This window comes from Pseudomonas sp. OVF7 (genome assembly GCF_030644265.1).
Taxonomy (GTDB): Bacteria; Pseudomonadota; Gammaproteobacteria; order Pseudomonadales; family Pseudomonadaceae; genus Aquipseudomonas; species Aquipseudomonas gorinensis.
In genome coordinates this window covers 1,436,445-1,492,900 of sequence record NZ_CP128996.1, presented here as the reverse complement: position 1 = coordinate 1,492,900, position 56,456 = coordinate 1,436,445, and the positions used below count along the sequence as shown (strand labels likewise).

Below are 56,456 nucleotides of genomic sequence, written 5' to 3'. Positions count from 1 at the left end.
CCTTGCGTGTCAGTTTGACCGGCCCTACTGCCGAAGCGTGGCGCCAGGCCCTGGTTGACAGCGGTGTGCGGGCTACGCGGCTGGAGACCGGCACGGATCAAGCCAAGGGTCTGCACCTGCATCTGATACGCTGACCGTAACAGGGCGAACGGACCCGTGCCGTTCGCCTAAGCTCTCCTCCTACAGCCTTTTGCTAGAGATACCCCATGCTCAATAACGATCGCCTGCTGGTGCAAATCCTGCTGCTGGTGCTGTTCGGTGCCAGCTTCTGGGTGATGGCGCCGTTCTGGTCGGCGCTGTTCTGGGGCGCGGTGCTGGCGTTTGCCAGTTGGCCGCTGATGCGTCTGCTCACCCGTTGGCTCGGCGGTCGTGAATCCCTGGCCGCCGGCATCCTGACCCTGGGCTGGATGCTGCTGGTGGCGGTGCCATTGGTGTGGCTCGGGTTCAACCTGGCGGACCATGTGCGTGATGCGGTGGCACTGATCAAGGATATTCAGGTCGACGGTTTGCCCGCGGCGCCGACCTGGCTGGGTTCGATCCCGTTTGTCGGCGAGCGGTTGGTGGCGATGTGGGACAGCATTGACCAGCAGGGCGCGGCGCTGATGGTCAGCCTCAAGCCGTACCTGGGGCAGGTCGGGAATTGGCTGCTGGCGCGCAGTGCGCAGATCGGCGGCGGCATTCTGGAGCTGACCCTGAGCCTGGTGTTCGTGTTCTTTTTCTATCGTGATGGGCCGCGCCTGGCGATGTTCGTGCACCGCTTGCTGGAGCGCCTGATTGGTGACCGTGCCGGTTATTACATCGAGTTGGTGGCTGGCACCGTGCAGCGCGTGGTCAACGGCGTAATCGGTACCGCCGCCGCCCAGGCGTTGCTGGCGCTGATCGGCTTCCTGATCGCCGGTGTGCCGGGCGCACTGGTATTGGGTATTGTCACCTTCCTGCTCAGCCTGATCCCCATGGGGCCACCGCTGGTGTGGATTCCGGCCACGGCCTGGCTGGCGTGGAAGGGCGATTACACGTATGCGGTGTTCCTCGGCGTGTGGGGCACGTTCATCATCAGCGGCGTGGACAACGTGCTCAAGCCGTACCTGATTAGCCGTGGCGGCAACCTGCCGCTGGTTATCGTGCTGCTTGGGGTGTTCGGCGGGTTGATCGCCTTTGGCTTTATCGGCCTGTTTATCGGCCCGACCCTGTTGGCGGTGGCGTACAGCCTCTTGATGGATTGGAGCGCGACCCAGGCCCAGGGGCGGCGTGATGACAAAACGCTGTAGAGGCTTGCAGTCGCTACGGCTTCAACTCCCCCTAGCGGCGGGGGAGCCACATGACGGCGGTGAGGCCGCCGCCCGGAGTGTCTTCCAGGCTCAGGCGGCCGCCGAGGCGCTCCACCGCGTCTTTGGCGATTGTCATCCCCAGGCCGACGCCGCCGGAGTTGCGGTTGCGTGAGCCTTCCAGCCGATAGAACGGTTCGAACACCGCTTCGCGTTTATCCGCCGCAATCCCCGGCCCGTGGTCGATCACGCGGATAATCAGGGCCTCGCGGCTATCCTGCAGTTCCACACGCGCCGTGCCAGCGTAGCGCAGGGCGTTGTCGATCAGGTTGTTCAGGCAGGAGCGCAGCGCCATGGGCTGCACCTGCAAAGGCGCGCAGGTGCCGGCAAACTGCACATCGGAACCTTGGTCCTGGGCGTTCTCGCTGAGGGACTCCACCAGTGCCTGGACGTCGAGCCAATGTCGGGTTTCGCTGGTGCGCTGTTCATGCAGGTAGCTCAGGGTAGCGTCGAGCATGCCGATCATGTCGTCCAGGTCCTGGCGCATCTGGCCTTGCAGCTTGGTGTCTTCGATCTGCTCCAGGCGCAGCTTGAGGCGTGACAGCGGGGTGCGCAGGTCATGGGAGACCGCGCCGAGCATGCGTGCACGCTGGCTGACCTGCTCGCGAATGCGCTTTTGCATCAGGTTGAAGGTCGATGCCGCCTGTCGGGCTTCCCTGGGGCCGGATTCGTCGAGGGGCGGGCTGTCGAGGTCGAGGCTCAAGCGTTCGGCCGCCGCACTCAGGCGCTGGATCGGTCGGCTCAACAGTTTGGCGCCGTACCAGGCCGCGATGATCAACGAGATGAACTGAAACGTCAGCGGTACCACCGGGCCACCAAACCACGGGCGACGATGCTTGTGCAGGGGCTTCATCGTGCCATCGGGCTGCTGCACGAAGGTTTCTGCAGGCGGTGGCGGCGGCGGGCCGTAGTGGTGAAACCAAAAGAACGCCAGGCCATGGGCCAGCACAATCGCAATCAGCAACACGCCGAACAGCCTGCCGAACAGCGTGTTGAAGGTGTTGCGCATCAGCCGATATCCCGCGCGTCGAACAGGTAGCCTTCACCGCGCACGGTCTTGATCAATTGCGGTGCCTTCGGGTCATCGCCCAGCTTCTGGCGCAGGCGTGAAACCAGCAAGTCGATGCTGCGATCAAACGCCTCGATAGAGCGCCCACGGGCGGCATCCAGCAATTGTTCGCGGCTGAGCACCCGACGCGGCCGCTCGATAAATACCCACAGCAGGCGGAATTCGGCGTTGGACAGCGGTACCACCAGGCCATCGTCGGCCACCAGTTGGCGCAGCACACTGTTCAGGCGCCAACTGTCGAAGCGGATGTTGGCGCGCTGCTCAGTGCGGTCATCGCGTACCCGGCGCAGGATGGTCTGGATACGCGCGACCAGCTCACGGGGTTCGAACGGCTTGGACATATAGTCGTCGGCGCCCAGCTCCAGGCCGATGATGCGGTCAGTGGGTTCGCAGCGGGCGGTGAGCATCAGGATCGGGATATCCGATTCGGCGCGCAGCCAGCGGCACAGCGACAGGCCGTCTTCGCCCGGCAGCATCAGGTCGAGCACCACCACGTCGAACGTTTCCGCTTGCATGGCCACGCGCATCGCGGCGCCGTCGGTCACGCCGCTGGCGAGAATATTGAAACGCGCCAGATAGTCGATCAGCAGTTCTCGGATCGGCACATCGTCGTCTACGATCAGCGCTCGGGTATTCCAGCGCTTTTCATCGGCGATCACCGCGCTTTTTTGCTCGTCGTTCACAGAAGCCGAAGGGGTATGCATAGTGCGATCATCTGCCTGGTTGTAGCGGTCAGCATAGGCGCCCAGCCCCATGGCTGGAAGTGCTGCACGGTGGGTCGTGCGGGCGAGCCTAGCCTTGGGGCGTGTTGAGGGCATGTCGTGAATGTATCGGCTTTGAAATAATTCGCCGAAAAGGCCTGTCCGACGGCGCCTGGTCAGTATTTACCGATCATCGGATCCCGCAACGGCGCCGCTTGCGCTACAATCCGCGCCGATTTCGACTTGCCTGAGAGCCTATTCCAATGTCCGTCTGCCAGACTCCTATCATCGTCGCCCTGGATTACCCCACCCGTGACGCCGCACTGAAGCTGGCTGATCAGTTGGACCCGAAGCTTTGCCGGGTCAAAGTCGGCAAGGAACTCTTCACCAGTTGCGCCGCGGAAATTGTCGGCACCCTGCGTGACAAAGGCTTCGAAGTGTTCCTCGACCTGAAATTCCACGACATCCCCAACACCACTGCGATGGCGGTCAAGGCTGCGGCTGAAATGGGCGTGTGGATGGTCAACGTGCACTGCTCCGGCGGCCTGCGCATGATGACAGCCTGCCGCGAAGTGCTGGAACAGCGCAGCGGCCCCAAACCGTTGCTGATCGGTGTCACCGTGCTGACCAGCATGGAGCGTGAAGACCTGGCCGGCATCGGCCTGGACATCGAGCCTCAGGAACAAGTGCTGCGCCTGGCCGCCCTGGCCGACAAAGCCGGCCTGGATGGCCTGGTTTGCTCGGCGCTGGAAGCCCAGGCCCTGAAGACCGCTCACCCGTCGCTGCAACTGGTGACCCCGGGCATTCGCCCGGCGGGCAGTGCCCAGGATGACCAGCGTCGTATCCTGACGCCGCGTCAGGCACTGGATGCAGGCTCTGATTACCTGGTGATCGGCCGTCCGATCAGCCAGGCAGCCGATCCGGCCAAAGCGTTGGCGGCGGTAGTGGCCGAGATCGCCTGATCAGTCACCGATCAAAAATATGGGAGGGGGCAAGCCCTTCCCATATTTACAGCGGTTGTCGATCAGTCGACCTTGAGCACCAACTTGCCAAAGTTTTCCCCGTTGAACAGCTTCATCAGCGTCTCCGGGAATGTCTCCAGCCCCTCCACGATATCTTCCTTGCTCTTGAGCTTGCCCTGGGCCATCCAGCTGGCCATTTCCTGCCCGGCCGCCGCAAAGTTCGCCGCATGGTCCATCACCACGAAGCCTTCCATACGCGCGCGATTGACCAGCAATGACAGATAATTGGCCGGGCCTTTCACGGCCTCCTTATTGTTGTACTGGCTGATGGCACCGCAAATCACCACGCGGGCTTTGAGTGCCAGGCGGCTGAGCACGGCGTCGAGAATATCGCCGCCGACGTTATCGAAATACACATCCACGCCTTTGGGGCACTCGCGCTTGAGAGCGGCGGGCACGTCTTCGTTCTTGTAGTCGATGGCGGCGTCGAAGCCCAGCTCATCCACCAGGAACTTGCACTTGTCGGCACCGCCGGCAATGCCTACCACGCGACAGCCTTTGATCTTGGCAATCTGCCCGGCAATGCTGCCGACCGCACCGGCCGCGCCGGAGATCACCACCGTTTCGCCAGCCTTGGGCGCGCCGGTGTCCAGCAGGGCAAAGTAGGCGGTCATGCCGGTCATGCCCAGTGCCGAGAGGTAGCGGGGCAGGGGCGCGAGTTGCGGGTCGACCTTATAGAAACCACGCGGCTCGCCCAGAAAGTAATCCTGCACGCCCAGGGCACCGTTTACGTAGTCCCCCACTGCAAAGTTCGGGTTGTTCGAGGCAATCACCTTGCCCACGCCCAGCGCACGCATGACTTCGCCGATACCGACGGGGGGAATGTAGGATTTGCCCTCATTCATCCAGCCGCGCATGGCCGGGTCGAGGGACAGGTATTCGTTGTGCACCAGCACCTGCCCCTCCTGGGGCGTGCCCACGGGCACTTCCTGGTAGGTGAAGGTTTCCCGCGTGGCTGCGCCGACCGGGCGTTTGGCAAGCAGGAACTGGCGGTTGGTCTGGGCGGTCATGGCAAGGGCTCTTTAGAAATGAACCTGAGTGATAGACCCAAGATGGCCTGGAAGCAAGGTTGTCCGAGGCGGGCGAATGCCCGTCGATAGGCCGTGATGATAGTGCACCGCGACGCCTTATCACTGCGACGCATACAGCCTCAACCGGCCTTCTGATAGTGCTGACGCGCCTATCCGGCTGTTGGCTAGACTCGTCCCACGGTAACTTTTCCCAAAGGACATCCTCCATGAGCATGACGTTTTCCGGCCAGGTCGCCCTGGTCACTGGCGCCGCCGCCGGTATCGGCCGCGCGACCGCCCTGGCATTCGCAGGTGAAGGCTTGAAGGTCGTGGTAGCCGACTTGGATGTGGCAGGGGGCGAGGGCACCGTCGAGCTGATCCGGCAGGCCGGTGGTGAAGCGCTGTTTGTGCGTTGCAACGTCACGCTTGAAGCGGATGTGCAGCAACTGATGGCGCAGACCGTCGCCGTGTATGGCCGCCTGGACTATGCCTTCAACAATGCGGGCATCGAGATCGAGAAGGGCAAGCTGGCCGACGGCAGCCTGGATGAGTTCGACGCCATCATGGGCGTCAACGTGAAAGGGGTTTGGCTGTGCATGAAGTACCAACTGCCGTTGCTGCTGGCCCAGGGCGGCGGTGCGATCGTCAATACCGCATCGGTGGCGGGGTTGGGCGCGGCGCCGAAGATGAGCATCTACGCTGCCTCCAAGCATGCGGTGATCGGCCTGACGAAGTCGGCGGCCATCGAATATGCGAAAAAGAAAATTCGTGTCAACGCGGTATGCCCGGCGGTGATTGATACCGATATGTTCCGCCGTGCCTATGAAGCCGACCCGCGCAAAGCCGAATTTGCAGCGGCCATGCATCCGGTAGGGCGCATCGGCAAGGTCGAGGAAATCGCCAGCGCCGTGTTGTACCTGTGCAGTGATGGGGCTGCCTTCACAACTGGCCATGCGCTCGCGGTGGACGGTGGCGCGACGGCAATCTAGGACTCCGTGCAGCGCGCCATTCGAAAAGGCATGAGGCGCTGTGGGGCGTTTCCAGAGCTGGCAAAGCGCCGCGTGTGAATGTGTATCACCAGGTAAATAAGCTAATAAAATCAATACTTTAATAAAAGTTGTCGGCCGGTTTGGCTGGGCTTCTGTGCTTAACTGTTTGAGGTTGAATAACAGACAGTTGAAGTGAGTGGCTCATGGATTTAGGGATCGATCGACAAGCCCTTGTACCGGTGGTGCAGCAAATCGTCAGTGCGGTGGCGGAATGGATTCGCAAGAGCGGGGTCAGCCCCGGTACCCGCTTGCCGTCCATCCGCCAGTTGGCCCTCGACAACTTGCTCAGCCAGTCCAGTGTCATCGAGGCATTCGAACGCATGGTGGCCCAAGGGGTGCTGGCCTCGAAACAGGGGGCGGGGTTCGTGGTCGCGCGTCCTCCCACCGTCCACGAATACCACTGGTATGAAGGCGCGGAACGGGAATGGGGGGACTTTACCGATAGCCCATTGGGTGAACTGAAACTGGGGTGTGGCTGGTTGCCGGACGCCTGGCGCGAAAGTGATGACATCAGCTATGCGATTCGCGAAATCTGTCGCACCGATACCGGCGGTTTGTTCAACTACAGTACGCCGCTGGGGTTGCCGGCGTTGCGCGAGCAGTTGCTCAAGCGCCTGACCCAGATCCGCGTGGCCACCAGCCTCGATCGCATTCTCACCACCCAGGGCGCCAGCCATGCCCAGGACCTGTTGATACGCACCTTGCTCAAGGCGGGCGACACCGTCGTGGTCGAGACCCCAGGCTATGGCAACCTCTATCGCCAATTGGCGCATCATGGCGTCACGTTGCTGGAAGTGCCTCGGACCCGTGGCGGCCCGGACATCCCGGCGCTGGAGGCGCTGCTGCAACGGCATCACCCCACGTGCCTGTTCATCAACAGCCTCTATCACAACCCCACCGGCACCAGCCTGTGCCGCGCGGTCGCCGAGCGTTTGCTCGAACTGGCACGCCGCGAGGATTTCCTGATCATCGAAGAGGATGTCTACGGCGACCTGCAACACGCCAGCTGCACGCGACTGTCGGCGCTGCCCCATGATGACCGGGTCATCTATGTCTCGAGTTTTTCCAAGACCCTCAGTAGCGCCTTGCGGGTGGGCTACCTCAGCGCCAGCACCGCGCTCATTGCCCGCTTGGCTCACCTCAAGACCCTGACCGGCATCGGTACTTCGCGCTTTGCCGAGGCGGTGGTGGCCACGTTGCTGGCCAATGGTACCTACCGCAAGTGGGTGCAGCGCCTGCGCAAACGCCTGGGCACGCAGATGACCGCCACCTTGCAGGTACTGGAGGATGAGGAATGGCAGGTGTTTGCCGTGCCGGCCGGCGGGATGTTCCTGTGGGTGCGGCCTGCCGTGGCGGATCGTTCGCGGCTGCAGGCATATGCGCGCAAGTTCGGCGTCTTGTTGTCACCGGGGGCGCTGTTCAACCCGACGGGTGAATCCAGTGAGTGGCTGCGCATCAATGTGGCCTATGCTGATGATCAACGGGCACTTGCGTTATTCCGCGCCTTGGGCCCTACCAGATCGACCTCGACCATTCTGAAAACGACGAGCGTGTAGCTTTTTGCCATTATTCCGGCGCCAACAGCTTGTGCTCAATGCCTTGGGGTTGCGAATCTCGCTTCTTGTAAACCGGGCTTATGGCATCTGCCATTGCAAGAGGATTCAAGTGCAATGATTTCGGCCGTGCAACGACGTTTCGCCAACCTCGGTATGGCGAAAAAACTGGGCTTGGGCTTCCTTCTTGTCCTGCTGCTGACAGCTTTGGTGGCGGCCATCGGTGTGTGGTCCCTGCAAACCGTTGGCCAGCGTTTCGAAGGCCTCAAGGCAATGTCTTCGCTCAACAACGGCCTGTTCAAGGTGCGCTTGATCGAGCAGGACTACGCGCTGCACGCCGACCCCAAGGCTGTCGATGCCCTGCATGAGAGCGTCGACGCGTTGGCGGCGCTGGCGGCCAGGCTCAAGGCAGAGTCCGCCGCCAATGTGCCAGTGATGACCGATGTGGAGCAGGCCCTGGCGGCTTATCGCAAGGCATTCGATGAGTTTGTCGAGCTGACCCAAACCAAGGACCTGGCCCTGGAAATGGCCACTTGGTCGGTGTCCAGCGTGGCCAATAACCTCGACGTGTTGCAGGCCGGCCTGGCGGACGATGGCGCGTATGGTCTCAAGGAGAGCCAGGGCAAGGAAGGTGCCGAGTTTATCGAGCAGGCGGGGCAGGTCAGCCAGGTCTCGCGCTTGATGTTGCAAGCCATGAACGAAGCCCATGTGCGCCTCGACCAGAGCCGCAAGGCCGACGCCGATGACTCTCAGCAGGGCAAGATCGAGCAGGCCGACCAGGCCCTGGCCCAGGTCGAACAACTGAAAACTTCGGTCAAGGACCCGGGTTACCAGACGGTGCTTAACGAAGTGTCCGGGCATATTGCCTCGTTCAGTGAAAAGCTCGGTGAATACACCGGCCTGCTGGCCCAGGAAAAGGTGGTCTACAAGCAGTTGCATGACCGCGCCGATCAAGTGGTCAGCCGAGTCAACCAGGCCTACGCCACCGAAGACCAATCGATGCAGGCGCAACTGAAGGAAAGCGCGATGTTGATCGTTGGCTCGTCAGCCTTGGCATTGTTGGTGGGGCTGATCGCTGCCTGGGTGATCACCCGGTTGATCGTGGCGCCGCTGCGCAGTGTGATTGCGGTGGCCCAGCAGATTGCCGCCGGAGACCTGAGTGGGCGCATGGAGGTTGATCGCCGCGATGAGATCGGCCAACTGATGCAGGCCATGCAGCAGATGGGCAATGGCCTTAGCCATATGGTCAGCGGGTTGCAGGCGGGTATTGAGCAACTGGCCAGTTCGGCGCATACGTTATCCAGCGTGACTGAGCAGACCAACGTCGAGGTCAGCAGCCAGAAGGAAGAAACCGAGCAAGTGGCGACCGCGATGAACCAGATGACCGCCACGGTGCACGATGTGGCGCGCAACGCCGAGGAGGCTGCACAAGCGGCGCAGACGGCGGATGACAAGGTCGACAGTGGCCAGCAGGTGGTACGCCAGAGTTTGCAGCGCATAGAGTTGCTGGCCACTTCCAGCGCCCATGCCAGTGCCAGCATCGACAGCCTGAGTACGGAAATCCAGAACATCGGCACGGTGTTGAGCGTGATCAAAAGCGTGGCCGAACAGACCAACTTGCTCGCCTTGAATGCGGCAATCGAAGCGGCCCGAGCCGGCGAGCAAGGCCGTGGTTTTGCGGTGGTGGCCGATGAAGTGCGCGCGCTGGCCAAGCGCACCCAGCAGTCGACCGAGGAAATCGAGCGTCTGGTCAGCACTCTGCGTGCTGCGGCGCAGTCGTCGGTGCAGCAGATCCAGCAGAGTGGCGAGCTGGTGAAACTGGCGGTGAGCGATGCGCTGGAAACCGAAAGCGCCTTGGGCAGCATTGCCGTCGCGGTGTCATTGATCCAGCAGATGAACCAACAGATCGCCGCCGCTGCCGAGCAGCAGAGCTCGGTGGCCGAAGAGATCAATCGCAGTGTCACCAGCATCCGCGCGAGTGCCGATCAATCGGCATTGAGTATGCAAGGCAACGCCGCGTCGAGCATCCAGCTGGCGCAGTTGGGGGCGGAGCTGAAGGGGATGGTGGGGCACTTCCGCCTTTGATCGCCGCGTGCTGGAGGCGATCAAAGGGCAGGGCAATCAGGCGTGGTTGGCGAGGAAGGTCAGCAGGGCTTCATTGACGAAGTCCGGATTCTCCCGGCTGGAGATATGCCCGGCGTTTGGGATCAGGGTCAGGCCGCAGCCAATCAACTTGGCCATGGCGTCGGACTCGGCGGGTGGGCGCGGTTTGTCCTGCTCGCCGCACATCACCAGGGTGGTGTCGGCATCCAGGCGTGGCAATTGCTCCAGCACATCCGAGCGGCTGAAGATCAGCCGGCCCAGGGGCACGATGCTGTGCAGCAGGCGTTCCCGGGAGAATGACTGCAGGGCCCTGCGATAGTCCTGGTACAGCGCGGATTCGCGGTCGATGCCGGGGCGGAAGAAGATCGGCGCGATGACATCCAGCAAGGGCTCGGGGATCGCGCCGGTGTCTTCGATCATCTTGAACAGCGAGAAATAGTACTGGCGCGTGGCTTCGGGCTCGGCGCCGAGGTAGGTGTCCATCAGCACCAGGCTGTTGACGCGCCCAGGTGCCTGCAACGCCAGGCGTGCGCCCCACATGCCGCCGACCGACAGGCCGACCAGGTTGACCTGGGCAATTTCCAACTGGTCGAGCAGGGCCAGGGCCTGGCGCGCCAGGTCGTCGAGGGAGCGGGTTGACGCGGGCAGCGGGCCCGACTCGCCGTGCCCCCACAGTTCGGGGACGAGCACGCGGTACTGTTGCGACAGGGCTTCAATCTGCGGCGCCCACATATCGCGATCCCACAGGTAGCTTGAACCCAGGAGCACCGCTGGGCCGGTACCCAGGTCGAGATAGTGCAGCGGTTGTCCATCAATCACGGCGACAGGCATAGCAGGCCTCTAACTTCACGGAGTGAGGGGCACTTTTTTACGCTAGTCGAGAGCGGGGGGATAGGTACAAAGTGATGGCATGTGGCGACGGCGGTCGCCACATGGCGGTGGGGATCAGTCGTAGATGACTTTCTTCTTCCACTCGGCGTCGGCGTCGACGACTTTCAGGCCTTCCGTCAGTTCGTTGACTTCGTCTTCGGCAGGCTTGCTGTTGGTCAGCACCGTGGAGTTGGCGCGGGCCAGCTGCGACTCCAGCAATTGCAGCTGCGCACTGTACAGCACCGGTTCGGGCTGTTTGCGCAGGTACTGTACGCCACGTTCGAAGGCCAGGCGTGCCTGGCCCGGCTGGCCTTGCTGCAAGGCATGCTGGCCGAGGTTATTGAAGAACTCGATATGCAGCAGCACCAGGATATGCCGAATTTCCTTTATCCAGTGCTTGGCCTCGTTGGTCGGCAGGAAACCATCCTGGGCGGCGCGGGTCACCTGGCCGTGCAGGGCTTCCAGCAGGAAACGCACGTCCTTGGCCTTGGTTTCGGTCTGGATCGGGGCGGGCGGGTTGTTGACTGGAATCGACTCACCCTGGGCCACCAGGGCATTGAGCTCGGCGATCCGTGCCTTGACCGCGGCGTTGGTCCTATTGAGGTGCAACAGGCGTTGGTTGACGTTGAGTTCCAGGCGGGTCAGCAACAACTTGAGCGCCGGGGTCATCAACTGGCCAGGGAAAGTCTCGGTGATTTCACCGCAGCGACGCAGCCGATCATTGAGTTCGATCTCGGTGCGCTTCTTTTCCAGTTTGTTGTTTTCCACCACGTGGTTCATGTAGCCAATGGCGATCAGTATTACGATCCCGGCTATTACCAGCAGGGTGATCATGAGTGGTGTCACCGGTGTGACCTCTTTATAGGGTTTGCTGTTGAGTGTAGTGACTGGAACAACCGACGGATAGGACTCTTCGACCAGTTGCCCAGGTAGTTTCTTCTATATAGGTCAGCGCTCCCTGCATGGATGCACATTGCCATCATTTGCTGGAGCGAACTATAGCGTCTTGTAGGGCGTCAGAATATAGGCGTCAAGGGGCGGACGGGCAGAATGCCTGAGCAGGCCGGTAAACGGGGGCGAAGTCATTGATTTAAATAAATTTATCCTTGGGGGTTGACGACCTTTCAATCCATCCATAGAATGCGCGCCACTTACAGCGTAAAGCACACAGCGAAACGCGGTAGGGAGTGAATGTTGTACGTGTGTCCCCTTCGTCTAGTGGCCTAGGACACCGCCCTTTCACGGCGGTAACAGGGGTTCGAGTCCCCTAGGGGACGCCAATGCGGGAATAGCTCAGTTGGTAGAGCACGACCTTGCCAAGGTCGGGGTCGCGAGTTCGAGTCTCGTTTCCCGCTCCAATTTTTAAGCAGTGTTGCCCTCGGGCGGCACTGAGTGAAACCAGGACCACATCTTCGGGTGAGGCCTCTGGGCACTGGAATACACACCATGTGTTTCAGTAGCGTGTCCCCTTCGTCTAGTGGCCTAGGACACCGCCCTTTCACGGCGGTAACAGGGGTTCGAGTCCCCTAGGGGACGCCATTTGCGGGAATAGCTCAGTTGGTAGAGCACGACCTTGCCAAGGTCGGGGTCGCGAGTTCGAGTCTCGTTTCCCGCTCCATATTCAATGAAAACGCCGATCAGTGATGATCGGCGTTTTTGTTTGCGTGGGATTTATGCCGGCCGAAAAAGCCCGCCATCGCGGCGGCCTCATTCGGCTATCAGAGCTTCGGCAACTGCCCGATACGCCCCATCATTTCAGTAACGATCTGCAGATCCAGCAAGAACTGGTCGACCGTCTTGAACTCTTTATTGGTGTGGCCGGTGTACTTAACGTCGAGCCTGGCCAGGCCGAACTGCACGCCGTTGGGTAGGTCATGCACCGAGGTTGAGCCGGCAGAGGCGCCGAATTTTCGCGGCATGTCGAGGTTTTCGCTGGCTACGTCCAGCAAAGCCTTGACCCACTCACCCTCGGGGTCGCGGAACATCGGTTCGGTCATCAAGTAGTCCACGTCCATTGCAATGGCGTTCTTCGTGCTCCAGGCGCCCAACTTGTCGGCAATCTCGGCTTTCAGCACGTCCAAACGTTTTCCCTTTGGTACGCGTAGGTTGACCGTCAGCGTGAAGGTCTTTTCGTTCATTCCGATGAAGGTCAGTGATGTAGTCAGAGGCCCCATGAAAGTGTCCGAAAAGCCAATACCCAGTTTGCCTCCCAGGTAATCCAGCCCCCAGTTGTCGGCAGCGTAACGCGCGGCATCGGAAATATGGTTTTGCTTGAGTGCGATGTTCCCGTCCAGGCTGTGGATGAAGCCCAACATCCTGGAGACGGGGTTCACACCGGATTCGGGTTCTGATGAATGCGCGGACACGCCGGTAACGGTCAGTTGGACTTCCTTGCCGACGACTTGGGCGTTTACGTTGAAATTATCGCCATTGCGCCTCGCATATTCGTTACCCGCCTTTTGCAGGCGGGCTGCCAATTCAATCGGATTTTCCCCCAACAGTATGGCAACCGAGGTCAGCGGGATCTGGTTGGCGGCGAGACCTCCGGTCATGGAGATGATTTCGGCGCCGTCGCCTTGTGCGGTGCGTCGGGCAAAGTTCGCGGTGACAGTGCCATAGCCTTTCTCGGCAATGACCACCGGATAACCGCCATCCAGAGCCACGTTGTAGTGGGGCGTGGGGTTGCGTTCAAAGTAGTAGGCGATTGCATCGCCGGCGATTTCCTCAGTGGTATCGACCAGCAGCTTGAAGTTTCTCGCCAGCGGTAGCCGCTCCTCCTGGATGACCTTCATGGCGTAGAGCGCCACCACGATGCCATTCTTGTCGTCCTCCGTGCCTCGGCCATACAAGCGGTTGCCGACCTGGGAAACCTCGAATGGGTCGAGCCGGGTGCCGTTTTCCAATACCCAGTCCTGCGGATTGGCAGGCACGACGTCGGCATGCGCGTGAATGCCCACGACTTCATCGCCGGCGCCGTTGAGCGAGACCTCGAAAACGCGGTTGTCGATGTTGCGAAAGGAGAGGTTGAATGATTCTGCCAACGTCTTGAGTGTGTTGCCCATCTTGATGAATTCGGGGTTATCGTGCTGGGCAACCCCCTCCACACGAAATGTCGGAATGGCCACCAGTTCGCGCAGGGTGCCAATGGCGGCGTCGCCGTACTTCAATCGGGCATAGAGGCCAAGCAGGCGATGAATCTGGTTTTGCTGCGCAGTGGAAAGTGCCTTGCCGTCAAGGAAGCCGCTGATTGCCGCGCCGAGGTCGCTTCTCATGGGTGGGGCGCTCACGCCCAGCTGTCTCAGGAACTCACGGAAGTCAGTGGGCGATGTTTCGCTGAAGTGCGTGAGGATGGCGCGGCTTTGTTGCGGGGAAATATTGGCCTGTACGGGCAGGGTGAATGCTGCAAGGGGGACTACCAGGGCAGCGATGAGCAGGTGCTTAAGTGATGACTTCATTGTTGTGGCACTCCTATCTTCGTAGGCAGTTGAGATTGCCTGCCGAAGCTAACACCGTGAGGTAGAAGGACGGGTGCTCAAAACAAAATGAGATGTTTCCTACGAGCGTCTTACCCATGCAAAAACGCCGCTCGGTCAAGGGCGGCGTTTTTATTTGTGCGCAGCCAGGCAGCCAGCGCGATGGACCCGCCAGGACGGCGGATCCGAGGGGGGTCAGAGCTTCGGCAGTTGCCCGATGCGGCCCATCATTTCGGTAACGATCTGCAGGTCCAGCAAAAACTGGTCGACGGTCTTGAACTCGTTGTCGGTGTGCCCGGTGTATTTCACTTCCGGGCGCGCCAAGCCGAACTGCACGCCGTTCGGCAGCTCATGCACCGACGTCGCGCCGGCCGAGGTCCCGAACTTGTGTTCCATGCCCAGGTTTTCGGTGGCCACCGCCAGCAGGGCCTTGACCCACTCGCCTTCGGGGTTGCGGTACATCGGTTCGGCGATTGAGTAGGTGAAGTCCACTTTGACTTTGGTTTTCTTGTCCCAGGCGCTCAGCTTGTCGGCAATCTCGGCTTTGAGTTTTTCCGGCGACTTGCCCTTCGGCACACGCAGGTTCACCGCCAGCTTGAAGGCTTTGTCATCCAGGCCGACAAACGTCAGCGAGGTGGTCAGCGGGCCCATGAAGTCATCGGCGAAACCTACGCCCAACTTGCCCCCCAGGTAATCCAGGCCCCAGTTATCCGAGGCATACCGCGCGGCGTCGGTGATGTGGTTGTGCTTGAGGGCGATCGTGCCGTCGACGCTGTGGATCAATTCCAGCATGCGCGCCACCGGGTTGACGCCGGACTCCGGTTCGGACGAGTGCGCGGACACGCCGGTGACGGTCAACTTGACGTCTTTGCCGTCGACCTTGGCGGTGACCTCGAAATCGCCGCCGTTGCGCTTGGCGTATTCAGCCCCGGCCTTTTGCAGGCTGGCGGCCAATTCGGCCGGCTTGTCGCTGACCAGGGTGGCGACTGAAGCCGACGGAATCTGGTTGGTGGCCATGCCGCCGGTCATCGAGATGATTTCCGCGCCTTTGCCTTCACCCTTGCGACGCGGGAAGGTGGCCATGACCGTGCCATAGCCTTTCTCGGCAATCACCACCGGGTAACCGCCATCCAGTGCCAGGTTGTACTGCGGCGTCGGGTTGCGCTCGAAGTAATACGGGATCGCATCCCCCGACGTTTCCTCGGTGGTGTCCACCAGCAGCTTGAAATTGCGCGCCAGTGGCAGTTTCTCTTCCTTGATCACCTTCATCGCATACATCGCCACCACAATACCGTTCTTGTCATCCTCGGTGCCGCGGCCATACATGCGGTCGCCAATCAGCGTGACCTTGAACGGATCGAGCTTTGTGCCGTCCTTGAGTACCCAGTTTTCTGGCGTGACTGGCACTACGTCGGCGTGGGCATGAATACCGACCACTTCATCGCCGCTGCCCTCCAGAGAGATTTCGTACACGCGGTTGTCGACATTGCGGAAGCTCAGGTTGAAGGCTTTCGCCAGGCCCTGGAGCTTGTCGGCGATCTTGAGGAATTGCGGGTTTTTGTACTGCGGCAGGCCATCCACGTTGAACGTCGGGATTTCCACCAGCTCGCGCAGGGTTTCGAGGGCGGCCTTGCCGTACTTCACGCGGGTGTAGATACCCAGCAGGCGATGGATTTCGTTTTGCTGCTCGGCGGTGAGGGGCTTGTTGTCGAGAAATGCACTGATAGCCGGGCCCACGTCGCTGGTTTTGCCCAGCTCGCCCTTGGCCAGGGTACCGAGGAAACCACGAAAATCGGTGACGGAGGTTTCGCTGAAACTCTTGAGAATCGCCGTGCTCTGCTGCGCGGTGATGTTGGCGAAGGCGGGCGAAGTAAAGGCCGAAAGACTGGCCGCGAACAGGGTCGCAACGGCCAATTGCTTAAGTGGAAAGTGCATGGAGGGACGCATTCCTTTGCAGGTAGTGAGTAGGACGTTTCTGATCGATCTGTCAGAAACATTTCCACACACTACCATTACTCAGGTGTCCCTGGTCAATGCTGGCCAGGATGGGGCGCCGGGTACTCATCGGTGACGTTCAAGGCTCTTGCGTAGGGCCCGTCCCACAGCTGCTCATGCAGATCCCCTATACGCCTGGCCATCGTTTCACTGCGCATCACCACTTCCAGATTGCGCGAGTTATCCAGGTAGCCACCCAGCCAATTGCTGGTACCCACCCACGCCACTTTCCCGTCGATCTCCAAGGTCTTGCTGTGGATGACCCGCGCGTAGGGAATAAACCCTTGCTTGGCCTCGGGCAGGGTGACGATCTTGATCTGCACGTTGGGCAGTACCGCCAGGCTTTTCAGGTACGGCAGCTCCAGTGCATCGGTGTTCCAGTTCGACACCATCAGCTTGATCGACACCCCCCGCGCGGCGGCCGCTCGCACGGCGTTGTCGATCACGGCGTAATACGGGCGGGTTTTATCCGGGCCGTAGGACAACGGCGCGTAGTCGAGCAACTGCACGCGGACTTCGTGTTGTGCTTCGCTGAGCAGGCGTGGCAGTTCGAGTTGTGAATCACCCACGCCCGGCGGGTTGTAGCGTTGCGGGCTGGCCACCAGGTAGTTGCCGGTGCGCGCGGGTGCTGTACCGGCGGCCGGCAGGGGCACGGGTTGGTGCTCGGTGAGGGCGGCCTGCGCTCGCCAGTCCTGGTCAAAGATCGCCTGTACCTGGCTTACCACCGGGGCGTCGGTGATCCGCAGTCCGGTTTCATGGATATGTTCCAAAGAACGCCAGTCGAAATTCTGGCTGCCGATAAACGCCTGTTTGCCATCGACCACCATGTATTTGGCGTGGAGGATCCCGCCGCTCAGTTGTCCGTACGACAACACGCGTAAGCTCAGGTTGGGAATCGCGCGTAAGCGTTCCAGGGTGGAGGCTTCTGACAAGCGAATGCCTTTTTCCTCCAGCAGGAAGCGAATCTTCACACCGCGTTTGCCAGCGGCTTCCAAGCGTTCGATGACGCTGTCCATCACCGAGCCGGGGTGATCCACCGCGTAGAACTGGCCGATATCGATCGTACTTTTGGCGCCGTCGAACAGCTCGATCCACACCGGGCCCGGCTGGCGCAGATCGGCGGTGCCCAACGCGGTATCCACCGGCACGGTGTGCACCAGTTCAAACCCCGGAATCGAAAAATCCGCCTGGACCAGCGGACTCATGAGCAAGCCGGCGAGGCCTGCGATGCGCACTTTCAAGGAGAGGGACATAGCGGTCTCGAGTCAGAAAAAGAAGACGGGCGCATCACGCGCCCGTCCCAACACTTACGCAGTACGGCTGTGCAACGCCGCAGGCACCAGATGCGGCACTTCACCCTGCACACGGGCACCGGTGGCGGCGCGAATCAGCAGGATCTTCAACTGATCGTTGATGCGCTCCAGGCTGTCCTGGAAGAAGTTGTGGAAGACCACGCAGAACAGCGCAATGGCGATCCCCAAACCGGTGGCGAACAACGCGGTACCGATGCCACCGGAAATCTGCCCTGGGTCGGACACGCCCGCCGAGGCCAGCGCCTTGAACGTGTCGATGATGCCGAGGATGGTGCCCAGCAAGCCCAGCAGCGGCGCGGCGGTGGTGATGGTCTCGATGATCCACAGGCTGCGGGCGAGTGGCGCGCGGGTGGTCAGGTATTGGGTTTCGATCACGTCATCCAGGTCCTTGCGCGAACCGTGGGAGGCCTTCTGTGCCAGCACCGGCACCACCATGCTTAATGGCAGGCTGTCGCGACGCGTCAAGCTATCCGGCAAGTCGCGCTCGCTGTGCACCTGGGCGCCCAGTGCCGCGGTCAAGGCGCGTGCCTGGCGGCGGACGTAGGCGAAGTAGATGCCTCGTTCGATGGTGATGAAGATGGCGATGGCCATCGCGGCATACATCACATAGAAGGTGATGTCGTGGAGCAGGTTCATGTCCATGTTCACTTACCTCGCAGTTAGAAATTGGCTTCCAGGGACACCGTCACGGTGCGTTCCAGGCCGACGATGTAGGCCGGGTCGCCGTCGCGGAAACCACCGTAGGTGGCGGCGTTGGTCTTGGTGGTGTACACCCCGTCCAGGTACTTCTTGTCGAACAGGTTGTCGACGTTCAGGCGCAGGGTCGCGTCCTTGACCACCTTCTTGTCCACCGGCAGGTAGATACCTGCGCCGGCGTTGAACACGGTGCGCCCGGAGATGGCTTCATCGTTGGTCAGGTCGCCGTAGAGCTTGCTGGTGTATTTGCCGCCGAAGGTGCCGTAGAAGCGCCCGTCGTCATACCCGATGTTGGCTGCCAGCATGTTTTTCGGCACGTTGGCGAACTGCTTGCCGCTGGTGGGCAACAGGATCGCTTTGCCGGCGTTGTAGACGGTCAGGTCATCCTGCTGCTCGGCCTTGGTGTAGGTGTAGGAGGTGTAATAGTTGAAGTGGTTGGGCAGCAGGCCGCTCCACTCCAGCTCCAGCCCGCTGTTGTTGACGGAGCCGGCGTTGATGTCGGCGAAGTCGCCGTTGATGTCCTTGGACGACACCTGGCGATCCTTGAACTGCATGTAGAACAAGGTGGCGGCCACGGTCATGTCGTCGCCGGTGAAGCGCCAGCCTAACTCATGGTTCCAGCTGGTTTCCGGTTTGGAGTTGATCGAGTCCACGCCCTTGTCGTACAGCACGTAGTTCTGCGGGATACGCATGTTGCGCGACAAGCTGTAGAACAGTTGGTCGCGTTCATCGAGCTGGTATTTGAGGCCAGCGTTGGGCAGCAGTTTGTTGTAGCTCTGGTTACGTTTTTCGGCTTGTTCGGTGAGGCTGCCGTGGTTGGTACCGTCACGCTTGACGTTCATGTACGCCAGGCCGGCCACCAGGGTCCAGTCGGGGGCGAAATACCAGGTGTCCTGTGCCCAGACTTTCTGCGCCGGCGTGACGGTGAAGCGGTCGCGACCCTGCACAGTATTGCCGTTGGCATCGACCACGGCGTCGCCGTCCGGCCAGGTGTCGGTGGGTTTGCCGTTGTTCTTGAGCGCAATGAACGGTTGGGTCTGGCTCTGCCGCGCGCGTTCGTACCAGTAGCCGAATTGCAGGCTGTGTTCTTCCAGGTCCCAGTTCAGCTTGGTGGTAATCCCTGGTCGCCACGTCTGCGTGCGCGAAGGGCGGTAGTACACGCCGGTGGTGGAGGAACCGTCGGCGTTGTATTGCGCTGCGGTAGGCAGGTTGCTCAGGTCGAATACGCCGCCAGCGTTCGAGCCACGGTTGAGTGCGTAGCTCGACGAGTTGACGCCGCTGCCGTTACCCCAGAAGTAATACGGGATCACCGACAGGGCCAGGTTATCGGCCAGTTTGAACTGGGTGTTGAGCACGCCGGTAAAGGTCTGGAACGGGTTCTGCGCCAGGGCGTAGTAGCTATTGAGCTTACCGTTGCTACCCACGGTCGGCGTGGCGGGGTAGGGGTCGTACTTAGGGCCGTTCTGTTGGAATTGGGCCTTGGTCAACTGGCTATAACTGTTGTTGTCCTGCTCGTGGTACTTGAGGATCAGGTTGGCGGTGTTGCCGTTGCCCGCATCGAAGAAACTGTTCCACTCGACCTTGTCCGCCCGCACGGCACCTGAACCACGCCACATCTCGCCTTCGGTGTGGGACACCGATAGCCAGTTGCTCAGGCCATTGACCTCGCCGGTATTGAGACGGGCGAAGGTCTTGCGCGTGGCGTTGCTGCCCATGATCTGTTTGACGAACGCGCCGGTTTCCTTGGTCGGGCGAACGGTCACGATGCCGATATTGCCGCCGCTGGAACCGATGTGCGGGCCGTCGGATTCGGCCGAGCCCTGGGTGACGAAGATCTGGTCGATGTTTTCCGGGTCGCCCAGCAGGTTGGAATACAACGCGTAGTTGCCGGAATCGTTGATCGGCATACCGTCCACGGACATCCCCACCTGATCGGAGTTAAGCCCGCGCATGGTGAAGCGAAAGCCCGAGAGGCCGGTGTTGTCTTCACTGGAGATATTCAAGCCCGGGGTGTACTTGAGCTTGTCGATCGCATTGCCGGTGGCGGTCTGTTTATCCAGGGCCTCCTTGGTCACGGTGGAGCGAGCCTTGATGCTTTCTTCCTGCACCATATAACCGCCACCGGCAGTGGCTTTGCCCTGAACCCCAATGGTCCCGACATCGCTGTCGCTGGTGTCGGCCATGGCCATGCCGTGGCCCATGCTTGCGGCAACGAGTGCCAGATGAATCCGTGTGAACCTCATCACTGTCGTCCTGGTGTCGGGTGCTTATTGCACGCTGTAGTTGAAGGTGGCGGTGAAGCGCTGCTCATTGCGCCCCCCGAAGGCTTGCTCGGGGAACGGCTTGACTTGCTTGATACGACGCAAGCTGTTGGTGGCGGCCCGGTTGAGCAACATGCTCGAGGCCTGGGTTTGCAAGCCGGAGTCGAGTACCCGACCCTGGCGGTCTACCAGCAGCCAGATCACGACCTCGCCGGTGGGGCGTTCGAGGGAGGCCTGGCGTCCGGTGGGGTATTGCTTGTAGGTGTCCAGCTCATTGCGCAAACCCTTGAGGTAACCGCCTTCCAGGGCCTGGCTGTCGACTTTCGGTGGCGCAGGCGGTGCGGGTGTCGGCGCCGCCGGGGCAATCACGGGGGGTGCCGGTTTGGCGGCGGCTACCGGTGGCGCGGTGGGCGCGGTTTTGGTGATCACCGGTTTGGGTTGCGGTTTTGGCTTGGGCTTGGGTTCCGGCTTGGGCGGTGGCGGCGGTGGGGCCTCTTCGTCCTCGATCACGGGGGGTGGCGGCTCTTGTTCCACCACCGGTTCCGGCACCACTTCGGGCTCCGGTTCGACCAATGCCAACTCGACCGCCGACTCGTCGTACACCGGCTCGACTTTCAACGTCTGGGACTGGATACCCAGTGCAATCAGCACCAGGGCGATCAGGGCCGGCACACTGCCGAGCAGCTGACGCGCACGAAACAGGACGTACATGATCAGGACTTACGCGTGGCAATGGACACGGAGGTAAAGCCACCCATACGCAGGGTGTCCATCACCTCGACCAGGCGCGACACTTCCACGCCCTTGTCGCTGTTGACGATGATCGTCGACTTGGTATCGGGCTTTTCTGCCGCCTTCAGCGCCGGTACCAGAGCGTCGACCGTAAGGTCTTTGCCGTCGAGTTGCAGTTGGCCTTCCAGGCCCAAGGTCAGGATGAATTTGTTCTGTGGCTTGAGCTGTTGTGAGCTGCTGGCGCTGGGCAACTGGGTCTTCATACCGAGCGCCGGAATCACGTTCAGGCTCACGAGTACGAAAAACACCAGGAGGAACATCATCACGTCGATCATCGGGATCAGTTCGATGTGTGCCTTGCGCTTCTTGGGTTCATCCCAGGTTCTCATTCCGCTACCCCGTTATTGAATTAGGGGCGACACGCTAGCAATGAAAAATGACCGAACGGTTAACTTTAGTTGACGTTTTGAGGGCTCTAGGACGCGTCTTACAGACGACTTACCGGTCATTTACGGGGTGTAACCAAACTGACACTCACCGGGGGCATTCTCAAAAAATTTACATCGAGGCGCCCCTGGAATGAGTAGCCAATTGCCACATCTCTCCACCTCGCGACTGCTGTTGCGAGCGCTGGAAAAAGCCCAGGCCGAGACGTTGTGCGCCCTTGCCAACGGGCCGAACGTTGCCGACAACACGGCCAGCATTCCGTCGCCGTACACGCTGGAAGACGCCCATGGTTTTATCGACGGCATGCAGGAAAAATTTCGTTCCCTGGGCTTGATTAGCCTGGGCATGCATCGGCGTGACATAGACGCGTTGGTGGGCATCGTTAGCCTGCGCATCAACGCTACTCATCACTACGGGCACTTGGGTGGCTGGGAGTCTCGGTCATGAGCGGCGAGATTGATCTTGGCCGCCGCCGGGTACTTGCCGGGCTGGCGGTGGCTACCACCTTTTCGATTCTCAGCCCGTTCGCCCGCAGTGCGGGAGTCGACTATCCCTTCACCTTGGGCGTGGCGTCTGGCGATCCGCTGCCAGATGGCTTTGTGATCTGGACACGCCTGGCGCCGTTGTTCAATGCGGTCGATGGCCAGGGTGGCTTGAGGCGTGCGGTGCCGGTGCGTTGGCGAGTGGCCAGCGATGCGGCGATGACACGCATTGTGCGCCAGGGCGAGGTGATGGCCACCGAGCGGTTTGCCCATTCGGTGCATGTGGAGGTCGCGGGGTTGGTGGCGGGCAGGCCGTATTGGTACCAGTTCGAGGGGCTGGGGGCGCAGAGCCCGGTGGGGCAGTCGCGTACGGCGCCGCCACGGGATGCGATGGCATCGGCACACGTGGGGTTTGTTTCGTGCTCGCACTGGGAGCGTGGTTATTTCAGCGCCTATCGCCACTTGGCGGCGGAGCAACCCGACCTGGTGTTCTTCCTCGGCGACTACATCTATGACAATTCCTATGCGGCCGATTCGGGCAAGATCATTCGTCCCCATGGCAGTGGCAATGCGGTGAGCCTGACGGATTACCGCAACCGCTACGCCCTGTACAAAACCGATCCGGACCTGCAGGCGCTGCACGCCGCGGCCCCCAGCGTGGCCACCTGGGACGATCATGAGGTGCAGAACGACTACGCCAACCGCTGGTCCCAGGACCCCAGGATTCCAGTGGCACAATTTCTCCAGCAACGCGCAGCGGCCTACCAGGCGTTCTACGAACATATGCCGCTGCGCGCCAGCAGCCTGCCCCACGGCTCGGACATGCGTATCTACCGACGCCTGGACTATGGACGATTGGCGCGTTTCCACGTACTCGACGGCCGCCAGTATCGCTCCGAACAACCGTGCATCCTCGCCAATGGCAGCCACCAGGGGCATGTAGCGGCCAATACGTGCGCCGACTTGCGTGACCCAGGGCGCACGATGCTGGGGTGGCAGCAGGAGGCCTGGCTGGACCAGGGCTTCGCCCAGTCCAAGGCGCAGTGGAATGTGATCGCCCAGGACCTGCTGGTGGCACCGCTGACCCAACGCGACCTGACCAGCCACATGCCTGGGCGCTGGACCGATGGGTGGGATGGCTATATGGCTAATCGTTCGCGGATGCTGGCGTCCATCGAGCGTCATCGGGTCAAGAACCCGGTGTTCTGGGGCGGCGATATCCATTCGTTCTGGGTCACGGACCTGCATGCCGATGGCGATCGCCCGGATTCACCGGTCGTCGCCACCGAGTTTGTCGGCACGTCGGTGACGTCCGACGGGCCGCCCTATGACGCCTTCACCCAGATCCTGCCGCTGAACCCCCATGTGAAGTTTTTCGACAGTCGCCAGCGGGGCTATGTGTCGGTGGCATTGGAGGCGCGAAAGATGCTGACGAACTTTCGGGTGATTACCGATCCGCGCGACCCGGCAGCCACCGTTTCGACGCTCAAGTCGTTTGTAGTGGAGCCGGGGCGGGCAGGGGCGATCATGGTCTAGGGCGTGCTTTTATCGCTGAGTTTGCCGCTGATGGGTTATGTCAGTTGATTTCGTAGCGAACGGACAACGCGCCCTTTTTCTCCGACAGCGCCAGGATCGTCACCTGGCCCAGCTCGCTCAACGCTTGCACATGGGTACCGCCGCAGGCGTAGGCGGGCAGTTCGCCAAAGCCGACTTCCCGGGTGCCATCTTCCAGCGTCATATGGCGCGGGAAGTCGGCGGCGATCCATTGGTTGACCTGCTGCTGAATGGCGTCGGCGTCCATGGTCTGGGCCTGTTCGCCACGAATAAACGTGATCTTGCCTTCGCCTGGCCAATGGTGCGCCTTGATCGGCATCCAGCCGAGTGTTTCGCCGGCATTGCCGATCAAGTGGCCGGCGGAATGCAGGCGGGTATGCAGGGTGCGACGTTGCTCATCGACCCGCGCCGTGATCGGGCCCGGTTCCACCGGCTGGTCGACATAGTGCACCACGCGATCGGCCTCTTGGGTGACCCGCACTACCTGACTGCCGCCAAGCCAGCCCGTGTCGAACGGTTGGCCACCGCCCTGGGGGTGGAAAATCGTCGATAGCAGGATGACGGCAAATTGCCCTGCGTGCGGCGTGCAGCTCAGCACTTCAAGCTCGGCGGTGAGGTGGTCGTGGGTGAAAAACAGGCGCTCGGTCATTCTCTACATCCGCATCAAGGTTCTGCGGGCAGTATAAATAGTGCGTGAATGAGTGATAATCCGCTGAATTATCAATGGACCTGTGCGTCATGAGCATCAATCTTCCCTTGCCGCTGCTGGGTGAAATGGCGATCTTCGTCAAAGTGGTGGAAGCCGGCAGTTTCTCCGCAGCGGCGCGGCAATTGAGTGTTTCGCCGTCGGCGGTGAGCCGGAGTATTTCGCGACTCGAACAGGCGCTGGCGACTCGCCTGCTGCAGCGCACCACGCGCAAGTTGCGTTTGAGCGAGGGCGGCGAAGAAGTGTTCAAGCGTTGCCAGGAGATGGTCAACGCGGCGCGCTCGGTGATGGAAATCAGCGGCCAGTTCACCCACGAGCCCGAGGGCCTGGTGCGGGTCAGCGTGCCCAAGGCGGTGGGGCGTTTTGTGGTGCATCCGCATATGCCGGAGTTTCTGCGGCGTTATCCCAAGGTGGATGTGCAACTGATCCTGGAAGATCGGCATGTGGACCTGATCGACGACAACGTCGACCTGAGCATCCGCATCACCGACAGCCCGCCGCCTGGGCTGGTGGGGCGGCAACTGCTGCCCATCGAGCACTTGCTGTGCGCGACACCCCAGTATCTGGCCGAGCACGGCACGCCTGGCCATCCCCAGGATTTGTTAGGACACAGTTGTATCTACCTGGGGGAAACCCCGGGGGATTCACGCTGGAAATTTCGCCAGGGCGGCAGGGCGGTGACGGTCGGCGTGCGTGGGCGTTATGCGGCAAACCACACGGGCGTGCGGCTCGATGCCGTGTTGCAGCATGTGGGGATTGGCAGCTTGCCGTATTTCACCGCGCGGCATGCCTTGGAGGAAGGGCGCTTGGTGCAGGTGTTGCCCGCGTGGGATTTTATTGCGTCCTACCATGGCCAGGCGTGGTTGCTGCATTCGCCAACGCGGTATCTGCCGCCGAAGTTGCGGGTGTTTATCGATTATCTGGTGGCGTGCATGGCGAAGGAGCCGACGTTGAGCCCCCGCTGAATCTCTGACGTAGCGCTGTCGCACAGCAAACTGGAAACCCTGTGGCGAGCGGGCCCGTTGTGGCAAGCAGGCCTGTTGTGGCGAGCGGGCTTGCCCCGCGTTGGGCTGCGAAGCAGCCCCAATAAGGCCACCGCATTTCTTCTGGTAGAACTGGGAGACTGGTATTAGGGCCGCTACGCGCCCCAACGCGGGGCAAGCCCGCTCGCCACAACAGGCCTGCTTGCCACAACAAGCCCGCTCGCCACAACAAGCCCGCACGCCGTAAAAAAGCCGTCATTTAAGAAGATATTTTAATTCTTAATCATCAGTGACTTATTTGAGGGTTGAGGGGCTTGCTCCCACATTCAGTTCAGCAGTGCCTTGAAGGATCAGTGCTTGCTCTGGTCCTGTGGCATGGCCAGCAGTTGCTTTTCCTGGTTCCAGTCGAACGGTTCGTCGTTCTGTTCGGCTTCGAAGCGACGTTCTTCCAGGGCCTGGTACAGGTCCAATTCTTCGTCGGGCATGAAGTGCAGGCAGTCGCCGCCAAAGAACCACAGCAGGTCGCGCGGCACCAGGTGGGCGATCTGCGGGTAGCGCAGGATGACCTGGCTCATCAGGTCCTGGCCCAGGTACTGGCTTTCGATCGGGTCGATCGGCAGCAGGGCGCGCAGTTCGTCAAAGCGTTCGAGGAACAGGGTGTGGCTTTCCTCGGGCACCTGTTCGGCTTCGCCGACGGCAACCAGGATACTGCGCAGGTGGTCGAGCAAGACGAGATGATCGGCAACGACGTTGGACACGAGATAAGTCCTCTAAAGCAAAAACGGGCGCAGGAGTATATAGCCCCAGCGCCCGTTTTTATATGACCGCTGGACTCAGCGGACCTTGCCCTCTGCCTGGGCCAGTTCTTCCTTGCTGAAATCATCCACGTCGATCACCTTGCGCCGTGCCGCCTCGGCGTCGCGCAGGGTCTGCGCTTCGGCCGGTTGCAGCACCCCGGCGTGCAGCGCCGCGTCGATGGCAGGCTCGCCGGCCGTCGGCTTGACCTGGCCGCTCTTGAGCGCAGCATGCAGTTTCTTTTGCAACGGATGACTGGCGCCGAGCAGGTCGTAGGCGTGTTGCAGGGCGCCTACGGGATCGTCCACCGATTGCGGGCGATAGCAGCCGGCCAGCAACTCCTCGAGCGTCGGGTCGCCCTTGGCGCGGCCGATGACCGCGGCCACCTCGGCATCCAGCGCATCGGATGGCCCCGTATGGCGACGGCCGAACGGGAATACGATCACCCGCAGCAGGCAGCCAAGCACCTTGCTCGGGAAGTTGCTCAGCAGTTCATCCAGTGCGCGCTCCGACTCGCCGAGGCTTTCTTCCATGGCCCAGGTGAACAGCGGTTCGAGGTGGTCCGGCGAATCCAGGTCGTGGTAACGCTTGAGCGCCGCCGAGGCCAGGTACATATGGCTCAGCACATCACCCAGGCGCGCCGACAGGCGTTCGCGGCGTTTCAATTCTCCGCCCAGCAGCATCATGCTCAGGTCGGCGAGCAGCGCGAACGCGGCGGCCTGGCGGTTCAGCGCACGGAAGTAGCGCTGGCTCAAACGGTTGCCCGGGGCTTTTTCGAAATGCCCGACACCGAGGTTGAGTACCAGGGTGCTGGCCGCGTTGCTCACGGCAAACCCGATGTGCTGCATCAGCAGGCCGTCGAACTCCTTCAGGGCCTGGTCGTGGTCTTCGCGACCGGCCAGGGCCATTTCCTTGAGCACGAAGGGATGGCAGCGAATCGCGCCCTGGCCGAAGATCATCAGGTTGCGCGAGAGGATATTCGCGCCCTCCACGGTGATGAAGATCGGTGCGCCCTGCCAGCTGCGACCCAGGTAGTTGTTCGGGCCCATGATGATGCCCTTGCCACCGTGTACGTCCATGGCGTGGCTGATGCACTCGCGGCCGCGCTCGGTCAGGTGGTACTTGAGGATCGCCGACAGCACCGAGGGTTTTTCCCCGAGGTCGACGGCATTGGCGGTGAGCATCCGCGCACTGTCCATCAGCCACGCATTGCCGCCGATACGTGCCAGGGCTTCCTGGATACCTTCGAAGGCCGACAGCGGTACGTTGAACTGTTCGCGCACCTGGGCGTATTGGCCGGTGACCAGGCTGGTGAACTTGGCGGCGCCGGTGCCGACGGCGGGCAGGGAGATCGAGCGGCCTACCGACAGGCAGTTCATCAACATCATCCAGCCCTTGCCGAGCATTTCCTGGCCACCGATCAGGAATTCCAGGGGGATGAACACATCCTTGCCCGAGTTGGGGCCATTCATGAATGCCGCGCCCAGGGGGAGGTGGCGGCGGCCGATGTTGACCCCGGGCGTATCGGTCGGGATCAGCGCCAGGCTGATGCCGAGGTCTTCTTCTTCACCCAGCAGGTGGTCCGGGTCATGGGCCTTGAAGGCCAGGCCGAGCAGGGTCGCGACAGGGCCGAGGGTGATGTAGCGTTTTTCCCAGTTCAGGCGCAGGCCCAGGGTTTCCTTGCCTTCCCATTCACCCTTGCAGATCACCCCGGTGTCGGGCATGGCGCCGGCGTCGGAGCCCGCCAGCGGGCCGGTGAGGGCGAAGCACGGAATATCGTCGCCACGGGCCAGGCGTGGCAGGTAGTGGTTGCGTTGTTCGTCGGTGCCGTAGTGCAGCAGCAGTTCGGCCGGGCCGAGGGAGTTGGGCACCATCACCGTGGAGGCCAGGTCGCCGCTGCGGGTGGCGAGCTTCATGGCCACCTGGGAGTGGGCGTAGGCGGAGAAACCCTTGCCGCCATATTCCTTGGGGATGATCAGGGCGAAGAAACCGTGGGTCTTGATGTGCTCCCAGGCAGCGGGTGGCAGGTCCATGGCCTGGCCGATTTCCCAGTCGCTGACCATAGCGCAGAGTGCTTCGGTGGGGCCGTCGATGAAGGCCTGCTCTTCTTCGGTCAGTTGCGCCTTGGGGTAGGCCAGCAGTTTGTCCCAGTCGGGGCGACCACTGAACAGTTCGCCGTCCCACCACACGGTGCCCGCATCGATCGCGTCGCGCTCGGTCTCGGACATCGGCGGCAGGACTTTCTGGAACCAGCTGAACAGCGGCTTGGTGAAGTATTGGCGGCGCAGGTCTGGCAGCAGCAGCGGCGCGGCGACAAGGGCGATCAGCACCCAGAAGATCAGCAGCAGCCAACCCGGTGCGTGGCTCCAGGCGCCCATCGCCAGCAGGTAAACGGCGACCACGCCCAGGGCGGGCAGGGGCGCGGTGCGGCGGTGTGCCAGGTAGGCAATGCCGACCACCAGAACCAGTATCCACAACAACAGCATATTCAATCCTCCATGAAACCAGGGGCAAAACCACCATTGAGCTTAGTCGGCATCCGAGAAAGCGCGGTGATCAGGCGTTACGAGTGGTACTGGGAACACCGTGGGATCACCGATCACCAGGCGCCGACATTTGGCCGATTCGTCGTTATCTCCATGGCACACCTGTCGTTAAACTCCAGGCTTCCCTCGGAGATCAAGCTCATGGATACGTACCTGAGTCCCAGCCGCTTCATCGATAGTGACCACCCTGCCGTGGTGGAGTTCGCCGAAAAACACCGCGGTACCCGCACGGTTTTAAGTGACCAGGCAGTCGCCCTGTATTACGCCGTACGGGAGGCGGTGCGCTACAACCCCTACACCTTCAGCCGCGACCCAGGCACCTTGAACGCCAGCTTCGCCCTGGCGGCTGGCGAAAGCTATTGCGTGCCCAAGGCCACCTTGCTCGCCGCCTGTGCGCGGCACTGCGGCATTGCGGCGCGCATCGGCCTGGCGGACGTGCGCAATCATCTGTCGACGCCGCGCCTGATTGCGCTGCTCAAAAGTGATGTGTTCGCCATGCACGGCTACACCGAGCTTTATTTGAACGGCCGCTGGGTCAAGGCGACGCCCGCGTTCAACCAGCAATTGTGTGAGCTGTTCGATGTGCCGCCGCTGGAGTTCGACGGGGTCAATGACAGTGTTTTCCATGCGTTCAACCGCCAGGGGCAACGCTCGATGGAATACGTGGTGGATCATGGGCAATTTCCCGATGTGCCCGAGGCTTTCTTCTTCGCCCATCTCCAGCAGTGTTACCCGCACCTGTTTACCGACGACATGCCGAGCCTGCTGGGCGATCTGCGCAGTGATTTAAGCCGCGCGTGAAGCGGCGTATGCTGCTGCGTTCATCCAGCCATGTTCATTCACAATAAGGCACGGTCATGCTGAAAATCTGGGGTCGTAAAAATTCATCAAACGTCAGGAAAGCACTGTGGTGCGCCGAGGAACTCGGCCTGGACTATGAGGCAATTGATGCGGGCGGGGCTTTTGGCGTGGTCGACACGCCGCAATACCGGGCGTTGAACCCCAATGGCCGGGTGCCGGTGATCGAAGACGGCGATTTTGTCCTGTGGGAGTCCAACACCATCGTGCGTTACCTCTGCGCCAAGCAGGCGTCGAGCTGGTACCCGAGCGACCTGAAGGCGCGGGCCAACGCGGAAAAATGGATGGATTGGACCACGTCGACCCTCGCCGAACCGTTCAAGAGCGTGTTCTGGGGCATTGTGCGCACGCCCGCTGACAAACAGAACTGGGACACCATCCACGCCGGGCGCCAGGTCTGCATCGATGCGCTCAAAACCGTCGACCAGGCCCTTGCCACCCAACCCTACCTGTCAGGTAATGAGATCGGCATGGGTGATATCCCCCTGGGCTGCTTTATCTACGCCTGGTTTGAATTGCCCATCGAACGCCCTTCGATGCCCCATCTAGAGGCCTGGTACCAGCGCCTGCAACAACGGCCGGCCTACCGCAAAGCGGTCATGACCGCGTTGACTTAATACTGACTATTAATACAGGTGACTGTACTTGTGCGGCGCGGGCAAGCACCATGCTTGTCATGCGCCGCCGTTGAACTACGTGGGCTGCGCCCTCATCTATTGTTCCTATTCCCTTCTTTGGTGCGTATTCCGATATGAGTTCCGCTCTGTCCATCCGGCAGCTAACCAAAACCTACGGCAACGGTTTCCAGGCCCTGAGTGGTATCGATCTGGACGTTGCCGAAGGTGATTTCTTCGCCTTGCTTGGCCCCAACGGTGCCGGCAAATCCACCACCATCGGTATCCTTTCGACCCTGGTCAACAAGACCAGCGGCACGGTGAATATTTTTGGCCACGACCTGGACCAATCCCCGGCGGCGCTCAAGCGTTGCATCGGTGTGGTGCCCCAGGAATTCAACTTCAACCAGTTTGAAAAGACCTTCGACATTGTCGTGACCCAGGCCGGTTACTACGGCATTCCGGCGAAAATCGCCAAGGAACGCGCCGAACAGTACCTGACCCAGCTGGGCCTGTGGGACAAGCGCGACGTGCCTTCGCGTTCGCTCTCCGGCGGTATGAAGCGGCGCCTGATGATCGCCCGCGCGCTGGTGCACGAACCGCGCCTGTTGATCCTCGATGAGCCCACCGCCGGGGTGGACATCGAACTGCGTCGCTCGATGTGGACCTTCCTCACCGAGCTGAATGAGAAAGGCATCACCATCATCCTCACCACCCACTACCTGGAAGAGGCCGAGCAGCTGTGCCGCAACATTGGCATCATCGACCACGGCACCATCGTCGAGAACACCAGCATGCGTAACCTGCTGAGCCAGTTGCATGTGGAGACGTTCGTGCTCGACCTGAAAAACAACCTGTCGGTACCGCCGCAACTGCTTGGCTACCCGACTCGCCTGGTCGACGGCCACACCCTGGAAGTCCAGGTGGACAAAGCCATGGGCATCACTGCGTTGTTCAGCCAATTGGCGACCCAGAACATCGAAGTGTTGAGCCTGCGTAACAAAACCAATCGCCTTGAGGAGTTGTTCGTGTCCCTGGTGGAAAAAAACCTGGCGAAGGTGGCGGTATGAGTTCTGAACTGCAACCCAACCTCGTCGCACTGCAGACCATTGTCTATCGCGAAGTGAAGCGCTTCACCCGGATCTGGCCGCAGACCCTGCTGCCACCGGCGATCACCATGGTCCTGTACTTCGTGATCTTCGGTAACCTGATCGGCCGGCAGATCGGCGACATGGGTGGCTTCACCTATATGGAGTACATCGTGCCCGGCCTGATCATGATGTCGGTGATCACCAACTCCTACGGCAACGTGGTCTCCAGTTTCTTCGGCAGCAAATTCCAGCGTTCCATCGAAGAACTGATGGTCTCGCCGGTGTCGCCACACACCATCCTGATCGGCTACACACTGGGTGGCGTGCTGCGAGGCTTGATGGTCGGTGTGATCGTGACCTTGCTGTCGCTGTTCTTCACCCACCTGCAAGTGCACCACCTGGGGGTCACCATTCTGGTGGTGGTGCTGACGGCGACGATCTTCTCGTTGCTGGGGTTTATCAACGCAGTATTTGCACGCAACTTCGACGATATCTCGATCATCCCGACGTTCGTGCTGACCCCACTGACCTACCTGGGCGGAGTGTTCTACTCCATCACCTTGCTGCCGCCGTTCTGGCAGACCGTGTCCCTGGCCAACCCGGTGCTGCACATGGTCAACGCGTTCCGCTACGGCATCCTTGGGGTGTCGGACATCAAGATCAGCGTGGCGATCACCTTCATGATCGTGGCCACGGTGGTGTTGTATATCGGTTGCGCGAAGTTGCTGGTGAGCGGGCGCGGCATGCGTACCTGAGCACTGACCTGAACGTGGGGAAAAATGGGGGAGGGGGCTTGCTCCCGATAGCGGTGGATCAGTCAGTGCAAGGCTGACTGTCAGGCCGCTATCGGGAGCAAGCCCCCTCCCACATTTAGATGTGTGTCAGGCCTGCAATGCCAGCTCGATCAGCTCGTGCAGTTCTTCAACCGTCAGCGGTGTGCTCGAGAACAGAATACGAAACACCGTCGGTGCCGCCAGCAGGTTGATCAGGTGATCCACGCTGGGCGGTGGCGGCGTGTCGTGCGGGTAGCGATCGACAATCGCCTGGAACTGCCCGCTGAGGATGCTCACGCAGTACCCAGGCGTCGCCCGGCACTGCACATCGCGCATCATGTTGCGCCCCGGCTCCGAACTCATTTCATCCAGGTATTGCTCGGCCCAGGCTTGCAGGTCGCCACGCAGGCTGCCGGTGTTGGCCGGCTCGCTGTCGGGGCGCATACGGGCCAGGGCCACGTCCGCGAGCAACACGGAGAGGTCGCCCCAGCGTCGGTAGATGGTTGAGGGGGTGACGCCCGCGCGCGCGGCAATCATCGGCACGGTGACACTGGAACGCTCATGGGTTTCCAGCAGTTCACGCACCGCCGAATGGACGGACTCTTGTACCCGGGCACTGCGGCCCCCCGGGCGGAGGCCTTCTTTTATCGCCATGGGTGTGACCTTAACACAAAGAATTTGCTTTAAGCCCTGATCGGTCGCACACTGCGCAAAAGCAAAATATTAGCTTTAGTGGAGCGTGCCCATGTCCAACCTGACTTCACACCGTTCCAGCCTGGTGTTCCTGGCGATCACTTTGCTGACGTTCCTGGCGGCTTCCAGCGCGCCGACGCCGTTGTATCACCTGTATCAGGAGGGCCTGCATTTTTCAGCGGGCATGCTGACCCTGATCTTCGGGGTATACGCTTTGAGCCTGCTGGTGGCGTTGCTGACCGTAGGTTCGCTGTCGGACCACCTGGGGCGCAAGCCGGTGATCTTCACCGCGCTGCTCCTCGAGATGCTGGCGATGCTGCTGTTTATCCATGAAGACAGCGTGGCCTGGCTGATCGCCGCGCGGACCCTGCAAGGTTTCGCCACCGGCATGGCCACGGCGGTACTGGGTGCCGCGCTGCTCGATACCGACCGCCAGCACGGGCCGCTGATCAACAGCGTCGCGCCCCTGTTGGGGATGGCGTGTGGCGCCATGGGGTGCAGCCTGCTGGTGGAATTCGCGCCGTTTCCCACCACCTTGATCTACTGGACACTCTTGAGCCTGATGGTGTTGCAGGCCGTGTATGTGTGGCGCCTGCCGGAAACCGTCAGTCGGATCCCTGGCGCGTTGGCCTCGTTGTGGCCCACCTTGCATGTGCCGCTCCAGGCGCGCCGCGCGCTGTGGATTGCGCTGCCGGTGGATATCGCCGTATGGGCCATGGGCGGGTTCTATCTGTCCCTGGCGCCTTCGCTGGTGCGGGCGGCCACGGGGTCGACGTCCAATCTTATCGGCGGCGGCCTGGTAGCGGTGTTGACCTTGAGCGGTGCGCTGATGATTTTCAGCCTGCGCAATCGCCCGGCGGACAAGACCTTGCGCCTGGGCGCCGTGTTGCTGGCGGTGGGCGTCGCGCTGATCCTCAGTGCCGTGCACGCTGCCAGCCTGCCGTTGTTTTTCCTTGCGACGCTGATCGCCGGCAGTGGTTTTGGGGCCGGGTTCCTCGGCGCCTTGCGCAGCGTTGTACCATTGGCCTTGCCCCATGAGCGCGCCGGCTTGATGTCGGCGTTCTACGTCCTGAGTTACCTGGCGTTCTGTGTGCCATCGCTGTTGGCGGGCAACCTGACGCGCACCTTCGGGTTGATCGCGACCACCGATGCGTATGGCGTGTCGCTGATCGTGCTGGCACTCAGTGCCTTGGCGGCGCTGCTGCTGCAGGATTACACCCGCACCAAGGCGACATCGAGCCCGTGATGCGCTCATAATCGGCGATCTCCGACCGCCTTGAGATTCAAGCATGAAGATCATCCGCAGCAAGGACTTCACCGGCAGCCGCGCCTGGGAGGCGCTGGATATCGCCAACATGAACGGCATCACCACCCGTTTGCACTGGACCGACCAGCCGTACCGCTGGCATGTCAACGATGGTGAGGAAGTGTTCGTGGTGCTCGATGGCCGGGTGCATATGCACTACCGCGACGGTGGCATGGAGCAGGTGGCTGAGTTGGCCGTGGGCGACATTTTCTACGCCGGCGTCGGCACCGAACATGTGGCGCATCCCCAGGGCCCTGCGCGCATCCTGGTGATCGAAAGCGAAGGCAGCGTTTGAGCGCATATCGGTAAAATAGATAATAGTTAGAGATATTACCCGTTATATAGATATTCGATCAGGTTCTACCATGGCCTCAACCTCATGCGAGGAAGAGGATTGCCATCATGACCTGCTCGAATACCATCAGCTACAAGCCCTTCAGTCACCTGGCCCGTCCCCGGGAAGTGATTCGCCAGTTCACCCCCAACTGGTTTGCCGCGACCATGGGCACCGGCGTGCTTGCGCTGGCCCTGGCTCAATTACCGTTCGACCTGCCGGGTTTGCGCGCCATTGCCGAAGGGCTGTGGCTGTTCACCATAGGCTTGTTCCTGCTGTTCAGTGCCCTGTATGCGGCGCGTTGGGTGATGTTTTTCCACGAGGCCCGGCGGATTTTCGGGCACTCCACCGTCTCGATGTTCTTCGGCACTATCCCCATGGGCCTGGCGACCATCCTTAACGGATTGTTGTTGTTCGGCCTGCCACGCTGGGGGAGTGATGTGCTGCCCCTGGCCGAGCTGCTCTGGTGGCTGGATGTGGCCATGTCCCTGGCCTGCGGCGTGCTGATCCCGTTCATGATGTTCACCCGCCAGGAACACAGCATCGACCAGATGACCGCCGTATGGCTGTTGCCGGTGGTCGCGGCCGAAGTGGCGGCGGCCAGTGGTGGCCTGCTGGCGCCGCACCTGGTCGACGCCCATTCGCAACTGGTGATGCTGGTGACCAGCTACGTGCTGTGGGCGTTCTCCCTGCCGGTGGCGTTCAGTATCCTGACCATCCTGATGCTGCGCATGGCCTTGCATAAATTGCCTCACGCCAATATGGCCGCATCGAGCTGGCTGGCCCTCGGCCCCATCGGTACCGGTGCCCTGGGTATGTTGGTGCTGGGCGGCGATGCGCCGGCGATCTTTGCCGCCAATGGCTTGCCCGGCGTCGGTGAAATGGCCAACGGCCTGGGCCTGGTGGCGGGTATGACCCTGTGGGGCTTCGGCTTGTGGTGGATGCTGATCGCGGTGCTGATCACCCTGCGTTACCTGCGCGCCGGTATCCCGTTCAACCTGGGGTGGTGGGGTTTTACCTTCCCGCTGGGGGTATATGCCCTGGCCACGTTGAAGCTGTCGAGCCTGTTGCACCTGGGCTTCTTCAGCGCATTTGGCAGTGTGCTGGTGGGCGCGTTGACGCTGATGTGGCTGGTCGTTGCCAAGCGCACTGTGCAGGGCGCCTATAAAGGTGAGCTTTTTGTTTCGCCGTGTATTGCAGGACTAGGGAATAAGTAAGCGCGATTAGGTAAAGTCGTGGCCTGATCAATAACAGGCCACGCAGGAACACGGACGATGAGCCACCCCTCACAATTCACCTTGCTGCGCACACGGCGTTTCCTGCCGTTTTTCATCACCCAGTTGCTGGGCGCCTTCAACGACAACATCTTCAAGCAATCGCTGATCCTGGCGATTCTCTACAAGCTCACCATCGACGGTGACCGTTCGATCTGGGTCAACCTGTGCGCGCTGTTGTTCATCTTGCCCTTCTTCCTGTTCTCGGCGCTGGCCGGCCAGTTTGGCGAGAAATTCAACAAGGATGCGTTGATCCGCGCGATCAAGATTGGCGAGATTGTGATCATGGCCGTCGGCGCGACGGGCTTTATGTTCAATCACCTGGAACTGATGCTGCTGGCGCTGTTCGCCATGGGCACGCACTCGGCGCTGTTCGGCCCGGTGAAGTATTCGATCATGCCCCAGGCCCTGCACGACGATGAATTGGTGGGCGGCAACGGTCTGGTGGAGATGGGCACGTTCCTGGCGATCCTGGCCGGCACCATTGGCGCAGGGATCATGATGTCTTCCACCCACTATGCGCCGGTGGTGTCGGCGGCGATCGTCGGCGTGGCGGTGCTGGGTTACCTGGCCAGCCGCAGCATTCCGCGCGCGGCGGCGTCCACCCCGCAACTGCGCCTGGACTGGAACATCTTCAGCCAATCCTGGGCGACTTTGCGCCTGGGCTTGGGCCAGACCCCGGCGGTGTCGCGCTCCATCGTCGGTAACTCATGGTTCTGGTTTGTCGGCGCGATCTACCTGACGCAAATCCCAGCCTATGCCAAGGAGTGGTTGTACGGCGACGAAACCGTGGTGACGCTGATCCTTACGGTGTTCTCGGTGGGCATCGCCCTGGGCTCGATGCTGTGCGAAAAACTCTCCGGGCGGAAGGTGGAGATCGGCCTGGTGCCGTTTGGCTCCTTTGGCCTGACCGTGTTCGGCCTGCTGCTGTGGTGGCATTCGGGCGGCTTCCCGCAGAACGTCCAGGCCAATGACTGGCTGGCGGTGCTCAGCTACGGCCAGGCGTGGTGGGTGTTGTTGGATATCCTCGGCCTGGGGGTGTTTGGCGGATTCTATATCGTGCCGCTGTATGCACTGATCCAGTCGCGCACCGCCGAGCACGAACGAGCGCGGGTGATCGCCGCCAACAACATTCTCAACGCGCTGTTCATGGTGGTCTCGGCGATTGTCTCGATCCTGCTGCTGAGCGTGGCCAAGTTGTCGATTCCTGAGCTGTTCCTGGTGGTGTCGTTGCTCAACATCGCGGTCAACGCCTACATCTTCAAGATCGTCCCCGAGTTCACCATGCGCTTCATGATCTGGCTGCTCAGCCACTCCATGTATCGCGTGGAGCATCGCAACCTTGAGCTGATCCCGGATGAAGGCGCGGCGTTGCTGGTGTGTAACCACGTGTCGTTTGTCGATGCGCTGTTGATTGGCGGCGCGGTGCGTCGGCCGATTCGCTTCGTCATGTACTACAAGATCTACCGCTTGCCGGTGCTGAATTTTATCTTCCGCACCGCGGGGGCGATCCCGATTGCCGGGCGCAATGAGGATATCCAGATCTACGAAAAAGCCTTCACGCGGATTGCCCAATACCTGAAGGACGGAGAGTTGGTGTGTATCTTCCCGGAAGGCAAGTTGACGGCTGACGGCGAGATGAACGAGTTCCGTGGTGGCGTGACGCGCATTCTTGAGGAGACCCCGGTGCCGGTGATCCCGATGGCGTTGCAGGGGTTGTGGGGGAGTTTCTTCAGTCGCGATCCTAACAAAGGCTTCTTCCATCGCATCTGGTCGCGCGTCGTGCTGGTGGCGGGTGAGCCGGTGGAGGGTCCGACGCCTGCCAGATTGCAGGAGGTCGTTGGCGCTTTGCGGGGGAGTGTCAGGTAGTTCTGTGCTGGATGTACCGGCCTCATCGGGGCATGCCCCCTCCCACATTTGATCACGTTGTTCTGACGATCGCGGTCTAGTGTGGGAGGCGGTGCGACGATTCGACTTGCCCCCGATGGTGGTAGTGGCCTAAGCGCTGATCTTGAGCCCGACAAGCCCGCAAATGATCAACGCCACACTGGCCAGCCGGAACAACGCCATGGATTCCCCGAACAGGATAATCCCGGCAATCACCGTGCCCACCGCTCCCACGCCAGTCCAGATGGCATAGGCGGTGCCCAGCGGCAGCTCCTTCATGGCCAGGCCAAGCAGGCCGAGGCTGATGGCCATGGCGGCAATCGTCAGCGCCGTGGGCAGCGGCTTGCTGAAACCGTCGGTGTACTTCAGGCCGACGGCCCAGCCGACTTCAAACAAGCCGGCAAACAATAGAATGATCCAGGACATGATGACCTCCCTTGCAAAAGCGGGGTCGTCCCCTGATGTGCGCTCGAGAGCGTCGCGAGGTCGTCCCCGCGAAGCTCGGTAGAGTGCCGAAAATGGATCAGGCGATCAAGTTTGCGGGGTGTTTTCCAGCATGCGACGGTCTTCCTTCTCGCTCATGCGGCGGAAGTAGGTCGATAGCAACGCCCCGGAAATATTGTGCCAGACACTGAACAGCGCGCTCGGCACCGCCGCCAACGGAGAAAAGTGCGCGCTGGCCAATGCGGCGCCCAGCCCGGAGTTCTGCATGCCCACCTCCAGCGCCAGCGACTTGCGTTGGGCCAACGGCAGCTTGAACACGCGGCCGGTGAAGTAGCCCAGCAGGTAACCGAAGCTGTTATGCAGCATCACCACGGCCATGATCAGCAGGCCCGATTCGGCGATCTTCGCCTGGCTCGCCGCCACTACTGCGGCGACGATGATCACGATGCTGACCACTGACACCAACGGCAGCACCTCCACCGCATGGTGCACCCGCTCGCCGAGCACGCGTTGCGCGACAACGCCGAGCACGATCGGCAGCAGCACCACTTGCAGGATCGACCAGAACAACTCCATGAACGACACCGGCAACCAGGCCGAGGCCAGCAGCCAGATCAGCGCCGGGGTGAGCAGCGGGGCGAGGAGGGTGGTGACGGCGGCGATGGCCACCGACAGCGCCAGGTCGCCACGGGCCAGCCAGGTCATCACGTTGGATGAGGTGCCGCTTGGGCAGCAGCCGACCAGGATCACCCCAACGGCAATTTCCGGCGGCAGGTGGAAGGCCTGGCACAGCAGCCAGGCCACGCCCGGCATGATCACGAAGTGTGCGACTACGCCCAGGGCCACGCGCCACGGGTGGCGAGCGACTTCGGCGAAGTCTTCAAGTTTGAGGGTCAGCCCCATGCCGAACATCACCAGGCCCAGCAGCGGGACGATGGCGCTTTTCAGGCCGATGAACCCGTTGGGTTCGAAGAAGGCCAGCACGGCAAATATCAACACCCAGTAGGCGAAGGTATTGCCGACGAAGCGGCTCAAGGCGGCGAGTGCGCGCATGGGGGTGTCCTTTTTTATTCGATTTTTGAAATGCAAATGCGATCAAATGTGGGAGGGGCGGTGCGACGATTCGACTTGCCCCTCCCACATTTTGATCTTCACACGGCTTAGATGCCCTGCGGGGTTTCTTCGCCGCCGAGGGCTTCGATCAACGCCGGCAGGAAGTCACCGAAGGTCAGCATCATCAGGGTGAAGCTGGCATCCAGTTGGCCCAGGGCTTCTTCACCACCGTCCTGTTCCGCCTGGTCTTGCAGCAGGTCTTCGAACTTCAGGCGCTTGACGGTCATCTTGTCGTCGAGCATGAAGGACAGCTTGTCCTGCCAGGCCAGGGACAGTTGGGTCACGACTTTGCCGGTGCTCAGGTGCAGCTGGATTTCTTCGCTGGTCAGGTCCTGGCGCTTGCAACGCACGATGCCGCCGTCTTCGTGGGTGTCGCGCAGTTCGCATTCGTCGAGGACGAAGAAGTCATCGGCCGGTTTCTGGGTGGTGACCCAGTCGGTCATGATGGCGGTTGGCGCGGTTTTCACGGTGAGTGGGCGCACCGGCAGGGTGCCGATCACTTCACGCAGGGTGGAGAGCAGGTCTTCGGCGCGTTTCGGGCTGGCCGAGTTGACCAGGATCAGGCCCTGTTTCGGCGCGATGGCGGCGAAGGTCGACGAGCGGCGGATAAAGGCGCGCGGCAGGAACGCCTGGATGATTTCATCCTTGATCTGGTCCCGTTCCTTTTTATAGACCTTGCGCATTTGCTCGGCTTCGATTTCCTCGACTTTCTCTTTGAGGGCATCACGCACCACGCTACCCGGCAGGATGCGTTCTTCCTTGCGCGCGGCGATCAGCAGGAAGTCACCGCTGACTTGGACCAGGGGAGCGTCCTCGCCTTTACCGAAAGGCGCGACGAAACCGTAAGTGGTCAACTCCTGGCTTGCACATGGGCGCGCCAGTTTGGTGGCCATGGCCGCTTCCAACGCCTCGGCATCAACAGGCAGATCTTGGGTCAGGCGATAGATAAGCAGGTTCTTGAACCACATGGGGTGAGTCTCTCCTTTATACAAAGGGGGGCATTATTCTCTTGATAGCGGCTGAGGCCAACCCTGCCTAAGCCATTGGAAGCTATCAAAAAAAAGATTTAAGAAAGTGCTTGCCAGACCTGGGGTCGCTCCGTAGAATGCGCGCCACACCGAAACGAAGGGTGATTAGCTCAGCTGGGAGAGCATCTGCCTTACAAGCAGAGGGTCGGCGGTTCGATCCCGTCATCACCCACCATTCGCTTCAAGTGTTACGCGCAGCGGTAGTTCAGTCGGTTAGAATACCGGCCTGTCACGCCGGGGGTCGCGGGTTCGAGTCCCGTCCGCTGCGCCATATTCGGTCACCTGGAACGCTGAACGCCAGGTACCACAGGAAGCCCGCTCATCGAGCGGGCTTTTTGCTGTCTGGGGTTTATGAACACGCTCCGGCAGACCAAAACGCCGCCGATCATTTCCGATGATCGGCGGCGTTTTTTAGGCGCGGATCAGAAATCCCACCGCGTGCTGACCATGAAGTTACGCGGTTCACCGTACAAACTCGGTGTTTTCGGGGCCGCGCGCGCTGGTCGAAAATTTATTTCAAATAAATTGCATTTAAATCAACACATTGCAGATTTTTCGTATATGATGCGCCCCACACCGAAAGTGAAGGGTGATTAGCTCAGCTGGGAGAGCATCTGCCTTACAAGCAGAGGGTCGGCGGTTCGATCCCGTCATCACCCACCATTCGCTTCAAGTGTTACGCGCAGCGGTAGTTCAGTCGGTTAGAATACCGGCCTGTCACGCCGGGGGTCGCGGGTTCGAGTCCCGTCCGCTGCGCCATATTCGGTCACCTGGAACGCTGAACGCCAGGTACCACAGGAAGCCCGCTCATCGAGCGGGCTTTTTGCTGTCTGGGGTTTGGCAAAGCGGCTGGAAGAGTTCGTCCGGCAAGCAGTAGAACGCGATGCGCTGTTCATCGGGCTTGACCCCGAAAATCCGCGTGTTCCTGGACGTCGCCGCCGAACGCCTGTTCACAACCCCATCAGCCGATAGCCCACCTGCAACTCGGTAATGAAGTACTGCGGTTGAGCGGGGTCCTCCTCCAGTTTCTGGCGCAGGTGCGCCATGTGCACCCGCAAGTAGTGGGCGCGATCCACGTAATCCAGGCCCCACACCTCCAGCAGTAGCTGGCGATGGGTGAGCACCCGGCTCTGGCCACGCACCATCGCGCAGAGCAGGCGGTATTCGATGGGCGTGAGGTGTACCGGTTGGCCCTTGCGCCAGACCTCATGGGTGGCGAGGTCGACTTCAATCTCGCCAAACGCCACTTTGCTGGTGGCCGCCACGGTGCCGGTCTGCCCGTGCCGGCGCAGTTGGGCGCGGATGCGGGCGAGTAACTCGGGCACGCCGAAGGGCTTGGTCAGGTAGTCATCGGCACCGGCGTCCAGGGCGGCGACTTTTTCTTCTTCGCGATCACGTGCCGATAGCACCAGGATCGGCACCGCCAGCCAGCCGCGCAGCTCGCTGATCAGTTGCTTGCCATCGCCATCCGGCAGGCCGAGGTCGACGATCACCAGGTCCGGCTGACGGCTGGCGGCGTGGATCAAGGCGCGCTTGACGCTATCGGCTTCGAACACCTGGAACCCTTCGTCTTGCAGGGCGATGCCGACAAAGCGTCGGATATTGGCTTCGTCTTCAACAATCAGAATACGTGCAGTGTTCATAGGGATTCCATGGACGGCGGAGTGCCCGCCGGTAGCGTGATGATGAAATGCATGCCGCAGGTACGCCCCGGGTTGGCCTCGATACGCCCGCCGTGTGCCTCGACAATACGTTTGGCCAGCGCCAGGCCCAGGCCGATGCCGGTCACGGAAGACTCCTGTTGGCCGCGCGCAAACGGTTCGAACAGATTGGCCGGGGCCCGACCCGGGCCGGTGTCGCTGACCATCAGCACGATGCTGTCCGACGTGGCGTGGGCCGCGACGCTGATGGTGGTGCCCGGTGGGGTGTACTTGGCCGCGTTGTCCAGCAGGTTGACCAGCACGCGTTCGATCAACAGCGCGTCGACGTCCACCAGCGGCAACCGCGTGTCGAGCGAGGTGTGCACCTGATGCCGCGCCAACGGCTCGCGCAACTGGCGCAGGGCGCTGCCGACGATTTCTTCAAGGGAGTGCCATTGCCGGTTCAGGCGCACGCCGCGTTCCTGCATGCGCGCCATGTCCAGCAGGTTTTCGATCAGGCGCTGCATCGACGTGGCTTGTTCGTGGATGCCGTGCAACAACTCGCGCAACGGCCCCGGTGGGGCGTGGGGCAGGGCGGTGTCGGCGGCACCGATCAAGGTAGTCAATGGTGTGCGCAGGTCGTGGGAAATCGCCGCAAGCAGGGTATTGCGCATTTTTTCACCCTCCATCTGCACCAGGGTGTTTTGCGCCACCTCGACAAAATGCACGCGCTCCAGGGCAATCGCCAGTTGGCTCATGCAGGCTTCCAGCAGGCGGCGTTCCTGTGGGTCGTTCAGCCGTTCGCTCTGGGCCAGTTCCAGCACCAGCACACCGCGTACGCGCATAGGCGCCTTGAGCGGCAGGTAGCAGCCCTTGGCCGCCGATAGGGTGTCGGTGCCGTGGCCGGCGGCATGGCCGTGGTCGTAGGTCCATTGCGCGATGCTGTCATCCATCGGCAGCCCGCCTGCGCCCACGCTGTGTACGCCATCGGCGGCGTCCGGCAGGGCCAGGCCGACGCGGGCTTCGAACACGCCGCTGAACGTGCGCAGCGCGACTTCGCTGATTTGTTCCACGGTCAACGCTGCCGACAAGTCACGCGCCAGCCGCGCCAGGGAGGTCGCACGGCGTTCGCGCGCGGCGGCGGTGCGCGCTTCGTGGCGCAGGCGTGCGGTGAGTTGCCCGGTGATCAAGGCGATGCCGAGCATCAGCGCAAAGGTGAAAAAATACTGGGTGTCAGTGACCGTGAAGGAATAGCGCGGCTGCACGAAAAAGAAGTCGAAACACAGCACCGCGAGCATCGCTGCCCACACGCCGGGGCCGCGTCCATACCGCAAGGCCACCAGCACCACCGTGAGTAAAAACAGCATGACCACGTTGGCCAGGTCGAACACTTGCAACAGCAACGCGGCGACGGCGCTGGCGGCGAAACAGGCAAGGCTGGCCCACCCATAGGCCAAGGCCCTACCTGGCACGGGCGCAGGTTTTTCGAGGATCGGGGGCCTGTCGGGCACAACCCCGTGGGCCATCACGATCTGGTCGATTTGCGGATGATGGTGGCTGATCCGGTCGCTGACCGATTGATGCCAGAACCGCCAGGCCTGGCGCGGGTGATGGCCCAGCACCAGGCGATTGGCGTTGTGCTCACGGGCACAGGCGACCAAGGCTTGCGCCACGTCCATGCCCGGCAACGTGGCCGTATCGGCGCCGAATTCGCTGGCCAGGGCCAAGGTTTTAATCGCGCTCAGGTAGCGCCTGGCACCGCGCCCCTGGGCGGAGGCGACATGCACGACAATCCAGTCCGCCTCCAGCTTTTGCGCCAGGCGCGCCGCTTCACGCACCAGGCGTTCATCGCCGGCATCACCGGCCACACCCACCAATAGCCGTTCGCGGGCGGGCCACAGGGTCTTGATCGACTGTTCGCGACGGTACACGCGCATCTGCGTGTCGACCCGATCCGCCGTGCGCCGCAATGCCAATTCGCGCAAGGCCAAAAGGTTCCCCTTGCGGAAAAAATGCTGCGATGCGCGTGCCGCCGTAGGGCCCAGGTACACCTTGCCGTCCTTGAGGCGTTGCAGCAGATCGTCCGGCGGCAGGTCGACCACCACCACTTCGTGAGCGTTATCGAACACATGGTCCGGCACGGTCTCGCGCACGCGAATGCCGATGATGCTGCTGACCAGGTCATTCAGGCTTTCCAGGTGTTGCACGTTGAGGGTGGTCCATACATCAATGCCGGCGCTGAGCAGTTCTTCCACGTCTTGCCAGCGTTTGGGATGGCGCGAACCGGGGATGTTGCTGTGAGCCAGTTCATCCACCAGTACCACGGCGGGATGGCGCAGCAGGGCGGCGTCGAGGTCGAATTCGGTGAGGGCGAACTCACCGTGCAGGCGGTGGGCGCGGGGCAGTTGCTCCAGGCCGTGGAGCCGTTCGGCGGTCTCCGTACGGCCATGGGTTTCCACTACGCCAGCCAGTACGTCACGGCCCTGGGCGACCTCGCGTTGCGCTGCTTCGAGCATGGCGCAGGTCTTGCCCACGCCGGCGTTGGAACCGAAATAGATACGCAATTTGCCGCGCAAGGCGGCCTGTTCTTCCTGTTGCACCCGCGCCAGCAGGGCGTCGGGGTCGGGGCGTGCATCGTTTAAGGCGGGCATATTCTTCCTCTAGTTGTCTGTAGGCGCGGGCTTGCTCGCGAAAAACCTGAGGGTGCCGTTGGGTGTCAGGTTTCCCGCGTTATCGTTAACGCCCTTCACGAGCAAGCTCGCGTCTACAGTGGATGGGGCGCTATACGAGGCCCAATCCCGTCAGCAGCAGGTCGATCAGCTTGATCCCGGCAAACGGCACCAGCACCCCGCCCAGGCCATAGATCAGCAGGTTGCGGTTGAGCAAGGCCGCCGCGCCGATCGAGCGGTAAGTCACGCCGCGCAGGGCCAGGGGAATCAACGCGACAATGATCAGCGCGTTAAAAATCACGGCGCTGAGAATCGCCGAGTTGGGGCTGCTCAGCTGCATCACGTTCAACGCACCGAGCTGGGGATAGGTCGCGACAAACGCCGCCGGGATGATCGCGAAGTACTTGGCCACGTCATTCGCCACGCTGAAGGTGGTGAGGGCGCCGCGGGTCATCAGCATCTGTTTGCCGACCTCGACCACTTCGATCAGCTTGGTCGGGTTGCTGTCCAGGTCGACCATGTTGCCGGCCTCTTTGGCGGCCTGGGTGCCGCTGTTCATCGCCACCGCCACGTCGGCCTGCGCCAGTGCCGGCGCATCGTTGGTGCCGTCGCCGGTCATGGCCACCAGCTTGCCCTGGGCCTGGTAGTCGCGGATCAGTTGCAGCTTGTCTTCCGGGCGGGCTTCGGCGAGGAAGTCATCCACGCCGGCCTCCACGGCAATCGCGGCGGCGGTCAGGCGGTTGTCACCGGTGATCATCACGGTCTTGATGCCCATGCGCCGCAACTCGGCGAAGCGCTCCTTGATACCGCCCTTGACCACATCCTTGAGCTCGACCACGCCCAGTGCCTTGGCGCCATCCGATACCACCAGCGGCGTGCTACCGCGGCGTGCCACTTCATCCACCTTGGCCTGCAAGGCAGCCGGAAAGCTGCCCCCCAAGGCTTCGATATGACTGCGGATCGCGTCGGCTGCGCCTTTACGAATCGCCCGGCCTTCGGGCAGGTCGACGCCGCTCATGCGCGTCTGTGCAGTGAAATGTACGAAGTTGGCGCCCAGGGCGTTGATGTCCCGCCCACGGATGTCGAACTTTTGCTTGGCCAGGACCACAATGCTGCGGCCTTCCGGGGTTTCATCGGCCAGCGAGGCCAGTTGCGCGGCGTCCGCCAGCTCGGCTTCTTTCACCCCTGGCGCCGGCAAAAAGTTGCTGGCCTGACGATTGCCCAAGGTGATGGTGCCGGTCTTGTCCAGCAGCAGGACGTCGACGTCGCCCGCCGCCTCGACCGCCCGCCCGGAGGTGGCGATGACATTGGCCGACATCATGCGGCTCATGCCCGCCACGCCGATGGCCGAGAGCAGGCCGCCGATGGTGGTCGGGATCAGGCACACCAGCAAGGCCACCAGCACCGTGGCGCTGACCACGCTGCCCGTACCGCTCATGGCCACGGCGAAGATCGAATAGGGGCTCAGCGTGGCAATCACCAGCAGGAACAACAAGGTCAGGCCCACCAGCAGGATGGTCAGGGCGACTTCGTTCGGGGTTTTCTGACGCTTGGCCGATTCGACCATCGAGATCATGCGGTCCAGGAACGATTCGCCAGGGTTGACGCTGATGCGTACGACCAGCCAGTCCGACAGTACCCGCGTGCCGCCCGTGACCGAGGAAAAGTCACCACCGGCCTCGCGAATCACCGGCGCCGATTCGCCGGTGATTGCGCTTTCGTCCACCGAGGCGACGCCTTCGATCACGATACCGTCCAGCGGCACCAGGTCGCCGGCTTCGATCAGCACCACCTGATCTTTGCGCAGCAGCGTGGCTTCCGTCGGCAGCCACGCCGCGCCGTGCTTGGGCTGTTGCAACAACTTGGCCAGTGTCTGGCGTTTCATCCCGCGCAGGCTCGCGGCCTGGGCCCGGCTGCGGCCCTCGGCCAGGGCTTCGGCAAAGTTGGCGAACAGCACGGTGAACCACAGCCACAAGGTGATGCTGAGGATAAAGCCGCTGGGCGCTTCACCCTGGCCACCGAGGGACTGGAACCACAGCAGCGTGGTAAGGATGCTGCCCAGGTACACCACGAACATCACCGGGTTTTTCCACTGGGCCTGGGGCAGCAGTTTCTTGAACGCGTCCGCACAGGCGGTCAGCACGATACTGCGATCAAACAGAGGTAAACGAGCATTCTTCATGGGGGAAATCTCTTACTCACTGGCCGCAATGGGGGGCTGACGCGATGGCAGGCGAGCGTCCAGCGCAAGGTTGAGTTGCAGCACATTGACCCGTGGTTCGCCGAGCAAACCGAGGGTGCGCGCGGTGGTGTGGGCGTTGACCAGTTGCAGCAGCTCGGCTTCGGGGAGTTGCCGCAGGCGGGCGACCCTTGGCAGTTGCAGCCGCGCGTTGGCCACCGAGATATGCGGGTCGAGGCCGGAGGCGGAGGCGGTGACGGCGTCCACCGGCACTTGCGCGTCGGTGGCCAGGCCGTTGTCCTGGCGATAGGCCTGGACGCGTGCGGCGACCTGGTCCACCAGCTTCTGGCTGGTGGGGCCCAGGTTGCTCGCGCCGCTGGAGCCTGCGTTGTACGGCTGCGAGACGCTTTTGCTCGGGTCTTGCGGGTCGGCGCCGAGGGTCATGCTCGGGCGGCCGTGGAAGTATTCCGGGCGGGTGAAGTGCTGGCCGATCAGCGCCGAGCCCATCACCAGGCCGTCGCGTTCAAGCAGCGAACCCCGGGCCTGGAACGGAAACAACAGCTGTGCGGCAACGGTGGTGAACGCCGGGTATGCGAGCCCCGTCAGCAGCATGAAAAAAACCGCCGAAACCAGCACTGGGCGCAACAGCCCTTTGAATATCGATTGAGTCGTCATCCAGGTGTCCTCAGTTGTACGTCTGGCCGGACAGCAACTGCAGTTGCTCCACCAGCGGGCCGAGCGCGAGCGCCGGCAAAAAGGTCAGGCCGCCCACCACCAGCACCACGAACACCACCAGCAGCATGAACAGCGGGGTTGCGGTGGGGATGGTGCCGGCGCCGGCAGGCACGGTTTTTTTCATCGCCAGGGAGCCGGCCACGGCCAGCATCGGCAGCAGGGTGAAGAAGCGCCCGATCAACATCGCCAGGCCGATGGTGGTGTTGAAAAACGGCGTGTTGGCGTTCAATCCGGCAAAGGCCGAACCGTTGTTGGCGGTGCCTGAGGTGTAGGCGTACAGCACCTCACTGAAACCATGCGGGCCAAGGTTATTGAGGCTGGCCATGGTGTCGGGCCAGAGGGCGGCGAGGGCGCTGAAACCAAGGATGCTGATGGGGTGCGCGAGTACCGAGAGCATCACCAGTTTCATCTCCCGGGCTTCGATTTTCTTGCCGAGGAATTCCGGGCTGCGGCCAATCATCATGCCCACCAGGAACACGGTCAGCAGGGCGTATTGGATCAGGTTGATAAAGCCCACGCCGTCGCCGCCGAACACACAGTTGAGCATCATCTGTGCCAGGGGCACGAAGCCGCCCATGGGGGTCAGCGAGTCATGCATGGTGTTGACCGAGCCGGTGGTGGCCGCCGTGGTGGTGGCGATAAACAGGCTGCTGTCGGCGATACCGAAACGCAGTTCCTTGCCTTCCATGTTGCCGCCGCTTTGTTCCAGCGACAGGGTCTGGTTGGCACCTGCCTGGGTCAGCAGCGGGTTGCCGTTTTGCTCGGCGCCGTAGACCAGTGCGAGGAAGCCGATGAACAACACCAGGAAGGTGCCGAAAAACACCCAGCCCTGACGGCGCTGCAACAGCATGCTGCCAAAGGTGTAGGTCAGCGCGGAGGGGATCAGCAACATGCTGAGGATGTGCAGGGCGTTGGTCAGCGGTGTCGGGTTTTCGAAGGGGTGGGCGGCGTTCATGCTGAAGAAGCCGCCACCGTTGGTGCCGATATGCTTGATCGATTCAAAGCTGGCCACCGCACCGACAATCAGTTGCTGCTGCGCACCTTCCAACGTTGTCGCCAGTGCCTGGGAGGCGAAGGTTTGCGGCATGCCCTGCCACACATAGACCAGCGCCATGCCCACGCACAGCGGCAGCATCACGCGGTAGAGCGTGCGGGTGAAGTCGACCCAGAAATTACCGATATCGCCCGAACTGGAACGGCTCAAACCGCGAATGAAGCCGGCTGCCGCGACCACGCCGGAGGTGGCGCCGACGCACATCAGAAAGGTGATGACCGCCATCTGGCTGAAGTTCGACAGGCTGGTTTCACCCGAATACGCCTGCCAGTTGGTATTGGTAATAAAGGACACGGCGGTGTTGAACGCCAGGTCCGGGGTTTGTGCGGCCAGCCCCAAGGGGTTGATCGGCATCACCGCCTGCAGGCGCAGGATGAAATAACCGAGCAGCATCATCGCCGCGTTCGATAACAGCAGCGCCGAACCGTAGCGAGCCCAGTTCATGCTCTCCCGTGGGTCAATGCCCAACAGGCGATAGGTACAGCGTTCCGGCAAGGCATGCTGCGTCCCGGTAAACACCCGGGTCAGCCATTTGCCCATCAATACGGCGAGCCCCGTCATCAACCCCAGGACCAGCGCAAATTCCAGCACAGTGCTTAACATGTCGTGGCTCCGTTCAAATCTTGCCCATGGCGACAATGGCCATGGCAGTCGCAACAAAAAACACCAGGGAGATGCCAATAAACATCAGGTCGTACATGGCGAACTCCCTAGAATTTTTCTGCGCGAATAAGGGCATAGCCCAAGTAAGCGAACAGCCCCACGGCACAGAAGCCGCTGGCGATATAGATGAACGTGAGTGTGAGCACGGTGTAACTCCCCTGAATGAATAAGCCGCAATGGCGGACGCGGGGGAGGTTAAGCGTTGGGGTATCAAGCTCGGGCACTGATTAGTGGCCCCGGTATTAAGACGGTATATAGACGAGGTTTTGCCGGACGAACGAAAACAAGGGATAGCCCGCCGCCCGGGTATCCCTTGAAAAACTGGGGTTCTGCTGATTTTGATGGCCTGCTTATTTGGCCTTCTTTTTCTTCTCGCTACGGGTGGCGAGGTGTTCGAAACAAAACGCGGCGGTGCCAAAGAGCGCAATCATTGACAGGACAACCATGCCTAAAGTTGAACTTTCCACGATGACTTCCTACGGGGGGTGGGGGGTAGGAAGTGACGGTAGAGTGTCCGGGGTTAGTTGCTCAATAGAGGCGACATAATCGTTATGGCGAATGGGCAAACTATACGAACTCTTTACGAAAAAGCAGAACAGCACAGCCTCTGCCTGATGTAATGCAATCTAAATGCGGGAGGCTCCCCTACCCCTGTGGCGAGCGGGCTTGCCCTAATGCCGTTCAGTTAAGGCTTTTTTTGTAGGAGCGAGCTTGCTCGCGAAGAACTCACAGGCGCCGCGTTCACTCAGGAAACACGCGTTATCGTTGACGTTTTTCGCGAGCAAGCTCGCTCCTACAGAAGGCGATGTACGCTTAACTGAACGGCATTAGGGCAAGCCCGCTCGCCACAACAACCCGGTCGTTTAATGGGGAGGTTTCAATTCTTAATAATCAATAAGTTATTTTTGAGGGGCGTGCTCCCACCACTTGACGGAGTCCTGCCCCCCCAACCTTACAAGTTGCGGCTGTGCCGATAATCACTCACCGCCTCATACACGGCTTTACGCAAGCGATTGATCCCCCCGATGGGCCGGTGCGCCTCTACCCCAAACCACGGGTTGAACGACTGGTTGTCGCACGCCAGGTTAAGCGCGGGTGTATCGAAATCCTGTGGCGGGATCTTCACCTTCGCCACGGTTTCATAGGGCGCATCGCTTTCCTTCCATTCGATGCTGGTGTCTTCGATCGGCATGTACTTCTGCGGGTTCTGCCGCTGGATCTGCAGCACGAAACACGCCGGTACGCGATCGGTGGACAACTGCTGGTTCAAGGCACTGCGCAGGAAATTCGGCAGGTCCTGGTTCTGTTTCGGCAGCACGTATTCCGGGCAGCTCTGCGGGTCGGGCGCGACACGGAACTTGGCGTTGGCCGCACCGAACTTATAGGGCGAAACCGAAAAGTAGGTGGTCTGCGTTGGGCTGGCCGGCGCGGGGGCCAGGGTCGCCAGGGCGATAAACAGGTGGCGCACTTGCCAACTGCGTGGGTCGGCCTTGGGGAAGAACGCCAGGACTTTCTTGCCGTCGGCCTGGGCGCCGATGTTCTGCGCGTATTCAGCCACATCGCTGACAAAAAAGTTCGGGTGGCTGAACATCACGAAGTCTTGTTCGGCCCGCGCCTGCTGGTCCGCCAGCAGCTGCTTACCTGGCACATCGAGCAGCTTGAGCGCCATGCCGCGCGCATCGCGGATGCTGTCGAACTGCGGGTAGGCGTTGCCGTTGGACAGGCGCATCATCGCCTGCCAGGTCTTGCCCGGCTCAGCGAAGACGCCCTGGCGCAATGCCGGGTCGAGGTCGGCGGGCACGCTGACTTCGGCCTTCACGCAACCGTGGGCCTTGGCATGGGCATCGCGCAGGTAACGCGTGCCTTCGCGGTGCTGGTCAACGATGCGCACAGCGGTCTGGATAATGCCTTGGGTCATCGCCGCTTCACCGGGCGGGATCTGCTCATCCGGCGACACCGGGCCGCTGTGCTGCCAGGCAAACCACGCCGTGCTCGCCAGCCAGCCGAGCAGGCCCAGGCCCACCAGCCACAGCAGGGTCTTGCCGAGAAACGCGCCGATGCGCAGCCACAGGCGGGCAAGCAGGGAAGGTTGGTCGTATCGAGATCGGATCATCATGGCAGTTGTTGCTCCAGCGGGCCGCCCAGCACTTTCAGGTATTCCAGCAGCGCCCAGCGTTCCTGCGGCAACAAGCCACGGCCGATGACGCCATTGCCACGTTGGCCGGCACGGAATTCGTGGCCGCTGTTGTGGTTGCCGGTGATTTTGGTATCGAACAGGAAGGCATTCTTGAAGGCTGCGGTCTCAAAGCCCAGGTGACGCGGGTCGTAGTTGAAGGTGCCTTTATAGAAGGTGGTACTGCGTTCGTCCTGGGGCGAGAGCAATTGGTAGATCGTCGGCACGGAGCCGTTATGCAGGAACGGTGGGGTGGCCCATACGCCGGCCAATGGCCGCGCCTTGTAGGCGCGCAACTCGCGTACGCCGATAGGCAGGCCGTAACCGTCCAGGCGCGGCCGCTCGGCCGGGGTCACACCGGCAGCGCGGTAGGCGTGGTCCTCAACGAAGGCGGTGACGTAGGCCAGGCCCTTGGCCACCGAGACTTTTTTCAGGTCCAGTGGTTCGGTGGGCGTGGGGTGCAGTTCGACATTGAGCTCGGCCAGTTCCGCAGGGTCCCATTGCAGGGCGCTGAGGTCATAGCGCTGGTCGGCAATGTTGCTGGCGGTGCCCGGGTCGGTCCCGATGTAGTCCACCGGGAGCATCTTCAGGTGCTGCACCGGGCGGCCCTGTTCCTGGGTGACGGCCGGCACATGGCAGCCGGCGCAGTTCTCGGTGAACAGCGCGCGGCCTTGGGCCGCGAGGGGCTTGTCGATGGCGCCGAACAGATCTTCCGGCCAGGTGGGGGGCTTGAGGCGTTGCAGGGTTTCTTCGATCAGGTTCAGGTCGCGCACGCGTACGCTGGACGGGTAGCGCGCATCGCCCTGGAGCGGCTGGCCGGCACCGTCGAAGAACGTCAGGGTCGCGCCCACGCCGAGGGCTTCGCCGATATTGCGGGCCATGGGTTGCTGGGCTGAACCGTTCCATTGCACCCAGTCGAAGGTCCAGATATCCCACAGTTGCGGGTAGTCCACAGGTGCGTTGGCGACGCGGTAATTATCCGGAGAAATGGCGTCGCCGAAGCTGGCGTTGGCGATGCGGCCAAAGGCGTCGGTGCGTCCCGGGCCTTCTTCGGTGGGGTAGAGGCCGCGATGGGTGTCATTCCAGGCGACTTTGAGGAACCGGTTCAGCGACTGTTTGAAGTCCTGGCGCAGTTGCTCCTTGTTGTGATCGTCGTAATCGTGACCCAGCACGTGGCGGGCGAAACGCTCGAATTTCCACGGGTTGTAATACGTTGCCGCAAGGCTGGCCACCAGGGCCTGGCCGAAACTGCCGCCGCGCAAGGTGGGCACGCTGGAGGGCAGCACGTGCTGCGCGGAACCCCCGTCGATACGCAGGGCCTGGCCGTTGAAGTGAAGCTCGCCGGTGTGGCAGGCGGCACAGGTGATATCCAGGTATTCGCTGGGGTCGTCGGCGTTCTTGTGTCGGGCGAAACCCACGGGCAGGTTGCCGGGGTTCTGCGCGGTGGGCACTTGCTTGGGATCCACCAGGAAACCGAAGCGCGCCAGGTACTCGGGCGTGGCAAAGCGCTGATCGGAAAACGGCAACTCCAGGGCAGTGAACCAGTCGTAATGCAGGCCCTTGACTTGGGTGCCCTGGGGCGTGAAGTAATAGGTCTGGCGGTCGGCGGCACTCCATTGATCCTGGTAGTGCACCTGCTTCACGGGGACGTAGTCCGGCAACTTGGGATTGACGGTGTAATAGATCACCACGGCCAGCAATAGGGCAAAAATGGCGAATATCAGCAGTAAAACACGGGAAAAAATGCGCAAGATGGCTATCCTTGTCTCGGCCTTGTCGAGGGGTTGCGTTGTTATGCCACTACGCCACAAGTGCGGCAAGTGGCCATGAGGCTGGTAGTAGGCGGACCCACGATCCATCGCGGGGGCCCATCATGAATGAAAATGCTTTTAAACACGTGAACTTATCAGAAGTTTCCTGCTCACATGCCGGTAGCCATTGGTCGTGGCCGCCTGATAAGCTCGCGACTTTATTCAAATGCCCTTTTGGCGCATGAACAAGGAAATAGCATGAAACAGCATCGGTTGGCGGCGGCGGTGGCCCTGGTTAGCCTGGTACTTGCGGGTTGTGATTCGCAGACCAGCGTAGAGCTGAAAACCCCGGCGCAGAAAGCTTCCTACGGCATCGGCCTGAACATGGGCAAGAGCCTTGCCCAAGAAGGCATGGATGACCTGGACTCCAAAGCGGTAGCCCAAGGCATCGAAGATGCCGTTGGCAAGAAAGAACAGAAGCTGAAAGACGACGAACTGGTTGAAGCGTTTGCCGCACTGCAGAAGCGTGCTGAAGAACGCATGGCCAAGATGAGCGAAGAGTCGGCAGCCGCCGGCAAGAAATTCCTCGAAGACAATGCCAAGAAAGACGGCGTCGTCACTACCGCTTCCGGTCTGCAGTACAAGATCGTGAAGAAGGCCGATGGCCCTCAGCCTAAGCCTACCGACGTGGTGACCGTTCACTACACCGGCAAACTCACCAACGGCACGACCTTTGACAGCTCCGTGGATCGCGGTAGCCCGATTGACCTGCCGGTCAGCGGTGTGATCCCAGGTTGGGTCGAAGGCCTGCAACTGATGCACGTTGGCGAGAAGGTCGAGTTGTACATCCCGTCCGACCTGGCTTACGGCGCCCAGAGCCCGAGCCCTGCGATTCCAGCCAACTCCGTGCTGGTATTCGACCTGGAGCTGCTGGGCATCAAGGACCCGGCCAAGGCTGAAGCCCCTGACGCACCAGCCGCCAAGAAGTAATCGGCGCCTGAACACCCAACGCCCCGTCTCGACGGGGCGTTGTCGTTTCTGCGGTTCCCCCATTCACGGCTCCGTCAATCCAAACGAACGTCCGCAACGTGAAACAGTCTGATATAAGGTTCGAGTACGGCTATCCGCACGCAAGCGCCAAGTCAATGAATTCTTGGGTTTTTTTCATGTGCGCAAAAAACGCCCGATCTGACTGCAAGCCTTGTAAACCGTGGCTTTCAGCCAGGAAAACGGGCTCTGTTCACAAGGTTATCCACAATTTGTGTGGATAACCTTTTCTGTTGCCTGGAACTGGAGTGACGAATGAAACCACCCTTCAATTTCACCCGCTTCCTGCCCATGGCCGCTCGCCTGCTCGGCCGTGGACGGTTGCCGACCCTGCTGTTCGCCGTTGCCGCCAAGGGCTCAAGCCAGGGGAACCGCTTGGGCAAACTCAAGGATGACCTCAAGCTGCTCCAGTCCCTGTGCCTGGCCTACTGGCGCGGCGAGTACCGTGCGATCAGTCCCAAGGCGCTGGTTTCGGTGGTGGCGGGGCTGATGTACTTCCTCAGCCCGGTTGATGCGATCCCGGATTTTATCCCCATGTTCGGCATGCTCGACGACATTGCGGTGCTGGCATGGGTCATGAAGACCCTGGAAGGCGAACTCAGCGCCTTTCGTGCCTGGCGTGAGGCGCAGCGCCCGGAAAAGCTCGCCGTGGTCGAGCGGCTGCCTGCGACACCGGCCTTGCTGGCCAATGAAAACCCGCAAAAAAACTGACGACAGTGCTATCCCCCTGCGACCTTTGTGGCTGTTAGGATTACACTCTTAAGAAGGTGCTTAAGGAAAGTGCTTACTTAGTAAGTGTTGTTATCCTACGGGGCGGTCATGGATATTCAGATAATTTCACGGAATGGCGAACCCGAATATGCGGTGTTGCCATGGGATCAGTACCAGGCGCTGCTAAAAGCTGCCGGTCAGCAACAGCCTACGTCACCTTCGCCTTCTACTGCCCAAGCCGCTGTCGCCCAGGACCTGCGCCCGCTCGCTGACCTGCGCGGCTTGCGCGAAGCCAAGGGCCTGGCCATCGAGACCCTGGCGCGTACCGTGGGTATCAGCCCCTCGTATCTTGGATTGATCGAAAGTGGTGAACGCCAGCCGGATGCCGCGATCCGCCGCAGCCTGGCCTGGGAACTGGGCGTTGCAGGTTGGAGGGACGAGTCTTGAGCTTACGTATCAGCCGTCAACACTGGGATGGGTTATTGAATGAACTGGACCAGGCGCGCCGCCAGCGCCATCTGCTGACCTACCGCGCACTGCTGGAGCGCCTGCAATTTCCCACGCCGGCCATGCAAACCCTGGCCGCCGCGCTGGAACACCTGGCTGCGCTGGACGCCAAGGCCGAGCAGCCGTTACGCAGCTCCCTGGTGATCAGCCAGGGCGCCAGCCGCCTGCCGCGCACCGGTTTCTTTGAGTGTGTGGAGCGCCTGGGGCGTTTCAGCGGGCCATCCGATGGGGTGGCCGCCGCCTCCTGGCACGCCTCGGAAGTGGTGCGCGTATTCGAATACGAGTACCCGGAGTCCGCCGAGGCCTAAAGCGCCTGTGGCAGTAAATCCAGGCTGTCGATCACATGGATGCTGTAGCCGGCCACATCCTTGGCGTGGTGTTTGGCCTGGGATGCCAGTTCGGCCAACTGGCTGGCATCGAGTTGTCCACAGGCCTGTGGATATAAATGCACCACGCCGATGGACAGCGACAGCAACGCAAACTCCTGGCGTATACCTTGGCGGTTCAGGGCCACGAAGCAGCCTGCATCCAGGTGCTCGGCGCGGTAGAAACGTCGGCATTGGGTGTGAAAGTCGTCCAGCAGTTGGTTGAGCCGCTTGCGCCAATCCTGCGGCCCCAGCACCAGCAAAAAGTCATCGCCACCGATATGCCCGACGAAGTCGCGGCTGGGGTCGACCCGGTCGTTCAGGCATTGCGCCAGGCACAACAACACCTCATCCCCTCGCCCGTAGCCGTAGATATCGTTGAACGGCTTGAAGCTGTCGATATCCACATAGCAAATCACCGACTCCCGTTGCTGTTGCAACAGCCGCGTCAGGCACTGCTGGATCGGCACATTGCCCGGCAACAGGGTCAGCGGGTTGGCGTAGCGCGCTTGCTGGATTTTCAGTTCGGTGATCAGCTTGAGCACGTCGATTACCCGGCCCAGGCCCAGGTAGTCGCCGTTGAGCGTGATGATGAAGTCCTCTTCGATGCGTTGCCGGGCGCGGCTGGTGAGCAGCCGGCTGACTTGCTGCAAGGATTGGCTCAGTTCCACCGCCAGAAAATCAGTGCTCATCAGGCGGCTGATCGGCTTGCGCGCGAAGAGGTCGGTGGCAAACGGCTTGAGCAGCGCATCGGACAACGAATGCCGATGCACGATACCGACCGGATGGCCACGCCCATCCAGCACCGCCAGCGAATTGAGGTTGGCCTGGCGCCGGAAAGATTCCAGCACTTGGGCAGTGG

Annotated in this window: 49 protein-coding genes, 8 tRNA genes and 2 pseudogenes (2 of these 59 cut by a window edge); 31 read left to right on the top strand and 28 right to left on the bottom strand. The window is 61.4% G+C overall.

Going from position 1 to position 56,456, the window contains the following annotated elements; genetic code table 11:
* Positions 1-134: the end of a DUF4892 domain-containing protein gene (locus tag QU606_RS06595; protein WP_024074327.1), read on the top strand. 685 nt of this gene lie to the left of the window's left edge; 134 of the gene's 819 nt are visible here — the last part of the coding sequence; the start codon falls outside the window, past its left edge; its stop codon occupies positions 132-134.
* 72 nt (positions 135-206) lie between these two features.
* Positions 207-1,268, top strand: coding sequence for an AI-2E family transporter (locus QU606_RS06590; RefSeq protein WP_024074328.1), 1,062 nt, complete (start codon positions 207-209; stop codon positions 1,266-1,268).
* A 31-nt stretch (positions 1,269-1,299) separates the two neighbouring features.
* Here the strand turns inward: QU606_RS06590 and QU606_RS06585 are convergent, their stop codons facing one another.
* Positions 1,300-2,334, bottom strand: a complete 1,035-nt coding sequence (locus tag QU606_RS06585) for a HAMP domain-containing sensor histidine kinase (protein WP_069075588.1) — start codon at positions 2,332-2,334, stop codon at positions 1,300-1,302.
* Positions 2,334-3,098 carry a response regulator gene (locus QU606_RS06580; RefSeq protein ID WP_041161131.1) on the bottom strand — a complete coding sequence of 255 codons (765 nt, stop codon included), beginning with the start codon at positions 3,096-3,098 and terminating at the stop codon, positions 2,334-2,336. Before QU606_RS06580 ends, QU606_RS06585 begins: the two co-directional genes overlap by 1 nt.
* Before the next feature lie 260 nt (positions 3,099-3,358).
* Here QU606_RS06580 and pyrF point away from each other — a divergent pair, with 260 nt between their 5' ends.
* On the top strand, positions 3,359-4,057 hold the full coding sequence (pyrF, locus tag QU606_RS06575; RefSeq protein WP_069075589.1) for an orotidine-5'-phosphate decarboxylase: 699 nt from the start codon (positions 3,359-3,361) through the stop codon (positions 4,055-4,057).
* Between the two features lie 62 nt (positions 4,058-4,119).
* Here pyrF and QU606_RS06570 read toward each other — a convergent pair whose 3' ends face one another.
* Complete coding sequence (locus QU606_RS06570; RefSeq protein WP_024074332.1) at positions 4,120-5,127, bottom strand: NADP-dependent oxidoreductase; 1,008 nt, start codon at positions 5,125-5,127, stop codon at positions 4,120-4,122.
* Positions 5,128-5,354: 227 nt separating this feature from the next.
* Here QU606_RS06570 and QU606_RS06565 point away from each other — a divergent pair, with 227 nt between their 5' ends.
* From QU606_RS06565 to QU606_RS32825, 4 genes and pseudogenes are all read left to right on the top strand, one after another.
* The gene (locus QU606_RS06565) at positions 5,355-6,116 is read left to right on the top strand and encodes an SDR family oxidoreductase (protein ID WP_024074333.1); all 762 of its coding nucleotides are present in this window, start codon (positions 5,355-5,357) and stop codon (positions 6,114-6,116) included.
* A gap of 203 nt (positions 6,117-6,319) precedes the next feature.
* Positions 6,320-7,732: a PLP-dependent aminotransferase family protein gene (locus QU606_RS06560; protein WP_069075590.1), complete on the top strand. Its 1,413-nt coding sequence runs from the start codon at positions 6,320-6,322 to the stop codon at positions 7,730-7,732.
* A gap of 114 nt (positions 7,733-7,846) precedes the next feature.
* A pseudogene (locus QU606_RS32830) lies at positions 7,847-8,953 on the top strand (HAMP domain-containing protein); the annotation flags it as partial.
* Positions 8,933-9,814, top strand: a complete 882-nt coding sequence (locus tag QU606_RS32825; protein ID WP_370531106.1) for a methyl-accepting chemotaxis protein — start codon at positions 8,933-8,935, stop codon at positions 9,812-9,814. The pseudogene QU606_RS32830 and the gene QU606_RS32825, both read left to right, overlap by 21 nt.
* A 36-nt stretch (positions 9,815-9,850) precedes the next feature.
* On the opposite strand, the gene QU606_RS06550 is transcribed toward QU606_RS32825, so the two are convergent.
* Both QU606_RS06550 and QU606_RS06545 read right to left on the bottom strand, forming a co-directional pair.
* Positions 9,851-10,663, bottom strand: a complete 813-nt coding sequence (locus tag QU606_RS06550; protein ID WP_069075592.1) for an alpha/beta fold hydrolase — start codon at positions 10,661-10,663, stop codon at positions 9,851-9,853.
* A gap of 114 nt (positions 10,664-10,777) precedes the next feature.
* Positions 10,778-11,548: a hypothetical protein gene (locus QU606_RS06545; protein WP_024074338.1), complete on the bottom strand. Its 771-nt coding sequence runs from the start codon at positions 11,546-11,548 to the stop codon at positions 10,778-10,780.
* Positions 11,549-11,906: 358 nt separating this feature from the next.
* Here QU606_RS06545 and QU606_RS06540 point away from each other — a divergent pair.
* The 4 genes from QU606_RS06540 (at position 11,907) to QU606_RS06525 (ending at position 12,320) form a co-directional block, all read left to right on the top strand.
* Positions 11,907-11,982 (top strand) — tRNA-Glu (locus tag QU606_RS06540).
* A gap of 2 nt (positions 11,983-11,984) precedes the next feature.
* Positions 11,985-12,060: transfer RNA gene (locus QU606_RS06535), tRNA-Gly, on the top strand.
* Between the two features lie 105 nt (positions 12,061-12,165).
* A tRNA-Glu gene (locus QU606_RS06530) sits at positions 12,166-12,241 on the top strand.
* Between the two features lie 3 nt (positions 12,242-12,244).
* Positions 12,245-12,320, top strand: a tRNA-Gly gene (locus QU606_RS06525).
* 100 nt (positions 12,321-12,420) lie between these two features.
* On the opposite strand, the gene QU606_RS06520 is transcribed toward QU606_RS06525, so the two are convergent.
* From QU606_RS06520 to QU606_RS06490, 7 genes are all read right to left on the bottom strand, one after another.
* Positions 12,421-14,157 (bottom strand): dipeptidase, encoded by a 1,737-nt coding sequence (locus QU606_RS06520; RefSeq protein ID WP_304998245.1) that lies wholly within the window; start codon positions 14,155-14,157, stop codon positions 12,421-12,423.
* A 213-nt stretch (positions 14,158-14,370) separates the two neighbouring features.
* Positions 14,371-16,110 carry a dipeptidase gene (locus tag QU606_RS06515; RefSeq protein ID WP_069075594.1) on the bottom strand — a complete coding sequence of 580 codons (1,740 nt, stop codon included), beginning with the start codon at positions 16,108-16,110 and terminating at the stop codon, positions 14,371-14,373.
* Between the two features lie 95 nt (positions 16,111-16,205).
* Positions 16,206-17,423 carry a phospholipase D-like domain-containing protein gene (locus QU606_RS06510; protein ID WP_150053944.1) on the bottom strand — a complete coding sequence of 406 codons (1,218 nt, stop codon included), beginning with the start codon at positions 17,421-17,423 and terminating at the stop codon, positions 16,206-16,208.
* A 54-nt stretch (positions 17,424-17,477) separates the two neighbouring features.
* The gene (locus QU606_RS06505; protein ID WP_069075596.1) at positions 17,478-18,125 is read right to left on the bottom strand and encodes a MotA/TolQ/ExbB proton channel family protein; all 648 of its coding nucleotides are present in this window, start codon (positions 18,123-18,125) and stop codon (positions 17,478-17,480) included.
* 17 nt (positions 18,126-18,142) lie between these two features.
* The gene (locus QU606_RS06500; RefSeq protein ID WP_304998244.1) at positions 18,143-20,422 is read right to left on the bottom strand and encodes a TonB-dependent receptor; all 2,280 of its coding nucleotides are present in this window, start codon (positions 20,420-20,422) and stop codon (positions 18,143-18,145) included.
* 24 nt (positions 20,423-20,446) lie between these two features.
* A complete protein-coding gene (locus QU606_RS06495) occupies positions 20,447-21,151 on the bottom strand; it encodes an energy transducer TonB (RefSeq protein ID WP_024074348.1) in 705 nt (234 codons plus the stop codon).
* Positions 21,152-21,153: 2 nt separating this feature from the next.
* Positions 21,154-21,561 (bottom strand): biopolymer transporter ExbD, encoded by a 408-nt coding sequence (locus QU606_RS06490; RefSeq protein WP_017254317.1) that lies wholly within the window; start codon positions 21,559-21,561, stop codon positions 21,154-21,156.
* 190 nt (positions 21,562-21,751) lie between these two features.
* Here QU606_RS06490 and QU606_RS06485 point away from each other — a divergent pair.
* A pseudogene (locus QU606_RS06485) lies at positions 21,752-22,051 on the top strand (GNAT family N-acetyltransferase); the annotation flags it as partial.
* Between the two features lie 11 nt (positions 22,052-22,062).
* A complete protein-coding gene (locus tag QU606_RS06480; protein ID WP_024074350.1) occupies positions 22,063-23,637 on the top strand; it encodes an alkaline phosphatase in 1,575 nt (524 codons plus the stop codon).
* Between the two features lie 40 nt (positions 23,638-23,677).
* Here QU606_RS06480 and QU606_RS06475 read toward each other — a convergent pair whose 3' ends face one another.
* A complete protein-coding gene (locus tag QU606_RS06475; protein ID WP_304998243.1) occupies positions 23,678-24,304 on the bottom strand; it encodes an alanyl-tRNA editing protein in 627 nt (208 codons plus the stop codon).
* A gap of 89 nt (positions 24,305-24,393) precedes the next feature.
* Here QU606_RS06475 and QU606_RS06470 point away from each other — a divergent pair, with 89 nt between their 5' ends.
* Positions 24,394-25,326 carry a LysR family transcriptional regulator gene (locus tag QU606_RS06470; RefSeq protein WP_041161134.1) on the top strand — a complete coding sequence of 311 codons (933 nt, stop codon included), beginning with the start codon at positions 24,394-24,396 and terminating at the stop codon, positions 25,324-25,326.
* A 368-nt stretch (positions 25,327-25,694) separates the two neighbouring features.
* On the opposite strand, the gene QU606_RS06465 is transcribed toward QU606_RS06470, so the two are convergent.
* The gene (locus QU606_RS06465) at positions 25,695-26,102 is read right to left on the bottom strand and encodes a PA2817 family protein (RefSeq protein WP_010567536.1); all 408 of its coding nucleotides are present in this window, start codon (positions 26,100-26,102) and stop codon (positions 25,695-25,697) included.
* Between the two features lie 75 nt (positions 26,103-26,177).
* The gene (locus QU606_RS06460; protein WP_102625530.1) at positions 26,178-28,625 is read right to left on the bottom strand and encodes an acyl-CoA dehydrogenase; all 2,448 of its coding nucleotides are present in this window, start codon (positions 28,623-28,625) and stop codon (positions 26,178-26,180) included.
* Between the two features lie 201 nt (positions 28,626-28,826).
* Between QU606_RS06460 and QU606_RS06455 the strand changes: the two genes are divergently transcribed.
* The 4 genes from QU606_RS06455 (at position 28,827) to QU606_RS06440 (ending at position 32,003) form a co-directional block, all read left to right on the top strand.
* Complete coding sequence (locus QU606_RS06455; RefSeq protein ID WP_304998242.1) at positions 28,827-29,486, top strand: transglutaminase family protein; 660 nt, start codon at positions 28,827-28,829, stop codon at positions 29,484-29,486.
* 56 nt (positions 29,487-29,542) lie between these two features.
* Positions 29,543-30,160, top strand: coding sequence for a glutathione S-transferase family protein (locus QU606_RS06450; protein ID WP_304998241.1), 618 nt, complete (start codon positions 29,543-29,545; stop codon positions 30,158-30,160).
* Between the two features lie 134 nt (positions 30,161-30,294).
* A complete protein-coding gene (locus tag QU606_RS06445) occupies positions 30,295-31,227 on the top strand; it encodes an ABC transporter ATP-binding protein (protein ID WP_304998240.1) in 933 nt (310 codons plus the stop codon).
* Entirely contained in the window at positions 31,224-32,003 is a 780-nt protein-coding gene (locus QU606_RS06440; RefSeq protein ID WP_304998239.1) for an ABC transporter permease, read from the top strand. Before QU606_RS06445 ends, QU606_RS06440 begins: the two co-directional genes overlap by 4 nt.
* 126 nt (positions 32,004-32,129) lie before the next feature.
* On the opposite strand, the gene QU606_RS06435 is transcribed toward QU606_RS06440, so the two are convergent.
* Positions 32,130-32,675, bottom strand: coding sequence for a TetR/AcrR family transcriptional regulator (locus QU606_RS06435; RefSeq protein ID WP_024074358.1), 546 nt, complete (start codon positions 32,673-32,675; stop codon positions 32,130-32,132).
* A 91-nt stretch (positions 32,676-32,766) separates the two neighbouring features.
* Between QU606_RS06435 and QU606_RS06430 the strand changes: the two genes are divergently transcribed.
* The 4 genes from QU606_RS06430 (at position 32,767) to QU606_RS06415 (ending at position 37,497) form a co-directional block, all read left to right on the top strand.
* Positions 32,767-33,960: an MFS transporter gene (locus QU606_RS06430; protein WP_069075600.1), complete on the top strand. Its 1,194-nt coding sequence runs from the start codon at positions 32,767-32,769 to the stop codon at positions 33,958-33,960.
* Positions 33,961-34,003: 43 nt separating this feature from the next.
* Entirely contained in the window at positions 34,004-34,315 is a 312-nt protein-coding gene (locus QU606_RS06425; protein ID WP_024074360.1) for a cupin domain-containing protein, read from the top strand.
* A gap of 107 nt (positions 34,316-34,422) precedes the next feature.
* A complete protein-coding gene (locus QU606_RS06420) occupies positions 34,423-35,571 on the top strand; it encodes a TDT family transporter (RefSeq protein ID WP_024074361.1) in 1,149 nt (382 codons plus the stop codon).
* 57 nt (positions 35,572-35,628) lie between these two features.
* On the top strand, positions 35,629-37,497 hold the full coding sequence (locus QU606_RS06415; RefSeq protein ID WP_150293206.1) for an MFS transporter: 1,869 nt from the start codon (positions 35,629-35,631) through the stop codon (positions 37,495-37,497).
* 129 nt (positions 37,498-37,626) lie between these two features.
* On the opposite strand, the gene sugE is transcribed toward QU606_RS06415, so the two are convergent.
* From sugE to rdgC, 3 genes are all read right to left on the bottom strand, one after another.
* On the bottom strand, positions 37,627-37,941 hold the full coding sequence (gene sugE, locus QU606_RS06410) for a quaternary ammonium compound efflux SMR transporter SugE (protein ID WP_024074363.1): 315 nt from the start codon (positions 37,939-37,941) through the stop codon (positions 37,627-37,629).
* Positions 37,942-38,046: 105 nt separating this feature from the next.
* The gene (locus QU606_RS06405) at positions 38,047-39,012 is read right to left on the bottom strand and encodes a bile acid:sodium symporter family protein (RefSeq protein ID WP_069075602.1); all 966 of its coding nucleotides are present in this window, start codon (positions 39,010-39,012) and stop codon (positions 38,047-38,049) included.
* Positions 39,013-39,119: 107 nt separating this feature from the next.
* Positions 39,120-40,040, bottom strand: coding sequence for a recombination-associated protein RdgC (gene rdgC, locus QU606_RS06400; protein ID WP_304998238.1), 921 nt, complete (start codon positions 40,038-40,040; stop codon positions 39,120-39,122).
* 159 nt (positions 40,041-40,199) lie between these two features.
* Between rdgC and QU606_RS06395 the strand changes: the two genes are divergently transcribed.
* The 5 genes from QU606_RS06395 to QU606_RS06375 all read left to right on the top strand — a co-directional run bounded on the left by QU606_RS06395 (position 40,200) and on the right by QU606_RS06375 (position 40,859).
* Positions 40,200-40,275, top strand: a tRNA-Val gene (locus QU606_RS06395).
* A gap of 19 nt (positions 40,276-40,294) precedes the next feature.
* Positions 40,295-40,371, top strand: a tRNA-Asp gene (locus QU606_RS06390).
* An 80-nt stretch (positions 40,372-40,451) separates the two neighbouring features.
* Positions 40,452-40,697: a hypothetical protein gene (locus QU606_RS06385; protein ID WP_277379343.1), complete on the top strand. Its 246-nt coding sequence runs from the start codon at positions 40,452-40,454 to the stop codon at positions 40,695-40,697.
* A tRNA-Val gene (locus QU606_RS06380) sits at positions 40,688-40,763 on the top strand. The genes QU606_RS06385 and QU606_RS06380 overlap by 10 nt, the downstream gene beginning before the upstream one ends.
* A gap of 19 nt (positions 40,764-40,782) precedes the next feature.
* Positions 40,783-40,859: transfer RNA gene (locus QU606_RS06375), tRNA-Asp, on the top strand.
* Between the two features lie 191 nt (positions 40,860-41,050).
* Here the strand turns inward: QU606_RS06375 and QU606_RS06370 are convergent.
* From QU606_RS06370 to QU606_RS06335, 8 genes are all read right to left on the bottom strand, one after another.
* Positions 41,051-41,743, bottom strand: coding sequence for a response regulator (locus QU606_RS06370; protein ID WP_102624010.1), 693 nt, complete (start codon positions 41,741-41,743; stop codon positions 41,051-41,053).
* The gene (locus QU606_RS06365) at positions 41,740-44,391 is read right to left on the bottom strand and encodes a sensor histidine kinase KdpD (protein WP_304998237.1); all 2,652 of its coding nucleotides are present in this window, start codon (positions 44,389-44,391) and stop codon (positions 41,740-41,742) included. Before QU606_RS06365 ends, QU606_RS06370 begins: the two co-directional genes overlap by 4 nt.
* Before the next feature lie 130 nt (positions 44,392-44,521).
* Positions 44,522-46,591, bottom strand: a complete 2,070-nt coding sequence (gene kdpB / locus QU606_RS06360) for a potassium-transporting ATPase subunit KdpB (protein ID WP_168233581.1) — start codon at positions 46,589-46,591, stop codon at positions 44,522-44,524.
* Between the two features lie 12 nt (positions 46,592-46,603).
* Positions 46,604-47,263: a K(+)-transporting ATPase subunit C gene (gene kdpC, locus QU606_RS06355; RefSeq protein ID WP_069075607.1), complete on the bottom strand. Its 660-nt coding sequence runs from the start codon at positions 47,261-47,263 to the stop codon at positions 46,604-46,606.
* Between the two features lie 10 nt (positions 47,264-47,273).
* Positions 47,274-48,980 (bottom strand): potassium-transporting ATPase subunit KdpA, encoded by a 1,707-nt coding sequence (gene kdpA / locus QU606_RS06350; RefSeq protein WP_304998236.1) that lies wholly within the window; start codon positions 48,978-48,980, stop codon positions 47,274-47,276.
* Between the two features lie 107 nt (positions 48,981-49,087).
* Positions 49,088-49,186, bottom strand: coding sequence for a K(+)-transporting ATPase subunit F (kdpF, locus tag QU606_RS06345; RefSeq protein WP_069075609.1), 99 nt, complete (start codon positions 49,184-49,186; stop codon positions 49,088-49,090).
* 806 nt (positions 49,187-49,992) lie between these two features.
* Positions 49,993-51,156 (bottom strand): catalase family protein, encoded by a 1,164-nt coding sequence (locus QU606_RS06340; RefSeq protein WP_024074377.1) that lies wholly within the window; start codon positions 51,154-51,156, stop codon positions 49,993-49,995.
* Positions 51,153-52,964: a di-heme-cytochrome C peroxidase gene (locus tag QU606_RS06335; RefSeq protein ID WP_304998235.1), complete on the bottom strand. Its 1,812-nt coding sequence runs from the start codon at positions 52,962-52,964 to the stop codon at positions 51,153-51,155. Before QU606_RS06335 ends, QU606_RS06340 begins: the two co-directional genes overlap by 4 nt.
* Positions 52,965-53,222: 258 nt before the next feature.
* Here QU606_RS06335 and QU606_RS06330 point away from each other — a divergent pair, with 258 nt between their 5' ends.
* The 4 genes from QU606_RS06330 (at position 53,223) to QU606_RS06315 (ending at position 55,537) form a co-directional block, all read left to right on the top strand.
* Positions 53,223-53,954 carry an FKBP-type peptidyl-prolyl cis-trans isomerase gene (locus QU606_RS06330; RefSeq protein WP_024074379.1) on the top strand — a complete coding sequence of 244 codons (732 nt, stop codon included), beginning with the start codon at positions 53,223-53,225 and terminating at the stop codon, positions 53,952-53,954.
* Positions 53,955-54,266: 312 nt separating this feature from the next.
* Positions 54,267-54,722 (top strand): YkvA family protein, encoded by a 456-nt coding sequence (locus QU606_RS06325; RefSeq protein ID WP_024074380.1) that lies wholly within the window; start codon positions 54,267-54,269, stop codon positions 54,720-54,722.
* A 108-nt stretch (positions 54,723-54,830) separates the two neighbouring features.
* Positions 54,831-55,169, top strand: a complete 339-nt coding sequence (locus QU606_RS06320) for a multiprotein-bridging factor 1 family protein (RefSeq protein ID WP_024074381.1) — start codon at positions 54,831-54,833, stop codon at positions 55,167-55,169.
* On the top strand, positions 55,166-55,537 hold the full coding sequence (locus QU606_RS06315) for a hypothetical protein (RefSeq protein WP_005786715.1): 372 nt from the start codon (positions 55,166-55,168) through the stop codon (positions 55,535-55,537). The genes QU606_RS06320 and QU606_RS06315 overlap by 4 nt, the downstream gene beginning before the upstream one ends.
* Here QU606_RS06315 and QU606_RS06310 read toward each other — a convergent pair.
* Positions 55,534-56,456: the 3' portion of a bifunctional diguanylate cyclase/phosphodiesterase gene (locus QU606_RS06310; protein WP_024074382.1), read on the bottom strand. The gene runs 847 nt beyond the window's last position; only the last 923 of its 1,770 coding nucleotides appear in the window; its start codon lies off the right edge, out of view — the gene reads right to left on this strand; its stop codon occupies positions 55,534-55,536. The two genes, QU606_RS06315 and QU606_RS06310, sit on opposite strands and share 4 nt — an antisense overlap.

Excerpts from the sequence above, each read along its gene's own strand:
- QU606_RS06590 (WP_024074328.1), top strand. The coding sequence starts at position 207 with ATGCTCAATAACGATCGCCTGCTGGTGCAAATCCTGCTGCTGGTGCTG.
- QU606_RS06585 (WP_069075588.1), bottom strand. The coding sequence starts at position 2,334 with ATGCGCAACACCTTCAACACGCTGTTCGGCAGGCTGTTCGGCGTGTTG.
- QU606_RS06580 (WP_041161131.1), bottom strand. The coding sequence starts at position 3,098 with ATGCATACCCCTTCGGCTTCTGTGAACGACGAGCAAAAAAGCGCGGTG.
- pyrF (WP_069075589.1), top strand. The coding sequence starts at position 3,359 with ATGTCCGTCTGCCAGACTCCTATCATCGTCGCCCTGGATTACCCCACC.
- QU606_RS06570 (WP_024074332.1), bottom strand. The coding sequence starts at position 5,127 with ATGACCGCCCAGACCAACCGCCAGTTCCTGCTTGCCAAACGCCCGGTC.
- QU606_RS06565 (WP_024074333.1), top strand. The coding sequence starts at position 5,355 with ATGAGCATGACGTTTTCCGGCCAGGTCGCCCTGGTCACTGGCGCCGCC.
- QU606_RS06560 (WP_069075590.1), top strand. The coding sequence starts at position 6,320 with ATGGATTTAGGGATCGATCGACAAGCCCTTGTACCGGTGGTGCAGCAA.
- QU606_RS32825 (WP_370531106.1), top strand. The coding sequence starts at position 8,933 with ATGCAGGCCATGCAGCAGATGGGCAATGGCCTTAGCCATATGGTCAGC.
- QU606_RS06550 (WP_069075592.1), bottom strand. The coding sequence starts at position 10,663 with ATGCCTGTCGCCGTGATTGATGGACAACCGCTGCACTATCTCGACCTG.
- QU606_RS06520 (WP_304998245.1), bottom strand. The coding sequence starts at position 14,157 with ATGAAGTCATCACTTAAGCACCTGCTCATCGCTGCCCTGGTAGTCCCC.
- QU606_RS06515 (WP_069075594.1), bottom strand. The coding sequence starts at position 16,110 with ATGCACTTTCCACTTAAGCAATTGGCCGTTGCGACCCTGTTCGCGGCC.
- QU606_RS06510 (WP_150053944.1), bottom strand. The coding sequence starts at position 17,423 with ATGTCCCTCTCCTTGAAAGTGCGCATCGCAGGCCTCGCCGGCTTGCTC.
- QU606_RS06505 (WP_069075596.1), bottom strand. The coding sequence starts at position 18,125 with ATGGACATGAACCTGCTCCACGACATCACCTTCTATGTGATGTATGCC.
- QU606_RS06500 (WP_304998244.1), bottom strand. The coding sequence starts at position 20,422 with ATGAGGTTCACACGGATTCATCTGGCACTCGTTGCCGCAAGCATGGGC.
- QU606_RS06495 (WP_024074348.1), bottom strand. The coding sequence starts at position 21,151 with ATGTACGTCCTGTTTCGTGCGCGTCAGCTGCTCGGCAGTGTGCCGGCC.
- QU606_RS06490 (WP_017254317.1), bottom strand. The coding sequence starts at position 21,561 with ATGAGAACCTGGGATGAACCCAAGAAGCGCAAGGCACACATCGAACTG.
- QU606_RS06480 (WP_024074350.1), top strand. The coding sequence starts at position 22,063 with ATGAGCGGCGAGATTGATCTTGGCCGCCGCCGGGTACTTGCCGGGCTG.
- QU606_RS06475 (WP_304998243.1), bottom strand. The coding sequence starts at position 24,304 with ATGACCGAGCGCCTGTTTTTCACCCACGACCACCTCACCGCCGAGCTT.
- QU606_RS06470 (WP_041161134.1), top strand. The coding sequence starts at position 24,394 with ATGAGCATCAATCTTCCCTTGCCGCTGCTGGGTGAAATGGCGATCTTC.
- QU606_RS06460 (WP_102625530.1), bottom strand. The coding sequence starts at position 28,625 with ATGCTGTTGTTGTGGATACTGGTTCTGGTGGTCGGCATTGCCTACCTG.
- QU606_RS06455 (WP_304998242.1), top strand. The coding sequence starts at position 28,827 with ATGGATACGTACCTGAGTCCCAGCCGCTTCATCGATAGTGACCACCCT.
- QU606_RS06450 (WP_304998241.1), top strand. The coding sequence starts at position 29,543 with ATGCTGAAAATCTGGGGTCGTAAAAATTCATCAAACGTCAGGAAAGCA.
- QU606_RS06445 (WP_304998240.1), top strand. The coding sequence starts at position 30,295 with ATGAGTTCCGCTCTGTCCATCCGGCAGCTAACCAAAACCTACGGCAAC.
- QU606_RS06440 (WP_304998239.1), top strand. The coding sequence starts at position 31,224 with ATGAGTTCTGAACTGCAACCCAACCTCGTCGCACTGCAGACCATTGTC.
- QU606_RS06435 (WP_024074358.1), bottom strand. The coding sequence starts at position 32,675 with ATGGCGATAAAAGAAGGCCTCCGCCCGGGGGGCCGCAGTGCCCGGGTA.
- QU606_RS06430 (WP_069075600.1), top strand. The coding sequence starts at position 32,767 with ATGTCCAACCTGACTTCACACCGTTCCAGCCTGGTGTTCCTGGCGATC.
- QU606_RS06425 (WP_024074360.1), top strand. The coding sequence starts at position 34,004 with ATGAAGATCATCCGCAGCAAGGACTTCACCGGCAGCCGCGCCTGGGAG.
- QU606_RS06420 (WP_024074361.1), top strand. The coding sequence starts at position 34,423 with ATGACCTGCTCGAATACCATCAGCTACAAGCCCTTCAGTCACCTGGCC.
- QU606_RS06415 (WP_150293206.1), top strand. The coding sequence starts at position 35,629 with ATGAGCCACCCCTCACAATTCACCTTGCTGCGCACACGGCGTTTCCTG.
- sugE (WP_024074363.1), bottom strand. The coding sequence starts at position 37,941 with ATGTCCTGGATCATTCTATTGTTTGCCGGCTTGTTTGAAGTCGGCTGG.
- QU606_RS06405 (WP_069075602.1), bottom strand. The coding sequence starts at position 39,012 with ATGCGCGCACTCGCCGCCTTGAGCCGCTTCGTCGGCAATACCTTCGCC.
- rdgC (WP_304998238.1), bottom strand. The coding sequence starts at position 40,040 with ATGTGGTTCAAGAACCTGCTTATCTATCGCCTGACCCAAGATCTGCCT.
- QU606_RS06385 (WP_277379343.1), top strand. The coding sequence starts at position 40,452 with ATGAACACGCTCCGGCAGACCAAAACGCCGCCGATCATTTCCGATGAT.
- QU606_RS06370 (WP_102624010.1), bottom strand. The coding sequence starts at position 41,743 with ATGAACACTGCACGTATTCTGATTGTTGAAGACGAAGCCAATATCCGA.
- QU606_RS06365 (WP_304998237.1), bottom strand. The coding sequence starts at position 44,391 with ATGCCCGCCTTAAACGATGCACGCCCCGACCCCGACGCCCTGCTGGCG.
- kdpB (WP_168233581.1), bottom strand. The coding sequence starts at position 46,591 with ATGAAGAATGCTCGTTTACCTCTGTTTGATCGCAGTATCGTGCTGACC.
- kdpC (WP_069075607.1), bottom strand. The coding sequence starts at position 47,263 with ATGACGACTCAATCGATATTCAAAGGGCTGTTGCGCCCAGTGCTGGTT.
- kdpA (WP_304998236.1), bottom strand. The coding sequence starts at position 48,980 with ATGTTAAGCACTGTGCTGGAATTTGCGCTGGTCCTGGGGTTGATGACG.
- QU606_RS06340 (WP_024074377.1), bottom strand. The coding sequence starts at position 51,156 with ATGATGATCCGATCTCGATACGACCAACCTTCCCTGCTTGCCCGCCTG.
- QU606_RS06330 (WP_024074379.1), top strand. The coding sequence starts at position 53,223 with ATGAAACAGCATCGGTTGGCGGCGGCGGTGGCCCTGGTTAGCCTGGTA.
- QU606_RS06325 (WP_024074380.1), top strand. The coding sequence starts at position 54,267 with ATGAAACCACCCTTCAATTTCACCCGCTTCCTGCCCATGGCCGCTCGC.
- QU606_RS06320 (WP_024074381.1), top strand. The coding sequence starts at position 54,831 with ATGGATATTCAGATAATTTCACGGAATGGCGAACCCGAATATGCGGTG.